Source organism: Pseudomonas fluorescens (genome assembly GCF_005938625.1).
Lineage (GTDB): Bacteria > Pseudomonadota > Gammaproteobacteria > Pseudomonadales > Pseudomonadaceae > Aquipseudomonas > Aquipseudomonas fluorescens_BD.
Window position 1 is genome coordinate 1 of sequence record NZ_VCNJ01000025.1, and the last position, 54177, is coordinate 54177.

52 protein-coding genes and 1 pseudogene are annotated in these 54177 nt (G+C 59.0%); 32 read left to right on the forward strand and 21 right to left on the reverse strand.

Annotated elements, in window-relative coordinates:
* Positions 1 to 143: 143 nt before the first annotated feature.
* From msrQ to FGA82_RS16615, 6 genes are all read right to left on the reverse strand, one after another.
* The gene (gene msrQ / locus FGA82_RS16590; protein ID WP_141127882.1) at positions 144 to 767 is read right to left on the reverse strand and encodes a protein-methionine-sulfoxide reductase heme-binding subunit MsrQ; all 624 of its coding nucleotides are present in this window, start codon (positions 765 to 767) and stop codon (positions 144 to 146) included.
* On the reverse strand, positions 767 to 1780 hold the full coding sequence (gene msrP / locus FGA82_RS16595; RefSeq protein WP_141127883.1) for a protein-methionine-sulfoxide reductase catalytic subunit MsrP: 1014 nt from the start codon (positions 1778 to 1780) through the stop codon (positions 767 to 769). The genes msrQ and msrP overlap by 1 nt, the downstream gene beginning before the upstream one ends.
* A gap of 64 nt (positions 1781 to 1844) precedes the next feature.
* Positions 1845 to 2702: a CDP-diacylglycerol--serine O-phosphatidyltransferase gene (gene pssA, locus FGA82_RS16600; protein ID WP_016983477.1), complete on the reverse strand. Its 858-nt coding sequence runs from the start codon at positions 2700 to 2702 to the stop codon at positions 1845 to 1847.
* Between the two features lie 149 nt (positions 2703 to 2851).
* Positions 2852 to 3868, reverse strand: coding sequence for a ketol-acid reductoisomerase (gene ilvC / locus FGA82_RS16605; protein WP_003228216.1), 1017 nt, complete (start codon positions 3866 to 3868; stop codon positions 2852 to 2854).
* A 48-nt stretch (positions 3869 to 3916) separates the two neighbouring features.
* Positions 3917 to 4408, reverse strand: a complete 492-nt coding sequence (gene ilvN, locus FGA82_RS16610; RefSeq protein WP_003176102.1) for an acetolactate synthase small subunit — start codon at positions 4406 to 4408, stop codon at positions 3917 to 3919.
* A 2-nt stretch (positions 4409 to 4410) separates the two neighbouring features.
* The gene (locus FGA82_RS16615; protein WP_141127884.1) at positions 4411 to 6135 is read right to left on the reverse strand and encodes an acetolactate synthase 3 large subunit; all 1725 of its coding nucleotides are present in this window, start codon (positions 6133 to 6135) and stop codon (positions 4411 to 4413) included.
* Between the two features lie 399 nt (positions 6136 to 6534).
* Here FGA82_RS16615 and FGA82_RS16620 point away from each other — a divergent pair, with 399 nt between their 5' ends.
* Positions 6535 to 6951 (forward strand): DUF4124 domain-containing protein, encoded by a 417-nt coding sequence (locus FGA82_RS16620; RefSeq protein ID WP_141127885.1) that lies wholly within the window; start codon positions 6535 to 6537, stop codon positions 6949 to 6951.
* Positions 6952 to 7056: 105 nt separating this feature from the next.
* On the opposite strand, the gene FGA82_RS16625 is transcribed toward FGA82_RS16620, so the two are convergent.
* From FGA82_RS16625 to mrcB, 3 genes are read right to left on the reverse strand one after another with little or no spacing between them, the layout of a single operon-like run.
* The gene (locus tag FGA82_RS16625; RefSeq protein WP_141127886.1) at positions 7057 to 7392 is read right to left on the reverse strand and encodes a YqcC family protein; all 336 of its coding nucleotides are present in this window, start codon (positions 7390 to 7392) and stop codon (positions 7057 to 7059) included.
* Positions 7392 to 8141 carry a hypothetical protein gene (locus FGA82_RS16630; protein WP_141127887.1) on the reverse strand — a complete coding sequence of 250 codons (750 nt, stop codon included), beginning with the start codon at positions 8139 to 8141 and terminating at the stop codon, positions 7392 to 7394. The genes FGA82_RS16625 and FGA82_RS16630 overlap by 1 nt, the downstream gene beginning before the upstream one ends.
* 16 nt (positions 8142 to 8157) lie before the next feature.
* Positions 8158 to 10482, reverse strand: a complete 2325-nt coding sequence (mrcB, locus tag FGA82_RS16635) for a penicillin-binding protein 1B (RefSeq protein ID WP_141127888.1) — start codon at positions 10480 to 10482, stop codon at positions 8158 to 8160.
* Between the two features lie 119 nt (positions 10483 to 10601).
* Here mrcB and FGA82_RS16640 point away from each other — a divergent pair, with 119 nt between their 5' ends.
* The 4 genes from FGA82_RS16640 to FGA82_RS16655 all read left to right on the forward strand — a co-directional run bounded on the left by FGA82_RS16640 (position 10602) and on the right by FGA82_RS16655 (position 13981).
* Positions 10602 to 12158 carry an AAA family ATPase gene (locus FGA82_RS16640; protein ID WP_141127889.1) on the forward strand — a complete coding sequence of 519 codons (1557 nt, stop codon included), beginning with the start codon at positions 10602 to 10604 and terminating at the stop codon, positions 12156 to 12158.
* A gap of 90 nt (positions 12159 to 12248) precedes the next feature.
* Entirely contained in the window at positions 12249 to 12593 is a 345-nt protein-coding gene (locus FGA82_RS16645) for a pentapeptide repeat-containing protein (protein ID WP_007909940.1), read from the forward strand.
* Between the two features lie 298 nt (positions 12594 to 12891).
* A complete protein-coding gene (locus FGA82_RS16650; protein WP_003228231.1) occupies positions 12892 to 13164 on the forward strand; it encodes a TfoX/Sxy family protein in 273 nt (90 codons plus the stop codon).
* Positions 13165 to 13180: 16 nt separating this feature from the next.
* Positions 13181 to 13981, forward strand: coding sequence for a Crp/Fnr family transcriptional regulator (locus FGA82_RS16655; protein WP_141127890.1), 801 nt, complete (start codon positions 13181 to 13183; stop codon positions 13979 to 13981).
* A 227-nt stretch (positions 13982 to 14208) separates the two neighbouring features.
* Here the strand turns inward: FGA82_RS16655 and FGA82_RS16660 are convergent, their stop codons facing one another.
* The 4 genes from FGA82_RS16660 to FGA82_RS16675 are packed head-to-tail and all read right to left on the reverse strand — an operon-like array spanning position 14209 to position 17755.
* Positions 14209 to 15060: a ChaN family lipoprotein gene (locus FGA82_RS16660; protein WP_141127891.1), complete on the reverse strand. Its 852-nt coding sequence runs from the start codon at positions 15058 to 15060 to the stop codon at positions 14209 to 14211.
* A 21-nt stretch (positions 15061 to 15081) separates the two neighbouring features.
* Positions 15082 to 15849, reverse strand: coding sequence for a heme ABC transporter ATP-binding protein (locus FGA82_RS16665; RefSeq protein WP_141127892.1), 768 nt, complete (start codon positions 15847 to 15849; stop codon positions 15082 to 15084).
* Positions 15849 to 16886 (reverse strand): FecCD family ABC transporter permease, encoded by a 1038-nt coding sequence (locus tag FGA82_RS16670; protein WP_141127893.1) that lies wholly within the window; start codon positions 16884 to 16886, stop codon positions 15849 to 15851. The genes FGA82_RS16665 and FGA82_RS16670 overlap by 1 nt, the downstream gene beginning before the upstream one ends.
* On the reverse strand, positions 16883 to 17755 hold the full coding sequence (locus FGA82_RS16675) for a heme/hemin ABC transporter substrate-binding protein (RefSeq protein ID WP_141127894.1): 873 nt from the start codon (positions 17753 to 17755) through the stop codon (positions 16883 to 16885). Before FGA82_RS16675 ends, FGA82_RS16670 begins: the two co-directional genes overlap by 4 nt.
* 165 nt (positions 17756 to 17920) lie before the next feature.
* On the opposite strand from FGA82_RS16675, the gene FGA82_RS16680 reads away from it, so the two are divergent.
* A complete protein-coding gene (locus FGA82_RS16680) occupies positions 17921 to 18238 on the forward strand; it encodes a Rieske (2Fe-2S) protein (protein ID WP_141127895.1) in 318 nt (105 codons plus the stop codon).
* On the opposite strand, the gene sfsA is transcribed toward FGA82_RS16680, so the two are convergent.
* Complete coding sequence (gene sfsA / locus FGA82_RS16685) at positions 18235 to 18948, reverse strand: DNA/RNA nuclease SfsA (protein WP_141127896.1); 714 nt, start codon at positions 18946 to 18948, stop codon at positions 18235 to 18237. The two genes, FGA82_RS16680 and sfsA, sit on opposite strands and share 4 nt — an antisense overlap.
* The gene (locus FGA82_RS16690; protein WP_141127897.1) at positions 18948 to 20120 is read right to left on the reverse strand and encodes a pyridoxal phosphate-dependent aminotransferase; all 1173 of its coding nucleotides are present in this window, start codon (positions 20118 to 20120) and stop codon (positions 18948 to 18950) included. Before FGA82_RS16690 ends, sfsA begins: the two co-directional genes overlap by 1 nt.
* Before the next feature lie 334 nt (positions 20121 to 20454).
* Here FGA82_RS16690 and dksA point away from each other — a divergent pair, with 334 nt between their 5' ends.
* The 16 genes from dksA (at position 20455) to FGA82_RS16775 (ending at position 41545) form a co-directional block, all read left to right on the forward strand.
* On the forward strand, positions 20455 to 20898 hold the full coding sequence (gene dksA, locus FGA82_RS16695) for an RNA polymerase-binding protein DksA (RefSeq protein ID WP_141127898.1): 444 nt from the start codon (positions 20455 to 20457) through the stop codon (positions 20896 to 20898).
* A 197-nt stretch (positions 20899 to 21095) separates the two neighbouring features.
* Positions 21096 to 21992 (forward strand): tRNA glutamyl-Q(34) synthetase GluQRS, encoded by an 897-nt coding sequence (gene gluQRS / locus FGA82_RS16700; protein ID WP_141127899.1) that lies wholly within the window; start codon positions 21096 to 21098, stop codon positions 21990 to 21992.
* Positions 21993 to 22069: 77 nt separating this feature from the next.
* Complete coding sequence (locus FGA82_RS16705) at positions 22070 to 22246, forward strand: hypothetical protein (protein ID WP_003176118.1); 177 nt, start codon at positions 22070 to 22072, stop codon at positions 22244 to 22246.
* On the forward strand, positions 22230 to 25184 hold the full coding sequence (locus FGA82_RS16710) for a sensor histidine kinase (protein WP_171057298.1): 2955 nt from the start codon (positions 22230 to 22232) through the stop codon (positions 25182 to 25184). The genes FGA82_RS16705 and FGA82_RS16710 overlap by 17 nt, the downstream gene beginning before the upstream one ends.
* A gap of 22 nt (positions 25185 to 25206) precedes the next feature.
* Positions 25207 to 26643 (forward strand): sigma-54-dependent transcriptional regulator, encoded by a 1437-nt coding sequence (locus tag FGA82_RS16715; protein WP_141127900.1) that lies wholly within the window; start codon positions 25207 to 25209, stop codon positions 26641 to 26643.
* Positions 26644 to 27377: 734 nt separating this feature from the next.
* Complete coding sequence (locus tag FGA82_RS16720; protein ID WP_038369032.1) at positions 27378 to 28781, forward strand: polynucleotide adenylyltransferase PcnB; 1404 nt, start codon at positions 27378 to 27380, stop codon at positions 28779 to 28781.
* 4 nt (positions 28782 to 28785) lie between these two features.
* Positions 28786 to 29271, forward strand: a complete 486-nt coding sequence (gene folK, locus FGA82_RS16725; RefSeq protein WP_141127901.1) for a 2-amino-4-hydroxy-6-hydroxymethyldihydropteridine diphosphokinase — start codon at positions 28786 to 28788, stop codon at positions 29269 to 29271.
* A gap of 397 nt (positions 29272 to 29668) precedes the next feature.
* Positions 29669 to 30469, forward strand: coding sequence for a 3-methyl-2-oxobutanoate hydroxymethyltransferase (gene panB, locus FGA82_RS16730; RefSeq protein ID WP_038369034.1), 801 nt, complete (start codon positions 29669 to 29671; stop codon positions 30467 to 30469).
* Positions 30466 to 31326 (forward strand): pantoate--beta-alanine ligase, encoded by an 861-nt coding sequence (gene panC / locus FGA82_RS16735; protein WP_141127902.1) that lies wholly within the window; start codon positions 30466 to 30468, stop codon positions 31324 to 31326. The genes panB and panC overlap by 4 nt, the downstream gene beginning before the upstream one ends.
* Before the next feature lie 205 nt (positions 31327 to 31531).
* Positions 31532 to 31912, forward strand: a complete 381-nt coding sequence (panD, locus tag FGA82_RS16740) for an aspartate 1-decarboxylase (RefSeq protein ID WP_003205654.1) — start codon at positions 31532 to 31534, stop codon at positions 31910 to 31912.
* A 231-nt stretch (positions 31913 to 32143) separates the two neighbouring features.
* On the forward strand, positions 32144 to 33808 hold the full coding sequence (gene pgi, locus FGA82_RS16745) for a glucose-6-phosphate isomerase (RefSeq protein WP_141127903.1): 1665 nt from the start codon (positions 32144 to 32146) through the stop codon (positions 33806 to 33808).
* 230 nt (positions 33809 to 34038) lie between these two features.
* Positions 34039 to 35976: an acetate--CoA ligase gene (gene acs / locus FGA82_RS16755; protein ID WP_141127904.1), complete on the forward strand. Its 1938-nt coding sequence runs from the start codon at positions 34039 to 34041 to the stop codon at positions 35974 to 35976.
* A gap of 51 nt (positions 35977 to 36027) precedes the next feature.
* Entirely contained in the window at positions 36028 to 36897 is an 870-nt protein-coding gene (locus tag FGA82_RS16760) for an oxygenase MpaB family protein (protein WP_141127905.1), read from the forward strand.
* A gap of 163 nt (positions 36898 to 37060) precedes the next feature.
* The gene (locus FGA82_RS16765; RefSeq protein ID WP_141127906.1) at positions 37061 to 38077 is read left to right on the forward strand and encodes a class I SAM-dependent rRNA methyltransferase; all 1017 of its coding nucleotides are present in this window, start codon (positions 37061 to 37063) and stop codon (positions 38075 to 38077) included.
* 220 nt (positions 38078 to 38297) lie between these two features.
* Positions 38298 to 41249: a DUF748 domain-containing protein gene (locus FGA82_RS16770; RefSeq protein ID WP_141127907.1), complete on the forward strand. Its 2952-nt coding sequence runs from the start codon at positions 38298 to 38300 to the stop codon at positions 41247 to 41249.
* On the forward strand, positions 41249 to 41545 hold the full coding sequence (locus FGA82_RS16775; protein WP_141127917.1) for a DUF2845 domain-containing protein: 297 nt from the start codon (positions 41249 to 41251) through the stop codon (positions 41543 to 41545). Before FGA82_RS16770 ends, FGA82_RS16775 begins: the two co-directional genes overlap by 1 nt.
* A gap of 234 nt (positions 41546 to 41779) precedes the next feature.
* On the opposite strand, the gene FGA82_RS16780 is transcribed toward FGA82_RS16775, so the two are convergent.
* Together FGA82_RS16780 and FGA82_RS16785 are read right to left on the reverse strand one after the other, a co-directional pair.
* Positions 41780 to 42136, reverse strand: coding sequence for a BON domain-containing protein (locus FGA82_RS16780; protein ID WP_103306538.1), 357 nt, complete (start codon positions 42134 to 42136; stop codon positions 41780 to 41782).
* A 296-nt stretch (positions 42137 to 42432) separates the two neighbouring features.
* Positions 42433 to 42870 carry a pilin gene (locus FGA82_RS16785; RefSeq protein WP_141127908.1) on the reverse strand — a complete coding sequence of 146 codons (438 nt, stop codon included), beginning with the start codon at positions 42868 to 42870 and terminating at the stop codon, positions 42433 to 42435.
* Between the two features lie 226 nt (positions 42871 to 43096).
* On the opposite strand from FGA82_RS16785, the gene pilB reads away from it, so the two are divergent.
* Genes pilB through yacG form a run of 5 tightly spaced genes read left to right on the forward strand, consistent with a single transcriptional unit; the run spans position 43097 to position 47708 of the window.
* Positions 43097 to 44797 (forward strand): type IV-A pilus assembly ATPase PilB, encoded by a 1701-nt coding sequence (gene pilB, locus FGA82_RS16790; RefSeq protein ID WP_141127909.1) that lies wholly within the window; start codon positions 43097 to 43099, stop codon positions 44795 to 44797.
* 2 nt (positions 44798 to 44799) lie between these two features.
* Positions 44800 to 46017, forward strand: a complete 1218-nt coding sequence (locus tag FGA82_RS16795) for a type II secretion system F family protein (protein ID WP_141127910.1) — start codon at positions 44800 to 44802, stop codon at positions 46015 to 46017.
* Position 46018: 1 nt separating this feature from the next.
* Positions 46019 to 46891, forward strand: coding sequence for a prepilin peptidase (locus FGA82_RS16800; RefSeq protein WP_141127911.1), 873 nt, complete (start codon positions 46019 to 46021; stop codon positions 46889 to 46891).
* Positions 46888 to 47511 carry a dephospho-CoA kinase gene (coaE, locus tag FGA82_RS16805; RefSeq protein ID WP_141127912.1) on the forward strand — a complete coding sequence of 208 codons (624 nt, stop codon included), beginning with the start codon at positions 46888 to 46890 and terminating at the stop codon, positions 47509 to 47511. The genes FGA82_RS16800 and coaE overlap by 4 nt, the downstream gene beginning before the upstream one ends.
* Positions 47508 to 47708 carry a DNA gyrase inhibitor YacG gene (gene yacG / locus FGA82_RS16810; protein ID WP_007909902.1) on the forward strand — a complete coding sequence of 67 codons (201 nt, stop codon included), beginning with the start codon at positions 47508 to 47510 and terminating at the stop codon, positions 47706 to 47708. Before coaE ends, yacG begins: the two co-directional genes overlap by 4 nt.
* 5 nt (positions 47709 to 47713) lie before the next feature.
* On the opposite strand, the gene FGA82_RS16815 is transcribed toward yacG, so the two are convergent.
* Both FGA82_RS16815 and FGA82_RS16820 read right to left on the reverse strand, forming a co-directional pair.
* A complete protein-coding gene (locus FGA82_RS16815) occupies positions 47714 to 47929 on the reverse strand; it encodes a hypothetical protein (RefSeq protein ID WP_038369048.1) in 216 nt (71 codons plus the stop codon).
* Positions 47930 to 47994: 65 nt separating this feature from the next.
* Positions 47995 to 48684, reverse strand: a complete 690-nt coding sequence (locus tag FGA82_RS16820; RefSeq protein ID WP_141127913.1) for an energy-coupling factor ABC transporter permease — start codon at positions 48682 to 48684, stop codon at positions 47995 to 47997.
* A gap of 194 nt (positions 48685 to 48878) precedes the next feature.
* On the opposite strand from FGA82_RS16820, the gene FGA82_RS16825 reads away from it, so the two are divergent.
* From FGA82_RS16825 to FGA82_RS16845, 5 genes are all read left to right on the forward strand, one after another.
* Positions 48879 to 49505 carry a DUF1780 domain-containing protein gene (locus tag FGA82_RS16825; protein WP_007909887.1) on the forward strand — a complete coding sequence of 209 codons (627 nt, stop codon included), beginning with the start codon at positions 48879 to 48881 and terminating at the stop codon, positions 49503 to 49505.
* On the forward strand, positions 49502 to 50029 hold the full coding sequence (locus FGA82_RS16830; RefSeq protein WP_141127914.1) for an MOSC domain-containing protein: 528 nt from the start codon (positions 49502 to 49504) through the stop codon (positions 50027 to 50029). The genes FGA82_RS16825 and FGA82_RS16830 overlap by 4 nt, the downstream gene beginning before the upstream one ends.
* 51 nt (positions 50030 to 50080) lie before the next feature.
* On the forward strand, positions 50081 to 50254 hold the full coding sequence (locus FGA82_RS16835; RefSeq protein WP_007909875.1) for a DUF3094 domain-containing protein: 174 nt from the start codon (positions 50081 to 50083) through the stop codon (positions 50252 to 50254).
* 63 nt (positions 50255 to 50317) lie between these two features.
* The gene (locus FGA82_RS16840; RefSeq protein WP_016986237.1) at positions 50318 to 51616 is read left to right on the forward strand and encodes an NAD(P)/FAD-dependent oxidoreductase; all 1299 of its coding nucleotides are present in this window, start codon (positions 50318 to 50320) and stop codon (positions 51614 to 51616) included.
* A 280-nt stretch (positions 51617 to 51896) separates the two neighbouring features.
* Positions 51897 to 52304 (forward strand): HvfA family oxazolone/thioamide-modified RiPP metallophore, encoded by a 408-nt coding sequence (locus tag FGA82_RS16845; RefSeq protein WP_016986236.1) that lies wholly within the window; start codon positions 51897 to 51899, stop codon positions 52302 to 52304.
* Between the two features lie 63 nt (positions 52305 to 52367).
* On the opposite strand, the gene FGA82_RS32930 is transcribed toward FGA82_RS16845, so the two are convergent.
* Positions 52368 to 53231: a methyl-accepting chemotaxis protein gene (locus FGA82_RS32930; RefSeq protein WP_432767167.1), complete on the reverse strand. Its 864-nt coding sequence runs from the start codon at positions 53229 to 53231 to the stop codon at positions 52368 to 52370.
* Positions 53223 to 53993: pseudogene (locus FGA82_RS32935) on the reverse strand (MCP four helix bundle domain-containing protein); the annotation flags it as partial. The gene FGA82_RS32930 and the pseudogene FGA82_RS32935, both read right to left, overlap by 9 nt.
* Between the last annotated feature and the right edge of the window lie 184 nt (positions 53994 to 54177).

Here is a 54177-nt window from a genome sequence, read left to right on the forward strand (position 1 = left end):
TGTTTCATCTCCCTTTCGGCTTCGATGAACTGAAGCAACCCGCTGTCGAAACCTACATAACTCATTGAATCTCAAGGAGTTTTCCGTTTCGACTGCGCCGGAAGTGGGGCGAATTATAGACATCTGAAATCTGCCGTCAACCGTTAATTTCGCTTTTCTTGCAAAACCGGCTTTTTAGCCAGCAAACGCGGGATACGACGCGTCACTGGCGGGATACGCAGCAGCAGAAGCACCGCACCTATAAAGGCATAGATCGCCCACTCCTCAAGATCGGCGCGCACGATCCACAGCATATGGAGCAAACCCAGACCCAGAATCACGTACACCAACCGATGCAACTTCTTCCAGCGTGAGCCCAAACGACGTTGACTGTAGCGATTGGACGTCACCGCTAACGCCAACAGACCAAGGAAACCCAACGCCCCGACTATTATGTAAGGCCGCTTGCGCAACTCGACCGCCAGCTGCGACCAATCGAACCCCAGGATAAACGCCATATAGCTGCACAAATGCAAAACCACATAGGCAAAACACCAAAGCCCCAACTGCCGGCGAACCGCAACCCACCCCGCCCAACCAGTGAGCTTCTGTAGCGGCGTCATGCTCAGAGTGATCAGCAACAACACCAACGTCCCCAAGCCCAGCCGATCCACCAACACCTTGCCGGGATCCGGCCCGAGTAATTCCTCGAGCGCTTGATACAACCACAGCATTGGCCAGATAGCCGCAGCAATGAATACGCCTATACGCCAGAACGGAAATCGCATCAGTAGTTCTTCCGCAGATCGAGCCCTGTATATAAAGAAGCAACTTCATCCGAATAGCCGTTGAACATTTGCGTATCACGCACATTCGGCTTGAACAGACTGTTCGGCAGACGTCGCTCCCGTGCCTGCGTCCAGCGCGGGTGATCAACCGTCGGGTTCACATTCGCGTAGAAGCCGTACTCATCCGCCGCAATGCTTTGCCAAGTCGTCTTCGGCTGCTCGCTGACTAAGCTGATACGCACGATCGATTTGACGCTCTTGAAGCCATATTTCCACGGCACCACCAAGCGCAATGGCGCGCCATTCTGGTTCGGCAACTCTCGGCCGTACATGCCCACTGCCAGAATCGCCAACGGATTCATTGCCTCATCCAGTCGCAAGCCTTCTACATAAGGCCAGTCGATCAAAGCGAAACCGGAGCGCTGACCAGGCATGCTTTTTGGATCCTGCAAAGTTTCAAAGCGGATGTATTTAGCGTTGGATGTCGGTTCGACCTGTTTGAGTAGCGCCGAAATCGGAAAACCTATCCACGGAATGACCATCGACCACGCTTCTACACAGCGCAAGCGATAGATTCGTTCTTCCAGTTGATAAGGCTTCATGAAATCTTCCAGCGTATAACGCCCTGGCTTACCCACCTCCCCGTCGATCACTACGCTCCATGGTTCGGTTTTCAGCGATCCGGCATTCGCTGCCGGATCGCCTTTGTCGGTACCGAATTCATAGAAGTTGTTGTAGTGGGTGGCGTCTTTATAAGGCGTGATCGCCTCATCCTTGACGTTGACCGCTCCCCATTTAGTAGAAGACAGCTTGTCGTTAAACCAGGCAGGCGCTTTACCGGATTCGACATCGGCGTAACGCACGGCATCGTCGGCATTGGCCCAGCGTGGCAGGCTACTGACGGCGATCCCGGCAGCAGTGGCCCCGAGTAATTGGCGGCGAGAGAGATAAGCGGATTCAGGCGTGACATCCGACTCGTGGCAGTCGGACGCTTTGGGGACTTTGATCAACATGGCAACTCCGCAGGCTTTGGAGGACAGATGCACCCATAGACTGCGGAGTATGCGGGAAATTACATCACTCGGCTTTTTTGTGCCGACGAAGATGCAACAGGTACTGCACCGGGCCAGAAGCGGCGTAGGCGAGGAACACCAGCAGCAGAATACGCGGTGGATCGCTGAAGACCACGGCGAACACCAGCACCACCGCAAGGATCGCCACGAACGGTACGCGCCCCTTCAGATCCAGCTCTTTAAAGCTGTTGTACTTGATATTGCTGACCATCAGCATGCCGGCAGCCGCGACCATCAGCGCGACCAGGAACGACATCTTCGAACCCTGAATGCCGTAATCGCTGAACGCCCAGACAATACCCGCAACCACACCCGCTGCTGCCGGACTGGCCAGACCGATGAAGTAGCGTTTATCAGCGGTGCCCACTTGGGTGTTGAAGCGCGCCAAACGCAACGCAGCGCCCGCAACATAGATGAAGGCGACCATCCAGCCAACCTTGCCCATGTCGCCCAACGCCCAGCCGAACGCCAGCAGCGCCGGGGCAACACCGAACGCAACCATGTCCGACAGCGAGTCGTATTCGGCACCGAAAGCACTTTGCGTATTGGTCATGCGTGCCACACGACCATCAAGGCCGTCGAGCACCATGGCGACGAAAATCGCGATCGCGGCGAACGCGAAATACTTGCTCGCATTCGCCGAGTCACCGGCACTCAACGCAGCCTGGGCGCTCATGGAGTTGATGATGGAGTAAAACCCTGCGAACAGGTTCGCAGTGGTGAACAGATTCGGCAGCAGATAGATACCACGATGCCGGACTTTACGACCTTCTGCGTCGTGCCCTTCTTCGATGTGTTCATCGATGGGCAGCAGGCTTTCGGCGTCAGAAGCCTTGTTCGGCTCTTCGGGACGTTCGCTCATGGACATTACCTTGCAACGGTTTGAAGAAAATTCGACAGGTGCTTGAGGACGACAGTTCGGCCACAAACGCTGCAGCTTTATACCAGAACCACCGCCTCAAACGAAAAAACGCGGCCGAGGCCGCGTTTTTTCATACAAGGGACAACGACTTAGTTTTTGGCTTTGTCGACGATCTTGTTGGCACCGATCCACGGCATCATGGAGCGCAGTTGCTCGCCGATGATTTCGATACCGTGGGCGGCGTTGTTACGACGCTTGGCGGTCATCGAAGGGTAGCCGGTTGCGCCTTCGCTGATGAACATTTTGGCGTATTCGCCGTCCTGAATACGTTTCAGGGCGTTGCGCATAGCCTGACGGGATTCGGCGTTGATCACTTCCGGGCCAGTCACGTACTCGCCGTACTCAGCGTTGTTGGAGATCGAGTAGTTCATGTTGGCGATACCGCCTTCGTACATGAGGTCAACGATCAACTTCAGTTCGTGCAGGCACTCGAAGTAGGCCATTTCCGGCGCGTAGCCAGCTTCAACCAGGGTTTCGAAACCGGCCTTTACCAGTTCAACGGTACCGCCGCACAGAACGGCTTGTTCGCCGAACAGGTCGGTTTCGGTTTCGTCCTTGAAGGTGGTTTCGATGATGCCGGTACGACCGCCACCAACGCCAGCAGCGTAGGACAGTGCAACGTTTTTGGCGTTGCCCGAGGCGTCCTGGTAGATCGCGATCAGGTCAGGGATGCCGCCGCCTTTCACGAACTCGGAACGTACGGTGTGGCCTGGTGCTTTCGGCGCGATCATGATCACGTCGAGGTCGGCACGCGGAACAACCTGGTTGTAGTGGATCGCGAAGCCGTGGGAGAAGGCCAGGGTGGCGCCTTTCTTGATGTTCGGCTCGATTTCGTTCTTGTACAGCGAGGACTGGAACTCGTCCGGGGTCAGGATCATGACCAGGTCGGCAGCAGCAACAGCGGAAGCAACGTCGGTCACTTTCAGGCCGTGAGCTTCAGCTTTGGCAACGGTGGCCGAACCTTTACGCAGACCAACGGTAACGTCGACACCGGAGTCTTTCAGGTTGCACGCTTGGGCGTGGCCTTGGGAACCGTAACCGATGATGGCAACTTTCTTGCCCTGGATGATCGACAGGTCGCAGTCTTTATCGTAGAAAACTTTCATGAATTTCCCCTATATATCCAGGCCGTTCAGGCCATTCGCTAATTTGGTTTAGATGCTGAGTACTTTGTCGCCGCGGGCAATGCCGGTCACGCCGCTGCGGACGGTTTCCAGAATCGATGCGGTGCCGATGGACTGAATGAAGCTGTCGAGCTTGTCGCTGGTACCGGTCAGTTGAACGGTATACACGCTGGCACTGACGTCGACGATCTGTCCACGGTAAATATCGGTGGTGCGTTTGATCTCGGCGCGCTGGGCGCCAGTGGCCTTGACCTTGACCAGCATCAGTTCGCGCTCGATGTGAGCGCTTTCCGACAGGTCCACCAGCTTGACCACTTCGATCAGCTTGTTCAGGTTTTTGGTGATCTGCTCGATGACTTCATCGTGGCCAACAGTGGTCAGAGTCAGACGCGACAGGGTCGGGTCTTCGGTCGGGGCCACGGTCAGGCTTTCGATGTTGTAGTTGCGCTGCGAGAACAGGCCGACTACGCGAGACAAAGCGCCGGGTTCGTTTTCCAGAAGCAAGGAAATAATGTGCCGCATGATTAAGTACGCTCCGTCTTGCTCAGCCACATATCGCGCATCGAGCCGTCTTTGATCTGCATCGGATAGACGTGCTCGCTGGTGTCGACCGAAACGTCGATGATCACCAGGCGATCCTTCATGGCGAACGCTTCTGCCATCTTCGACTTCAAATCTTTCGATTCGGTGATGCGTACGCCAACGTGGCCATAGGCTTCAGCCAGCTTGACGAAGTCAGGCAGCGATTCCATGTAGGAGTGCGAGTGACGGCTGCCGTAGCTCATGTCCTGCCACTGACGAACCATCCCCAGAACACCGTTGTTCAGGATGACGATTTTGACTGGCAAGCCATATTGCAGGCAGGTCGACAGTTCCTGAATGTTCATCTGGATACTGCCTTCACCGGTGACGCAGGCAACGTCGTCATCCGGGAAGCTCAACTTGATGCCCATGGCCGCCGGGAAACCGAAGCCCATGGTGCCCAGACCACCGGAGTTGATCCAGCGATTCGGCTTGTTGAACGTGTAGTACTGCGCCGCGAACATCTGGTGCTGACCGACGTCGGAAGTGATGAAGGCATCGCCCTTGGTCACTTCGCAGAGGGTTTCGATCACGGTCTGCGGCTTGATCTTGCTGCCGTCGCCCTTTTCGTAAGGGAACAGGCCGCGATCACCGCGCCATTCATCCACCTGCTTCCACCAACTGGCCACGGACTCTTTGTTCGGGGTCTCGCCGATTTCCTTGAGGATCGCGACCATTTCGGTCAGGACGCTCTCGACCGGACCAACGATTGGCACGTCGGCCTTGATGGTCTTGGAAATCGAGGCAGGGTCGATGTCGATGTGGATGATCTTGGCGTTCGGGCAGAACTTCGCCGCGCCGTTGATCACACGATCGTCGAAACGCGCGCCGACCGCGAGGATCACGTCAGCATGGTGCATCGCCAGGTTGGCGGTGTAGCTGCCGTGCATGCCGAGCATGCCGATGAACTGACGATCAGTCCCCGGGAAACCACCCAGGCCCATCAACGTGTTGGTCACGGGCAGGTTGAGCATTTTTGCCAGTTCGGTCAGCGGTGCGGAACCGTTGCCGAGAATCACGCCGCCGCCGGAGTACATGACCGGACGCTTGGCCGCCAGGAGCATTTCTGCCGCCTTGCGGATTTGCCCGGAGTGACCGCGAACGGCCGGACTGTAGGAACGCAGCTTGGCTTTCTTCGGGAAGATATATTCGAACTTCTCGGCCGGGTTGGTCATGTCTTTCGGGATATCGACCACGACCGGGCCCGGACGACCGGATTGCGCCAGGTAGAAGGCCTTCTTCATGACTTCCGGGATTTCCGAAGCGTGCTTGATCATGAAGCTGTGCTTCACGATCGGCCGGGAGATACCGATCATGTCGGTTTCCTGGAACGCGTCGGTGCCGACCATGGTGCTTGGCACCTGACCGGAAATGATCACCATTGGAATCGAGTCCATATAGGCGGTCGCGATACCGGTAATGGCGTTTGTGGCGCCAGGACCGGACGTCACCAATACCACGCCGGCTTTACCGGTGGCACGGGCATAACCGTCAGCCATATGGGTTGCCGCTTGTTCGTGACGAACCAGGATGTGAGTCACTTCCGGTTCTTTGAACAGGGCATCGTAAACATGCAGGAGAGCACCACCCGGGTACCCGTAGATATATTTGACGCCTTCGTCACGCAAAAAGCGGACGAGCATCTCACCGCCAGATAAAAGCTCCACGTTGTTCACCTCTAAAACGCCAGAATACCGTCCACAAAAAAGGGGCGGGTCTTAATAGGTTTACTTCTCGGCAGAGCATGAGCGACGGTGGTCGCCGACTACGTCAGCACTGACTGAGCAAGTATTGGGATCGTCCCAAGTGTTGCGGGCCTTTCCCACCCAGCGCGAGGTAACGCGTTGCGGGTGTAACAGGTCGGCGCGGATGTGCGCCTCATGATCTACCGAGTGGGTCTGCTTCTGGCAGTCCCTCTACAGCGGACTTTGGATTCTTCTGTTTCGCCCTCTCCAAGTCAAGTCGTCTATGTGGTTAATTGTGGGTAAGCACATGAGAACGCAAGAAAAAACCTGAAAACCGCTACTCTGTTAGTATCAATTGCGCAATTTTGCCAAGGAATCAGCATGCGAACGCTCCTCCTGACTCTGCTGATCGGCCTCAGCCCGTGGTGCATGGCCGCTCAAATCTACAAATGGGTCGATGCCCAAGGCGTTACGCACTTCGATGCGCAGCCGCCACCGGGTCAGACGTCGACTACTTTGCAGACGCCCTCCTCGCCCCCGCCGAAACCTGTGGCAATGCCGGGCAGTGGCGTGCTCGGTGATCAGAAGGCTATCGATGACAAGGTGAAGAAGCAGGTTGTGGATCAACAGGCACAGCTCAAGCAGTTTTGCGAACAGGCTCGGACGAACCTTGCGCAGTTGCAGAACAATCCGCGATTGAGGGAAGAGGTGGAGGGACAGTTGCGCCGACTGGACGAGGCACAGCGGCAGGAGCGCATTGTCGAGGCTCAGAAACAGATAGCCGAGAATTGCCAATAGGCATCTGCAGGACTGTAGGAGCTGTCGAGTGAAACGAGGCTGCGATCTTTTGACTTTGAAGATCAAAAGATCGCAGCCTTCGGCAGCTCTTACACAGATTCGGTATCAGCGCGAGGCAGTGATCAGCAGGTCAAACTCTTTGAGCAGCACCTGCAACTGACGATCCTTGCCCTGCAGATTGCGCTGGGCGAAGACCATTTCAGCCATTTCCTGAATCCCTGAAGCATTCGGCAATGGCAGATCCTGTTCGAGGATCATCTTCATGCGCGGCAGGAAGATCCATTGCAGCCACTGCTCGAAGTCGAGTGTATCGACCGAAAACGGCTCGACACTGCTCAACGCTTCGGCCGACGGCTGAACTTCGTCCCACCAACCCTGAGTGCGCAGTTCACGCTCGATCAGCAACAACTGATCGGCGACTTTCGGGAAACGGGCATCCATCACAGCGAAACCTTGGCCTTCTGGCGGGCCTGAGCAGCGCCGGCGGAATCGCCTTGTTTCTCACGGGACTGGGCAATGATTTCCCACAGGTTGGCTTGCAGGTCCGGGCGACCGTTGGCCATGGTTAGCGCACGACGGGCGAACTGCTCGGCTTGCGGCGCATCACCTTGAGCCATGCGCACCTGCGCCAGGCGATAAAGCACTTGCGGCTCACGCGGAGCGACACGCTGGGCACGCTCCAGGCTCGACGATGCACCGTTGAGGTCGCCGCCGGCCTGTTGCTGTTGCGCAGTGGTCAGCAAAGCGAGTACCGGACCGTCCAACTGCTCGTCGGCCGACAGACCACCGCCACTGCTCGCCGAAGGAATGCCGCTCGGCGTCGACGGCATGCTGTAGCTGCCGGAGCTGATCGGTGCCGACTCAACTGCCGAAGGGTTATACGGCCCCGGCGTGATACCACCGGACGCCGGACCCGGCACGATTGGCGAGGAGCTGATCGGCGCAGAAGTCGTCGCGCCACCACCCGGCACCATCACCACCACGCCAGTATCACCTTGCGGAATCGCCTGAGTCTGGCCCTGCGCAGGGCGCTTGACCGTCGTTTGACGGAAGCCGCCATTGGCCGAAATACGTTCGCTGTTGGACACCGCAGTACCGGAATCAACCACCGGAATCGAACCACGCTGTACGGAAGAGCAGCCGCTGAGCAAAGCCACGGCGGTCACCGCTGGAATCAACCATTTGTTCACTTGAAACCCTCTTTGCTTAATTCATCCAGCCCTTGACCCAATCCATCACCGATTCGCCGGAAGCAGGCGTTTCGCCCGCACACGCGGCGCCGGGTGGCGGTTCGCTGCCGCGAATATACGGCATCTGCACCGCCCCCGGGCAGTTGGCGTCGGAGCCCTGCCCGGTGCGCGAATCGACCCACGCCTGCACGACGTTGTCCGGCTGCGGCATATCCAGCGGCAGCGGATCGGCTTTGCGCATGAAACTGGTCCAGACCTGCAGCGCACCGGTCGCACCGGTGAACGGCGTCTTGCCGTTATCGTCGCGCCCCAGCCAGACCACCGCCAGCAGATCCTGACTGAAACCGGCGAACCAGCTGTCACGGGAATCGTTACTGGTACCAGTCTTGCCCGCCAGCGTCAGGGTTTTCGGCAACACGTTATAAACCGAGCTGCCGGTACCTTCACGCATCACGCGCTGCATGGCGTTCTGGATCAGATAAATGGACGCCGGATCGAAACGCTGTTCGATCTGGAACGGATAACGCTTGAGCGGTTCGCCCTCAGCGGTCAGTACGCTGCGAATCCCGCGCATCGGCGTATTGAAACCACCGTTGGCGAGGGTCTGGTACATGGTCGCGACTTCGATAGGCGTCATGCCGCCGGCACCCAGCAACATAGATGGGAATGCCGGGAATTCGCGCGTCACGCCCAAACGGCCCAAAGTCTTGAGCACGTTCGGCACGCCCACTTCCAGACCCAGACGCGAGGTCGACAGGTTGTAGGAATGCGCCAACCCTTGATACAGGAACACAGTGCCGTGGGAACGGCGGTCATAGTTCTGCGGTTTCCAAACCTGACCATTCGCGCCTTTGACCGACAACGGGTCGTCCGACAGCCAACTGGTCAGGGTGTACTGGCTCGGTTTTTCCAGCGCAGTCAGATAAACCGCCGGCTTGATCAACGAGCCGATCGGTCGCACCGCATCCAGCGCACGGTTGAACCCGGCGTAACTGGCCTGACGGCTGCCGATCATCGCCTGGACTTCGCCGGTTTCCGGATTGGTCACGACCATCGCGGCTTCCACATCATCGGAGCCTTTGCGCCCGGACAGACGTTTAAAGGTGTCGTTGACCGACGCCTCGGCTTTCATCTGCAGGATCGGGTCGAAGCTGGTGAAGATGCGCAGGCCTTCTTCGGTCAAGTCTTCGTCGCGGTAATCTTCACGCAACTGGCGTTTGACCAGATCGATGAAGCCCGGGAAGGAACTGTCGGCAAGCTTGCCGCGAGTGGTCACGCCCAACGGCATGTTCTTCGCTGCGGCCACTTGCTCGGCCGTCGCTACGCCTTGCTGCTCAAGCACATCGAGCACCAGATTGCGGCGCTCCAGCGCGCGCTCCGGGTTGCGACGCGGGTTGTAGTAGGACGGGCCTTTGACCATGCCGACCAGCAACGCCACCTGATGCAGTTTCAGCTCGGACAACGGTTGACCGAAGAAGAACTGGCTGGCCAGACCGAAACCGTGCACCGCACGCTGACCGTCCTGCCCGACGAAGACTTCGTTGAGGTAGGCCTCAAGGATTTCCTTTTTGTCGTAATGCAGTTCCAGCAGCATCGCCATCATCGCTTCGGTGAGCTTGCGGGTCAGGCTGCGTTCGTTGGTCAGGTAGAAGTTTTTCACCAACTGCTGAGTCAGCGTACTGCCGCCCTGCGTCATCTTGCCGCCCGAGGTGTTGACCCAGATAGCCCGGGCAATCGACTTCGGCGACACACCCCAGTGGCTGTAGTAATCGCGATCCTCGACCGCGACCAGGGTTTCGAGCAGATATGGCGGCACCTGATCAAGCTTGATCAGAATGCGGTCTTCGAGATTCTTCGGATAAATACCACCGATCATCAGCGGCTCGAGGCGCACAACGGACAATTTCGAACCGTTGGTCGCCGACAGCTCAGCCACATAATCGCCGGAGAAACGCACACGCACCGGCTGCGGTTTTTCCAGGCCTTCATAAAACTGGAAACCACGGGTATTCAGATCGACTGTGTTACCGCTGACGGCTGCGGCACCGGGGCCATTGCTCACGGCTTCGCGGCGGTAGCCGAGGGCATCGAGTTCGGTAAGGAAATCGTCCTTGCTGAGCTTTTGTCCGACGAACAGCTCGAGCGGCCGCGCGTAGACCTTCGCCGGGATGGTCCAGCGCTTGCCGGAGAACTTCTCCTGCACCACGGCATCGAGGTATACGGCGAAGCCGGCCAGCACCACAAGGCCGACCAGACTGAGTTTAATGGCCCAGCTCAACCACGGGCTAAGGCCCTTGGAGGGTGGTTTTTTTTTGGTACGGGGGGATCGAGTTCGAGTCATGGCGGCGGATTATACGCACTTTATTAATACTCAACAGGAGCGCTCCGAGGTTTGCGTCAGGCTGGCGAGCAGCCATAATGGCCGCCTCGAATTTCCCCCCAGTCTCTGAAGGATCGCCCGTGAGCCAGTCACTGATCGCTGCCCTGCAAAACCCGGCCCTCTACCCGCACCCTGTCGAAGGGTTTCAGGTCATCGAAACGCATATCTCGTGGGTAATCCTCACTGGCCCGTTCGCTTATAAAGTGAAGAAGCCTGTGAACTTCGGCTTCCTCGACTTCACCGGCCTCGAATCACGCGCACATTTCTGCGCTGAAGAGCTGCGTCTGAACCAGCGCCTGACCGACGATTTGTACCTGGAAGTATTGCCAGTGACCGGCAGCGTTGAAGCACCGCAAATAGGCGGCGACGGCCCGGCGATCGAATACGTGCTGAAAATGCGTCAGTTCCCGCAGAGCGGTTTGCTCAGCACTCTGCAAGCCAACGGCGAGCTGACTACCCAGCACATCGACGAGATGGCCGAACAGATTGCGCGCTTCCACCTCACTGCACCAAAAGTCCCGGCCGAACACGACGCCGGTACCCCGGCCAGCGTGATGGCGCCAGTCTCGCAAAACTTCGAACAGATCCTGCCGTTCCTCAGCGATAAGAACGATCTGCTACAACTCGAGGCACTGAAAGCCTGGGCCGAGAGCAGCTTCGAGCGTCTCAAGCCACTGTTCGCCCAACGCAAGGTCGAAGGCTTCACCCGTGAATGCCACGGTGATATCCACTTGGGCAACGCCACGGTTATCGACGGCAAAGTGGTGATCTTCGACTGCATCGAGTTCAACGAACCGTTCCGTTTCACCGACGTCTGGGCCGACACCGGTTTCCTCGCGATGGACCTGGAAGACCGCGGCCTGAAATCCCTGGCGCGCCGCTTCATCAGCCAATACCTGGAATTGACCGGCGACTATCAAGGCCTCGAAGTGCTGAACTTCTATAAAGCCTACCGCGCACTGGTTCGCGCCAAGGTTGCGCTGTTCAGCATGCCCGCGGACGCGACGCCGGTGCAGCGCGCCACCACCCTGCGCCAGTACCGCAACTACGCCAACCTGGCCGAAAGCTACAGCACAATTCCTTCGCGCTTCATGGCCATCACCCACGGCGTTTCCGCGGTCGGCAAGAGCCACGTGGCCATGCGTCTGGTCGAAGCGCTGGGCGCCATTCGCCTGCGTTCGGACGTTGAACGCAAGCGCCTGTTCGGTGAGCAAACTGTCGCCAACGACGTGCAGGCCGGCATTTACAGTGCCGACGCCAGCGCCGCGACCTACGCGCGTTTGCATGAAATCGCTGAAATCATCCTGCACGCCGGTTTCCCGGTGGTGATCGACGCGACTTACCTTAAACGCGAGCAACGCGACAACGCAGCGAAAATTGCCGAAGCCACCGGCACACCGTTCCTGATCCTCGACTGCAATGCGCCGCAAGCGGTGATCGAGAGCTGGCTGGCGATTCGTCAGGCGGACAAACAGGATCCGTCCGACGCCACACTGGCCGTGATCGAAGCGCAGCAGGCCAATCGTGAAGCGCTGACGCCGGAAGAAATCCTGCGCAGCAAACGCGTGCAGACCAACGAGTCCGGCACGCTGGACACCGTGGTTGCGCAGATTCGTCAGCGCCTGCCAGGCCTGTAAGAAACTATTTCGGCCGTGAAGCCCTCGCTTGCTTCACGGCCGCCAAATAGTGGCACTATACTGGCGTCATAAAACCAACGGTGATATGACATGAGCCAGCCGAAACTTCTCGACACCCCGCTATATGCCTTGCTGCACAAAGACGACATCACAGGTTTCAACAAGGAGCGTCCACAGGACGGCCCGATCGACATGGTCGGCGGCGACTTTCGCGGTCTTGATCTGCGTGAGCTGAATGCCGATGGCGTGGATTTCCGGGACGCGTACTTCCGTTCTGCCGATTTGCGTGGCATCGATTTCCGTAACGCATCGCTGGAAGGTGCAAGCCTGGCTCACGCACAGATTTCCGGGGCGTATTTCCCGCCGGAGCTGAGTGCTGACGAAATTCTGATGTCGATGAATTTCGGTACGCGTTTGCGTTATCGCACTCGCTGACAGTTCTTTGCCTCTCTGACACAACGCCTCCCTCCTGTGGGAGCGAGCTTGCTCGCGAAGGCGTAGTGTCAGTGACCCTATCGTCAGAGTCAGACCGCTTTCGCGAGCAAGCTCGCTCCCACATTTATCAGCATTTCTCCCCTTCTCCCTGCGTCACCAGAGCTTTCGCAACCTTATACAGCGCCCTTTCTTAGAAGCGTTTGCGTTGAATCCGACCAAACAACCACGCTTTTCCTACTGATGGCTACACTCCTGAGAAGCTCGCCCACGCACCATTCGGCCGTCGCAAGGAGGCTTGATGAATGATGAACTGCAACACCTGAAGAATCTTGGCAAGACGTCGGCGCAATGGCTGCATGCCGTGGGCATCCACAGCGCCTCGGACTTGCGTCGCCTGGGCGCGGTGGACGCCTACCGGGCCGTGCGTACCCGCGGGTTTCGCGCATCGAAGGTGTTGTTGTATGCGATCGAAGGCGCGCTGATGGATGTGCACTGGAACGACATCCCCGCTGAACGCAAGGACGCCCTGAACAAACAGCTCGAAGCCATTTCCTCGCGCCACAAGAACTGAACGGGCATAGGCCGTTATGTATTTACTGGGGGAACAATCGGCCTGGGCCGATGCCTTGATCAACCGTTTGCAGAGCTTGCCTGCGCTGTGGTTGCGCGACCTGGCGCCTTGCGGGCCGCTTATGGAGCTGGAAGTGTCGGATGATTTGCTCGCGCAGTTACCCGCCGACCAGTTATTCCTGCTCAATGAAGGTTTGATTAGCGGCTGTCTGGGCGCACGCCCACTGTTTTATTGGCAGGAGGGCGATTTGATCGGCCTTCAGCAGGGTGAGGACTGGGCTGATTGCCGTTTGTGCAGTGACGGGGCATTGCGTTTGACGCCCTATCGGCGCTGTGAGGTTTTTCAGCACTTGTATGCCGACGCTCGTCGGGCAGACCAGTTTCTGAAGTATCTGCTAGGGCAAATGGCAATCCTCGCCCATGCCGTCGCAGAACTGAAACCGCGCGAGTTCCGCAGTACCAATGGCTTCAAACGGGTCGAGGCGGGTGAAATCCTGATCAATCAGGGTGACGCGGCTGATCACGTGTTTGTGATCATCGACGGGCATGCCGAAGCGTTTGTGGACGGTCAGAAAGTCGGAGACGTGGCCAAGGACGAGATTTTCGGTGCGATGGCCGTGTTCACTGGCGAACCACGCAATGCCACGGTCGTTGCCCGAAAGGCGAGCACCGTAATGCTGATTCCCGGTGATCAATTCTTGAGCATGACCCGCACCAATCCGAAGATCGCCCACAGCCTGATCGAAAGCATGGCGCGGCGGATCGGCCAGCTTAATCGGCAGATCACGCAAATGAGCCCAACTGAAGCCAAGCGCTGAAGCCCTTTGTTTACCGGGCGTTCCGGACATTTCCCAGACAAATTCAGAAAAACGGAAAAACAGTTGTTGACTCGGTAATGAGAATCGCTATGATTATCACAACTGGTCGCGAGATCAGTCGATATTCTGAAAAGCCCTTGGTTCGGACTCTCAGATTATCTCCTCATCAGGCTAATCACGGTTATTTGACCCGGTTTTTACCGGGTCTTTTTTTGCCTGTGGAAAAGTCATTTGCCGAACTGTCTGCGCATCTGCTCGCAGTAATCCTGCTTTGGCGTGACAGGCGTGTACCAAACGTAGTCGGCCATCGCGGCCGTTACCTCGGAGCCCTGCTCTGCCAGCATCAACACTGTTGGAGCCTCAGTGGCGCCCAAATCCACAGCATGCAGCGGCACGCCAACATCCTTGCGCGCATGCCACGCACCGGCCAGCAAGATCGAAGGTGTGGGCGCTGCCAGCAGACGCTCGGCCATATGCCGATCACGTTGCTGCTGAACGGCCAGCATTGCCGGCATCTGTGATTCGGGCAACAGGCCACAGTGGGAATCGCTGATCTGTTCCAGCAATACAGTTTTCACCGATTCAGCATTGCTGCGCTTTCCCGTCAACGCCGGTGGATCACGATAGAAAGTGCGGATTTCGGCGTTGGTCAAATTCGCCGCCAGCATTGGATACGGTTGCGTGAAAGCGAAACGGACAATGGGCCCGTAGAGATTCCAGTCCCAGCCATCCTGCCAGGCCAATGCGCCAGGGAGGTCAGCGGGCGGCGTTGTCGTCTGGCGCACTTGATCAACGCGAGGCTGCTGATCGGGCGTGAGCATTTCCAGGAGCAGACTACCTTGCGGCCGCTGCTCACCGAGCGAGCGCAACAACCACAATTGCGCTGCGTGATGATCGGCATTGTCATGCTGCTCGCCGATGATCAAACGCTCAGGCTTAGCGAGACGCTTCAGCAACTGCTGCGCCGTCAGCACTTCACCGCTGCGCAGATCACGAACCTCACCACTGACCGGCGGTGGCGCCACAGCATGCTGACACCCCGCAAGCAACACCACCGTCAACAGCCACAAGCCACGCATGCAATCACCTCAATGATCCAGTCAGCGGGCGATAATCAGCGGATGCCCACGCTCCGGGTGCGGCTGCACCAACACTTCGAGACCGAATACGGCTTGGAGCGTGTCCGGTCGCAAAACCTGCTGCGGTGTATCCAGCGCCACCGGGCGCCCGCCTTCCAGCAGTAGAATGCGATCACAATAACGCGCCGCCAGATTCAGATCATGCAGGATCACCAACACCGCCGCGCCACGATCGGCAAACTCGCGCACAGCCTGCAAGGTGGTGTGCTGATGCAGTGGATCGAGCATCGACGTCGGCTCATCCAACAGCAGCGTCTGCCCCGCCTGCCCCGGCCAAAGCTGCGCCAGCACCCGCGCCAGATGCACACGCTGACGCTCGCCACCGGACAGCGCCAGATAACTGCGACCGCTCAAGTGCCCGGCATCCGCCGCCGCCAAAGCCGCCGCGATGATTTCGTCATCCCGGGCCCGACCGCTTTGCCAAGGCAAGCGGCCCATGCCGACCACCTCTTCGACGCGGAAAGCAAAATCCAGGGTCGACACTTGGGGCAACACAGCCAATCGCTGCGCGCGTTGCGAGCCGGTCCAGTGACTCAACGCCTGCCCGTCGAGCGAAACCCCGCCCGCGCTCGCCGCCAACTCACCGCACAAGGCGCCGAGCAAGGTACTTTTACCTGCACCGTTCGGCCCGAGCACACCGAGCACTTCACCCGGTTCGAGTTGCAGCGTGACCTCGCTGAGTACGGCTTTGCGACCGCGCTGGATGTGCAGATTCTGCGCACGCAACATCAGGCACGCCCTCGCAGCAGCAAATAGAGAAAGAACGGCGCACCGATAAACGCGGTAACAATACCGATCGGCAACTCCGCCGGCGCCAGCGCCAGCCGCGCGACCAGATCAGCCAACAGCAACAGGCTCGCCCCCGCCAGCACCGATGCCGGCAGCAATACTTTGTGATCCGGCCCCGCCAGCAAACGCACCAGATGCGGCACCACCAGCCCGACAAAACCGATCATTCCGGCGGCCGCGACTGCCGCACCAACCCCCAGCGCCGTGCAAAACACCAATTCACGCTTGAGCCGCTCGACATCAATGCCCAAATGCCCAGCCTCGGACTCTCCGAGCAGCAAGGCATTCAGCGCTTTCGCCCGACGCGGCAACCACAACGCGACACCGGCGCTGATGATCAGCAACGGCCACAACCGCGCGTAACTGGCGCCATTGAGGCTGCCAAGGTTCCAGAACGTTAGGGTGCGCAAAGTCGCGTCATCCGCCAGATAAGTGAACAGCCCGACTGCGGAACTGGCCAGCGCCGTTAGCGCAATACCAGCGAGCAACATGGTCGCGACATTGGTCTGGCCGTTGCGGCGACCGAGTCGATAAACCAGCGCCGTAACTCCAAGCCCGCCGAGAAACGCACAGATCGACAACAGATAAGGGCCGAACCATTCCGGCAGACCGCCAAAAAACGAACCGCCGACAATCGCGATCGCTGCGCCCAATGCCGCGCCGCTGGAAACACCCACCAGCCCCGGATCTGCCAGCGGATTGCGAAACAAGCCCTGCATTGCCACGCCGGACAACGCCAGCACACCGCCGACCGCCAGCCCGAGCAGGGTTCTCGGCAGACGAATCTGCCCGAGGATCAGTTCAGCCTGCTCCAGTCCATCCGGTGCCAATGGCACGCCAAGCATGCGCAATGCCGCGCGCAACGTATCGATCAGCGGCAGGCTGACCGGCCCCAACGCCAACGACAACCAGATCGCCAATAAACACAGGAGCGTCAGGCCGATGAACAAGCCACGAGGCTTTACCAGTGTGGTCATTGGCCGCTCTTGGCCGGGTAGAAACCGTCAGTCAGGCTTTTCAACGTCGCTGGCAAACGTGGTCCAAGGCCGCCGACCAGCAAAGTCGGGTCAAGCTCCAGTACCCGACCGGCCTTGGCCGCGCGACTTGAATTTAGAATCGGGTTTTCCTTGAACAGCGCCGCTTTCGCCGCCTCACCGGTCAATGCACGGTCGGCGAACACCAGCACTTCAGGATCGAGACTGGCGAGGGATTCCACGGAAAACGGCTTGTAACCCGTGTGCGTCGCCAGGTTATGTCCGCCCGCTTGTTGCAGCAGCCAGTCAGCGGCGGTGTCCTTGCCGGCGATCAATGGTTTGCCACCGGCATGTCCAAGCAACAGCAGCACACCCGGCGCTTTTTGTTTGGTCTGCGCATCCGCAACATGCACTTTCTGCGCATCAAGTTGCTGTTGATAACTTTGCAGTAGCTGCTTTGCCTGGGCTTCTGTGCCGAGCAACTGGCCCAGATGCGTAACGTTTTTCTCCAGCGTCGGCAGATCCGGTTGAGCCGAGAACAACACCACCTGAACCTTGGCCGCATTGACTTGCGCCAGAACCGTCGGCGGGCCCATTTCTTCAGTGCCAATCAAGATATCCGGGCGCAGACTGAGAATGCCTTCAGCCGAAAGACTGCGCTGGTAACCAATGCTCGGCAGCGCCTTCAACGAGTCCGGATGCTGACTGGTGGTATCGACGCCAACCAGTTTCGCCTCGCCGCCCAAGGCACTGACCCACTCCGACAGCGCACCGCCAGCGCTGACCCAACGTTGCGGCAAATCCGCCGCTGCAGCCTGGTGGCTGACCAAAAGTCCGACACACAGCACAGCAACGCGGGTACTCAGGCGCATACACAGCTTCCTTGAACAAGGTTTTTCCCGGGCATCAGGATGACAGGCCAAGTATCCTCGACATCTGCCAACCGCCTGCGGGCGAAGGCCGCCATTTGATAATTGTTTGCATTTAAACGTCAAGCTCGGACATATCCAGACATGAGCGGACATCAGAGGATAGCCATGAAGTTTCTCTGCGCGGGCATCGAGCTCGCCGAGGCCACCAGCCGGGGTTTTGAAGTCGACGGGAAAAAGCTGTTCGCCGTACGCCGTAGCGGGCAGGCATTCGTTTATCTCAATCGCTGCCCACACCGTGGCGTCGGGCTGGAATGGCAGCCCGACCAGTTTCTCGACCCGAGCAACAGCCTGATCCAGTGCGCCACCCACGGCGCATTGTTTCTGATCGAGGACGGTGAATGCGTTGCCGGCCCTTGCGCCGGGCAATCACTCACCGCCATACCTTGCCGGGAAGATGTGCAAGGGCTGTGGATCGATGTTTAACCGTTAAGCAGCACGTCAAGACGCCGGTCGATGACCATCTCTTCATGGTCCAGCCGCACGCCATACGCCAGCACCTCAACGCCGCAGGCCACTGCTTCGAGAAGCGCATCGGCGTAAGCCGAATCGATTTCCTTCGCCGGCCGCACCGCTTCAATCCCGGTCAGATTCACGCAATACAACTGCACCGCCCGAACTCCGTCTCGCGCCAAATGTGCCAGCTCACGCAAATGCTTGGCGCCGCGCTGGGTCACGGCATCGGGAAATGCTGCCACCGCAGTACCGTCGAAACCGAGGGTGACGCTTTTCACCTCTACATATGCCGGACCACTGGGGTATTCGAGACGGAAGTCGATACGGCTCTTTTCCTGCCCGTACGCGATTTCACGTTTCAACGCGGTAAAGCCGTTCAACTCGCTGATGACGCCGGCCTGCAACGCCTCCTCGACCAAACCGTTGGCCCGTGCGGTATTCACGCAAAACAACCGACCCTGCGGGGTTTCGCCAATTTCCCAAGTACCGGGCAATTTACGCTTGGGGTCATTTGAGCGACTGAACCAGACCTGCCCGCCTTCGACCTGACAGTTGAACATCGAACCAGTGTTGGGGCAGTGAATGGTCAGCAACTCGCCGCTAACAGTTTCGATATCGGCGAGAAAACGCTTGTAACGACGGATCAGTCGCGCCTCTTCCAGAGCAGGATAAAAGCGCATCAGCCTTGCCAGCTCTTCAAGCCACGGGCGATTCGCTCCACCGCTTCCTGTAAGCGAGGGAGGTTTTGCGTGTAGGCAAAACGCACATGGTGACTGGCCTGATAACGGCCGAAATCCAGGCCCGGGGTGAAGGCAACGTGCTCGGTTTCGAGAAAATGTCGGCAGAACGCGAAGGCATCGCCGCCGAACTGGCTGATATCGGCGTACAGATAGAACGCGCCCTCAGGCTCCACGGCGATGTTGAAACCCAACTCGCGAAGTGCCGGCAGGAGGAAATCGCGACGAAGGCCGAATTCCGCGCGGCGCTCTTCCAGAATCGCGATAGTGTCCGGTTCGAAACAGGCCAACGCCGCGTATTGCGCCATGCTCGGCGCGCTGATGTAGAGGTTCTGCGCCAGTTTTTCCAGCTCGCTGACGGCCGCATCCGGCGCCACCAGCCAGCCGAGACGCCAACCGGTCATGCCGAAGTACTTGGAGAAACTGTTCAGGACAAAAGCGCTGTCATCGACTTCCAGCACGCTCGCCGCATCGGTGCCGTAAGTCAGACCGTGGTAGATCTCGTCCACCACCAGATGCCCGTGTCTGGCCTTGATGGCTGTGGATAACCCGGCCAGTTCGTCGCGGGTCAGGATCGTCCCGGTCGGGTTGGCAGGTGAAGCGACCAAAGCGCCAACGCTGTCGTGATCCCAATGACGCTCAACCAGATCCGGAGTCAGTTGGTAACGCACGTCCGGACCCACCGGCACTAACTGCGCCGCGCCTTCCACCAAGCGCAGGAAGTGCCTGTTGCACGGATAACCGGGATCCGCCAACAACCAGTGTTTACCCGGATCGACCAGCAAAGCGCTGGCCAGCAACAGCGCACCGGACCCGCCCGGCGTGATCAAAATCCGTCGCGGATCAATGTTCAAGCCATAACGCGATTGATAAAACCCGGAGATTGCCTCGCGCAGCTCCGGAATACCCCGGGCAGCGGTGTAACGGGTCTTGCCCGCCGTCAGCGCCGCCTGCCCGGCATGAATGATCGGCTCAGCGGTAGTGAAGTCCGGCTCGCCGATCTCCAGATGGATGACATCGTGGCCTTCAGCCTGCAATTCATTGGCCCGCGCCAGCAGCGCCATCACATGGAACGGTTCGATCGCACGACTGCGCGCACTGTAGGGCTGAGCCATTGGATTTCCTTCGGCAGGGAAAAAGAAACGATTCTACCCATCTGCCGGAACGAGCGAGAACCCGCAGCGGTCACAGCCTCAAGAACGCTGGACTGTAACGATATGAGCGTACGCTCCAGGATTGACTAAAATCAGTGATTGAACAGGTCTTCAACACCACCAGACACGGCTTGCCAAACATTTGCAAGCGCCACCCGCCGGGGCCTCGACATCCGGGAGTAGCGCAGGCCGAATTGATCTGGTAAGTTCGCCCGCTTGCAGCCGCAGGGCCGGCAGGTGTCGGTGATGGAGCAATCCTGCGCAATGGATTACAAGAGTAGAGGCGGTCCATTTCATGCCCACCCAAGCAAAGCAACAGCAGCAAACGGCGATCACTGGCTTCGAACCTTACGTTCAGGCCAAAGACGAAGAGTACATGGGCAAACCCATGCGCGCGCACTTCACCAAGATCCTGACCAAGTGGAAACTGGACTTGATGCAGGAAGTCGACCGAACTGTTGATCACATGAAGGACGAAGCGGCCAACTTTCCCGACCCGGCCGACCGTGCCAGTCAGGAAGAAGAGTTCGCCCTTGAACTGCGTGCCCGTGATCGCGAGCGCAAGCTGATCAAGAAGATCGACAAGACACTGCAATTGATCGAAGACGGCGAATACGGCTGGTGCGATTCGTGCGGCATCGAGATCGGCGTCAAGCGCCTTGAAGCCCGTCCTACCGCCGACATGTGCGTCGACTGCAAGAACCTGGCTGAGATCAAGGAAAAGCAGGTCGGCAAGTAATCTCGACCTGAATGAAAAACGGAGCGTGCGAACGCTCCGTTTTTGTTTCTGACGTTTGCCTTATATCCCCTGTGGGAGCGAGCTTGCTCGCGAAAGGGCCATATGCCTCAACATTCATGTAGCAGACACACCGCCTTCGCGAGCAAGCTCGCTCCCACAGGTGTTGTGTACGCGCTCTGAAAAAGTACTGTCGCCCCATGACTGCCAAGAAATCCCCCGCCTACGTCGGCCGCTTCGCCCCAACCCCCAGTGGCCACTTGCACTTTGGCTCGCTGGTCGCCGCCCTCGCCTCGTATCTCGACGCCCGTTCGGTCGGCGGTCGCTGGCTGGTGCGCATGGAAGATCTCGATCCGCCCCGCGAAGAACCCGGTGCGCAAACGGCAATCCTCAAGGCGTTGGAAAGCTACGGCTTCGAATGGGATGGCGACATGGTGCGCCAGAGCGATCGGCACGCTGCCTACGCCGACGTGCTCAACAGCCTGTTCAATCATGGCCTGGCCTACGCTTGCACCTGCTCGCGCAAACAGCTCGAACCGTACAACGGCATCTATCCGGGCCTGTGCCGCAATGCCGGTCATGACCAGCAAGACGCCGCCATCCGCCTGCGCGTGCCAGAACTGGAATACCACTTCATCGATCGAGCGCAGGGCGAATACCGTCAGCATCTGGGTCGCGACGTCGGCGATTTCGTCATCCGCCGTCGCGACGGCCTCTATGCTTATCAACTGGCCGTGGTGCTCGACGACGCCTGGCAAGGCATTACCGACATTGTGCGCGGTGCCGACCTGCTCGACTCGACGCCGCGCCAGCTCTACCTGCAGGAATTGCTGGGAATGCGCCAGCCGCGCTACCTGCACCTGCCGCTGATTACTCAACCGGACGGCAACAAGCTCGGCAAGTCCTACCGTTCACCGCCGCTTGACGCGGATCAAGCCACGCCATTGTTATTGCGAGCCCTGCGCGCACTAGGGCAAAACCCCGGCGCCGAACTGGCTCACGCCTCGCCGCAAGAGTTGCTGGCGTGGGGCAGCACGCACTGGGATGCGACAAAGATCCCGCGCACACTGACTCTGCCCGAGGCGCAACTGCTATGACGACACTTGCAGTCGTGCGCCCATCCGTTACCATCGCCGCACGTTTTCGGGCACGCGCATAAAAAAGAGAGGCCGGGATGTACATCTATCGCTTGGTCCTGCTTTTAGTCGTGGGGATCTACCTGTTTTCCCCCGCCATCATGGATTGGTGGATCGACGCTACGGGCGCCTGGTATCGCCCCTATCTGCTCTGGCTGATCCTGATTGTCGTGACCTTCATCCTGCAGAGCCAAAAAGATGCCGATGAGCTTTAGCCTGACCCAGATGATCCTGATCAGCGCCGCGTACCTGGCGGTGCTGTTCGGCGTTGCCTGGATCAGTGAACGGGGCATGATCCCGCGCGCGATCATTCGCCACCCGCTGACCTACACGTTGTCGCTCGGGGTTTACGCCAGTGCGTGGGCGTTCTACGGCACGGTTGGTCTGGCCTACCAGTATGGCTACGGTTTTCTTTCCAGTTACCTTGGCGTGTCCGGCGCGTTTCTGCTGGCGCCGGTGTTGCTTTATCCGATTCTGAAAATCACCCGCACCTATCAACTGTCGTCGCTGGCGGATCTGTTTGCCTTCCGCTTTCGCAGTACCTGGGCCGGGGCGCTGACCACGATCTTCATGCTGATTGGCGTGTTGCCGTTGCTGGCGTTGCAGATTCAAGCGGTCGCCGATTCCATTGGTATCCTCACTGGCGAGCCGGTGCAGAGCCGCGTAGCGCTGGCGTTTTGTGCGCTGATCATCCTGTTCACGATTTTTTTCGGCTCCCGCCACATCGCCACCCGCGAGAAACACGAAGGGTTGGTGTTCGCGATTGCCTTTGAATCGGTGATCAAACTGGTTGCCCTCGGCGGCGTCGGTTTGTATGCGTTGTACGGCGTGTTCGACGGCCCGCAACAACTTGAGGTGTGGCTGCTGCAAAACCAGACCGCCCTCGCCGCGCTGCACACGCCATTGCAGGAAGGCCCGTGGCGCACGCTGCTGCTGGTGTTCTTCGCTTCGGCGATCGTGATGCCGCATATGTATCACATGACCTTTACCGAAAACCTCAATCCACGCTCGCTGGTCAGTGCGAGCTGGGGTTTGCCGCTGTTCCTGTTGCTGATGAGTCTGGCGGTGCCGCTGATCTTGTGGGCCGGTCTGAAACTGGGCGCGACGACCAATCCGGAATATTTCACCCTTGGCATCGGCATCGCCGCCAACAGCAAACCGCTGGCGTTGCTCGCTTACGTCGGTGGTTTATCAGCGGCCAGCGGCCTGATCATCGTCACCACGCTCGCGCTATCGGGCATGGCGCTGAACCATCTGGTGCTGCCGCTCTATCAACCGCCGGCCGAAGGCAATATCTACCGTTGGTTGAAATGGACGCGCCGCGCGCTGATCGTCGCGATCATCATGGCCGGTTTCGGCTTCTACCTGATGCTCGGCGCCGAGCAGGATTTGGCCAACCTCGGCATCGTCGCGTTTGTCGCGACCCTGCAATTCCTGCCCGGCGTGTTGTCGGTACTGTATTGGCCGACTGCCAACCGTCGCGGCTTTATCGCCGGGCTGCTGGCGGGGATTCTGGTCTGGGTAGTGACCATGCTGCTGCCGCTGGTCGGCAATCTGCAGGGTTTCTATATCCCGCTGCTGAACATGATTTACGTGCTCGACGACACCAGTTGGCACATGGCGGCCATCGCCTCACTGGCGGCCAACGTATTGATGTTCACGCTGATCTCGCTGTTCACCAACGCCAGTCCGGAAGAAGCCAGCGCCGCCGAAGCCTGCGCTGTGGATAACGTCCGTCGCCCGCAGCGGCGTGAGTTGCACGCCGCCTCGCCTCAGGAGTTCGCCACACAACTGGCGAAACCGTTGGGTGCCAAGGCTGCGCAGAAGGAAGTCGAGCAAGCGCTGCGTGACCTCTATCTGCCATTCGACGAACGCCGCCCGTACGCCTTGCGCCGTTTGCGCGATCGCATCGAAGCCAACCTCTCCGGCCTGATGGGCCCGAGCGTCGCGCAGGACATGGTCGAAACCTTCCTGCCTTATAAGGCGGGCGGCGAAAACTATGTCACCGAAGACATCCACTTCATCGAAAGCCGCCTCGAGGATTACCACTCGCGCCTCACAGGTTTAGCCGCTGAGCTCGATGCGCTGCGCCGTTATCACCGCCAGACCCTGCAGGAACTGCCGATGGGCGTCTGCTCGCTGGCCAAGGATCAAGAGATCCTGATGTGGAACAAGGCCATGGAAGAACTCACCGGGATCGCCGCGCAGCGTGTGGTCGGTTCGCGTCTGAGCACCATTGGCGAGCCGTGGAAGGAATTGCTGCAAGGCTTCATCAATCTGCCCGACGAGCATTTGCACAAACAGCATCTGGCCCTCGACGGACAGACCCGCTGGCTGAACCTGCACAAAGCAGCGATTGATGAGCCGTTGGCACCGGGTAACAGTGGCTTGGTGCTGCTGGTCGAAGATCTGACCGAAACGCAGATGCTTGAAGACAAACTGGTGCACTCCGAGCGTCTGGCCAGCATTGGTCGCCTGGCGGCCGGTGTGGCCCACGAAATCGGCAACCCGATCACCGGCATCGCCTGTCTGGCGCAGAACCTGCGTGAAGAGCGCGAAGACGACGGCGAGCTGACAGAGATCAGCGGGCAGATTCTTGAACAGACCAAACGTGTGTCACGCATCGTCCAGTCGTTGATGAGTTTCGCCCACGCGGGTAGCCATCAGCACAGTGACGAGCCCGTCTGTCTGGCCGAAGTCGCGCAGGATGCCATCGGCCTGCTGGCGTTGAACCGACGCAATTTCGAAGTGCAGTTCTACAACCTGTGCGATCCCGATCACTGGGTCGAAGGCGATCCGCAACGACTCGCCCAGGTTTTGATCAATCTGCTATCCAACGCCCGCGATGCCTCGCCGCCGCACAGTGCGGTACGGGTCAAGAGCGAAGCCGGCGAACACACGGTCGACCTGATCGTCGAAGACGAAGGCAGCGGCATTCCGAAGAACATCATGGACCGATTGTTCGAACCCTTCTTCACCACCAAGGATCCTGGCGAAGGCACCGGTCTGGGCCTTGCACTGGTCTATTCCATCGTTGAAGAGCATTATGGACAAATCACCATCGACAGCCCGGCTGATGTACAAAGCCAACGCGGCACCCGTATCCGGGTGACCTTACCGCGTCATGTCGAAGCGACGTCCGCTGTGAACTGAGACCGTCGAGAGTATCGAATCAATGCCGCACATTTTGATCGTCGAAGACGAAACAATTATCCGCTCCGCCTTGCGCCGCCTGCTGGAACGCAACCAGTACCAGGTCAGCGAAGCCGGTTCAGTGCAGGAAGCACAAGAACGCTTCACCATTCCTACGTTCGATCTGATCGTCAGCGATCTGCGTCTGCCGGGCGCGCCGGGCACCGAGCTGATCAAGCTCGGCCAGGGCACGCCGGTGCTGATCATGACCAGTTACGCCAGCCTGCGCTCGGCGGTCGACTCGATGAAGATGGGCGCGGTGGATTACATCGCCAAGCCTTTCGACCACGATGAAATGCTCCAGGCCGTTGCACGGATCCTGCGTGATCGCCAATCGGCACCGGCTGCCGGCGAAGCGATTGCCAGCAAACCGGCCAATGGCAGCGGCAAATCCGCCGTCGACAACAGCAACGGCGAGATTGGCATCATCGGCTCCTGCCCACCGATGCAGGATCTGTACAGCAAGATCCGCAAAGTCGCGCCGACCGATTCCAATGTGTTGATCCAGGGCGAGTCCGGCACCGGTAAAGAACTGGTGGCCCGCGCCCTGCACAACCTGTCGAAACGCGCCAAGGCGCCGATGATTTCGGTGAACTGCGCGGCCATTCCGGAAAGCCTGATCGAGTCCGAGCTGTTCGGCCACGAGAAAGGCGCGTTCACTGGCGCCAGCGCCGGTCGAGCCGGTCTGGTTGAAGCGGCGGACGGCGGCACGCTGTTCCTCGACGAAATCGGTGAGCTGCCACTCGAAGCTCAGGCCCGCCTTCTGCGCGTGTTGCAGGAAGGCGAGATCCGCCGGGTTGGCTCGGTGCAGTCGCAGAAAGTCGATGTGCGCTTGATCGCGGCCACTCACCGGGACCTGAAGAGTCTGGCGAAAATCGGCCAGTTCCGTGAAGACCTTTATTACCGCCTGCACGTGATCGCGTTGAAATTGCCGGCGCTGCGCGAGCGCGGTGCCGACGTCAACGAAATCGCCACGGCTTTCCTCGCTCGCCAGAGCGCACGCATCAACCGTACCGACCTCAAGTTTGCTGCGGATGCCGAACAGGCAATCCGTCATTATTCTTGGCCGGGTAACGTGCGTGAGCTGGAAAACGCAGTCGAGCGCGCAGTGATTCTGAGCGAAAGCCCGGAAATTTCCGCCGACTTGCTGGGTATCGACATCGAGCTGAGCGATCTGGAAGACGACGAGTTCATCGGTCTGCCGCCACAAACGGTGGGTAACGCCAGCAACAGCAGCCACGAGCCGACCGAAGACCTGTCGCTGGAAGACTACTTCCAGCACTTCGTCCTCGAGCATCAGGACCACATGACCGAGACCGAACTGGCGCGCAAACTGGGCGTCAGCCGCAAATGTCTGTGGGAACGCCGTCAGCGTCTGGGCATCCCACGGCGCAAGACCGGGGTCGCCAGCGAGAGCTGAACGTTACCTGTCGAGTGTGCGGGTAACGCTTGAGAATGTGAAAAAACTGTTACCTCAGTCCTTTCACGTAACAGAAGCCGGGGTTATCGGTAACGAAACCCCGGCTTTTTTTCGCCCCGACAAAACGGTTATATCGACCTAACCCCTTGTTTTATTGGGTTTCACAAAAGTTGGCACGCCCCCTGCTATATGTTTAGTACAAGAACAATAACAAGCAATGCACAAGACAATAAAAATAAGACGAATCGACTCACGCACAATAAAAACAAGACGGCGAGAGGCGCAGCTAACTGATTCTTTTGGAGAGGCGTTGTATTTGGGGCTTGCCCCACGACCAGGCCGAGAACAACAAAAACTGTCCTAAGACAGAGCCTGTACTGGTTGGATCGAGAGATCACTGCAATTCAGCGACCAAAGCAATCCGTTTGCTCTTGGCTCCCGATTGGGAGGGTCACGAAGGAAACACTTCGTGGCGAGGGCACTCAACAAAAACAAGAAGCCCGAATCAATAATAAAAAGAGCACGCAACTACTTCTTGGGGAGCTTCGGCTCCCCTTGTAGTTTCTCCCTTCTGTAAAAACTCTCTGTTTTACCCCCGCTTCAGCCTTGTAGCTTGCGGCTTTCAGCTCGAAACTGCTGTCTCCTACACCATCCCCCGACTAAATGCTAGAATCTGCGCCCATCATGCGGTCATTCTTTGGTATGGCCGAACATTCCTTCAAACAGTGCATCCCATGCTGAAGAAGTTGTTCCAGTCATTCCGAACTCCCGTGCGTCGTACGCAACACATCCGCAGCACCCCTGAAGTGCTCAACAGCGGTCAACATTCGCTGCAGAAAACGCAGTTCAGCCGCTATGCGGTGAATATCGTCGAACGCCTGCAGGGTGCCGGTTACCAGGCTTATCTGGTCGGCGGTTGCGTGCGTGACATGCTGCTGGGCATCACGCCCAAGGATTTCGACGTCGCCACCAGTGCCACCCCTGAGCAAGTCCGTGCCGAATTTCGCAATGCACGGATCATTGGCCGTCGCTTCAAACTGGTGCATATCCATTTCGGTCGCGAAATCATCGAAGTCGCGACTTTCCGCGCCAATCACCCGGTCAACGAAGACGACGAGGACAGCAACCAGTCTTCGCGTAACGAAAGCGGGCGGATTCTGCGCGACAACGTTTACGGCACGCTGGAAGAAGACGCGCAACGCCGCGACTTCACCATCAACGCCCTGTATTACGATCCGGTCAGCGAGCGCATCCTCGACTACGCCAACGGCGTACACGACATCCGCAACCACCTGATCCGCCTGATCGGCGACCCGAAGCAGCGTTATCAGGAAGACCCGGTGCGCATGCTGCGCGCCGTGCGTTTCGCCGCCAAGCTCAATTTCGGCATCGAAAAGCACACCGTGCAACCGATCCGCGAACTGGCACCGATGCTGCGCGAAATCCCTTCGGCGCGTCTGTTCGAAGAAGTGCTCAAGCTGTTCCTCTCGGGGCACGGCGCGATCACCTTCGAAATGCTGGTCGACCTGCAACTGTTCGCCCCGTTGTTCCCGGCCAGTGCCGACGCGCTGGAACACAACCCGGAATACACCCACACGCTGATCAGCGAAGCGCTGACCAACACCGACCTGCGCATCAAGCAGAACAAACCGGTGACCCCGGCGTTCCTTTTTGCCGCGCTGCTGTGGCCTGCCCTGCCGGCCCGCGTGTTGCGTCTGCAGGAACGCGGCATGCCGCCGATCCCGGCGATGCAGGAAGGCGCCCACGAGCTGATCGCCGAACAGTGCCAGCGCATCGCGATTCCAAAACGCTTCACCATGCCGATCCGCGAGATCTGGGACATGCAGGAGCGTCTGCCACGCCGCAGCGGCAAACGTGCCGACCTGTTGCTGGACAACCCGCGTTTCCGTGCCGGTTACGACTTCCTGCTGCTGCGTGAAAGCGCTGGCGAGGAAACTGATGGCCTCGGCGAATGGTGGACGGACTATCAGGACGCCAACGACAGCGAACGTCGCGACATGATCCGCGACCTCAGCGGTAAAGGTGATGACGCCAGCGGTGCTCCGCGCAAACGTCGCCGCAGCAGCGGTTCCAAGCGCAAGCGCGCCGGCGCACCGAGCGCTTCGACAGGCGAGTAAAGGCATGGAACGCATCTACATCGGCATGGGCAGCAACCTCGCTGACCCCGCCGAACAATTGCGCAGCGCCGTCGAGGCGCTGGGACAATTGCCGCAGACCACACTCGCCGGCGTTTCCGCCTTCTATCAAAGCGATTCATTGCTGCCGGGCCAACCGCGATATACCAACGCGGTAGCAGCGCTCGACAGCTCACTCGCACCGATTGAATTGCTGGATGCATTGCAAGCCATCGAGAACGATCAAGGTCGCGAGCGCCTTGAGCGTTGGGGGCCTCGTACGCTGGATCTGGATATTCTGCTGTTCGGTGATCGTTTGATCGACGAGCCACGCCTGAAAGTCCCGCATTACCAGATTCAGGAACGCGCCTTCGTGTTGTACCCGCTCGCCGAACTGGCCCCGCAGGATCTGCGTCTTGCAGATGGGCGCACCCTCGCCGATCTGCTCGCCGCCTGCCCGTTCGTCGGCCTGGAACGCCTCACTACCCCCTGACACAAGTCCCCCGGTAGGAGCTGTCGAGTGAAACGAGGCTGCGATCTTTTGATTTTCAAACCAAGATCAAAAGATCGCAGCGTTCCGCAGCTCCTACAGGGAATAGCGTTTTACCCTCAGGATTTTGTCAGACAAAAACCCCGCAAATCAGCCCCGCCGCGCCGCTGAATCGCATCAGTAACGCCGGTAACACTCCCCTCGTAACAATGCGGTAACACACGCAATTGACTTCCTGTTGGCTCATCACGACTATAGGCGTCCCGCTGCCGCCAACCCGGCACATACGGGCGCAATCCAGGCCTTATAAGCACGACAAAAGAGCGTGCGCCTGAGTAGATGAAGAATCACGCGCGTTACTCGCAGTAGTTTCCAGAGCGCCTGAACGAGGATTTTTTACATGCCAGCCATCACCCTGACCACGCTCCAGAGCCTCAAGCAGAAAGGTGAAAAGATCACCATGCTGACCTGCTATGACGCGACCTTCGCCCACGCCTGCAACGAGGCCGGTGTCGAAGTGCTGCTGGTGGGCGACTCCCTCGGCATGGTCCTGCAAGGTCACGACAGCACTTTGCCGGTGACCACCGCAGAAATGGCCTACCACACCGCCTGCGTCAAACGCGGCAACAGCGACGCCCTGATCCTCGCCGACCTGCCGTTCATGGCCAACGCCACCCTTGAACAAACCATGACTAACAGCGCCATGCTGATGCAGGCAGGTGCGCACATGGTCAAGGTTGAAGGTCAGCTGTGGCTGGCCGAATCGATTCGTCTGCTCGCCGAACGCGGTGTGCCGGTGTGCGCGCACATGGGCCTGACCCCACAAGCGGTGAACATTCTCGGCGGCTATAAAGTGCAGGGTCGCAACGAAAACCAGGCGCGGCAGATGCGTGCTGATGCGATCTCGCTGGAACAGGCCGGTGCGGCGATGCTGCTGCTGGAATGCGTGCCGAGCGAACTGGCTGCAGAAATCAGCCAGGCAGTGAAGATTCCGGTCATCGGGATCGGCGCCGGTAACGCCACCGACGGCCAGGTTCTGGTACTGCACGACATGCTCGGCCTGTCGATCACTGGCCGCGTGCCGAAGTTCGTGAAGAACTTCATGCACGGTCAGGACAGCATCCAGTCCGCGCTGAAGGCTTACGTCAACGAAGTCAAAGCCACCACGTTCCCTGGCATCGAACACGGATTCTCTGCATGAACACCGTTAAAACCGTACGCGAACTGCGCGCCGCCGTAGCCCGCGCCCGCAGCGAAGGCAAGCGCATCGGCTTCGTACCGACCATGGGCAATCTGCACAGCGGTCACGTTGCACTGATCACCAAAGCGACCCAACGTGTGGATTTCGTGGTCGCGAGCATTTTCGTCAACCCGCTGCAATTCGGCGCCGGCGAAGACCTCGATAAATACCCGCGCACGTTGGCGGCGGATCAGGAGAAGCTGCTCGAAGCCGGTTGTTCCCTGCTGTTCGCGCCAACTGTCGAAGAAATGTACCCCGACGGCATGGCTGGACAGACTCGGGTCAGCGTGCCGCAATTGTCCGAAGGCCTGTGCGGCGCCAGCCGTCCGGGCCACTTCGAGGGTGTCGCGACCGTGGTTAGCAAACTGTTCAACATGGTCCAGCCGGATCTGGCGATTTTCGGCCAGAAGGATTACCAGCAACTGGCGGTGATCCGCGCGCTGGTGCATGACCTGAACATGCCGATCCAGATTATCGGCGAACCGACCGTGCGCGCCGCCGATGGCTTGGCGCTGTCGTCGCGCAATGGTTTCCTCAACGAGGAACAGCGCGCGGTGGCACCGGTGGTCTATCGCTCGCTGAGCAACATTGCCGAGTCGATCAAGCAAGGTGAACGGGACTTCCCTGCGCTGATCAGTGGGCAGTTGCAACAGCTCGAAGCCGCGGGTCTGCGCCCGGACTATCTGGAAATCCGCCATGCGCTGACCTTGCGTCCGGCGACGGCTGAAGACCGTGATCTGGTGATTCTGGTGGCCGCGTTCCTCGGCACTACGCGGTTGATCGATAACCTGCACCTGAATCTCGACACCCCGGTTTAAGCCTCACCGATAACCTGTGGGAGTGAGCTTGCTCACGAATGCAATCTGTTAGCTGACGTAAATATCGACTGACATGACGCCTTCGCGAGCAAGCTCGCTCCCACAGGTTTTTTTGTGTTTTAAAGAGCTGGTTTCAGCTGTATTGCCGCCCTCAAAGCCTTCGGGCACACTGCCCGCCGTTCGATGCCAACCCGGGAAAACCCTCATGCACGCGATCATGCTCAAGGCCAAACTGCACCGCGCCGAAGTCACTCATGCAGTGCTCGATTACGAAGGTTCGTGCGCCATCGATGGCGAGTGGCTGGACTTGTCCGGCATCCGTGAATACGAGCAGATCCAGATTTATAACGTCGACAACGGCGAACGTTTCACCACCTACGCGATTCGTGGTGAAGAAGGCTCGCGGATGATCTCCGTCAATGGCGCCGCTGCGCACAAGGCCAAGGTCGGCGACCGCGTGATCATTTGTGCCTACGCCCATTACAGCGAAGCCGAGCTGGTCAATTTCAAGCCGCGTATGCTCTACATGGCGCCCGGCAACGAGCTGAGCCACACCAGCAACGCCATCCCGGTTCAGCTCGCCTGATCGCGAAATCGCCCCGCGCCCCCTCCGTTTGTCGGCCAGTTCCCGGTCTCGATGTTAAAAAAGTACAGGGATCTGGTCAGACAAAGTCAAGACAGAACGCAGCGCGAGGTTTACTGTATTCGCCCTGCGTCCAGAAATCGTGTCGACGCAGTTGATCCCATGCCCAAACATGGCGTGCCGGGTCTGTTCAGTGTTCAAAAGGCCGTTCAAGTAAAAAGGAAAACCGCAGCGATGGCGTATTACCTCACTCCTCAAGACGTTACCGCTCTGCCCGCCTGGCAAGCGTTGAAAGATCACCGCCAAGCCATGCAGGATTTCAGCATGCGCGAAGCCTTCAACGCCGATCCGCAGCGCTTCAATCAGTTCACCCTCAGCAGCTGCGGACTGTTTCTCGATTATTCGAAGAATTTGATCAACGCCCAGACCCGCAACCTGCTGGTCGGTCTGGCCAATGAAGTCGATCTCAAGGGCGCCATCAAAGCGCTGTTTGAAGGCGAAATCGTCAACACTTCCGAAGGCCGCCCGGCGCTGCACACCGCCCTGCGTCGCCCGGTGGGCGACAAGCTGTCGGTCAATGGCGTCAACGTGATGCCGGAAGTCCACAAGGTTTTGAACCAGATCACCGATCTGGTTGGCCGCATTCACGATGGCCTGTGGCGTGGTTACACCGAGAAGCCGATCACCGACGTGGTCAACATCGGCATCGGTGGCTCGTTCCTCGGCCCTGAGCTGGTCTCCGAAGCGCTGCTGTCCTACGCGCAGAAAGGCGTGCGTTGCCATTATCTGGCGAACATCGACGGCAGCGAATTCCACGAGCTGACGCAAAAGCTGCGCGCCGAGACCACGCTGTTCATCGTTTCGTCGAAGTCGTTCAACACCCTCGAAACCCTGAAGAATGCTCAGGCTGCTCGTGCTTGGTACTTGGCGCAGGGCGGTTCGGAAGCCGAGCTATATCGTCACTTCATCGCTGTATCGAGCAACAACGCAGCGGCCGTTGCGTTCGGTATCCGCGAAGAAAACATCTTCCCGATGTGGGACTGGGTCGGCGGTCGTTACTCGCTGTGGTCGGCCATCGGTTTGCCGATTGCTCTGGCCATCGGCATGTCCAACTTCAAGGAGCTGCTGTCCGGTGCCTACACCATGGACCAGCATTTCCAGACCGCGCCGTTCGAACAGAACATGCCGGTGCTGCTGGCCCTGCTCGGCGTGTGGTACGGCAACTTCTGGGGCGCGCAAAGCCACGCGATCCTGCCGTACGACCACTACCTGCGCAACATCACCAAGCACTTGCAACAGCTGGACATGGAATCCAACGGCAAGAGCGTGCGTCAGGACGGCACGCCGGTGTCGACCGATACCGGTCCGGTGATCTGGGGCGGCGTCGGCTGCAACGGGCAGCACGCTTACCACCAGTTGCTGCATCAAGGTTCGCAACTGATCCCGGCCGACTTCATCGTGCCGATCGTCAGCTTCAATCCGGTCTCCGACCATCACCAGTGGCTGTACGCCAACTGCCTGTCGCAGAGCCAGGCGCTGATGCTCGGCAAGACCTTGCCGGAAGCCGAGCAGGAACTGCGCGACAAGGGCATGAGCGAAGCAGAAGTGCACAAACTCGCACCGCACAAGGTGATTCCGGGCAACCGTCCGAGCAACACTATCGTCGTTGAGCGCATCAGCCCACGTCGTCTTGGCGCATTGGTTGCCATGTATGAACACAAAGTGTTCGTACAAAGCGTGGTCTGGGGCATCAACGCCTTCGACCAGTGGGGTGTGGAGCTGGGTAAGGAACTGGGCAAAGGCGTTTACAACCGTCTGGTCGGCAGCGATGAAACCAATGCTGATGACCCTTCCACCCAGGGCCTGATCAACTACTTCCGCGGTCGTCACCGCGGGTGATAGGCTGAAGGGGCGGTTTGCCTGCCCCTACAGCTTGCAACATCGACAGTTCCACGGCACCGGGCTAATCGCAGAATCGGTGGCGTACACGATCCCTGTAGGAGCTGCCGAAGGCTGCGATCTTTTGATCTTGACCTTAAAAAACAAGATCAAAAGATCGCAGCCTTCGGCAGCTCCTACGAGGGTCGTACAGCTCCCCTCTTGTCGCACAACAAGAATAAGGAACCGTCATGTTCGATATCAGCACGTTCCCCAAAGCCGATGCCGTCCGCCGGGCTGCGCAATTGAGTCAGGACGACTATCGGCGCCTGTACCGCGAATCCATTGAACACCCCAGCACCTTCTGGGCCGAACAGGCCAAGCGCTTCCTCGACTGGAGCACGCCGTGGCAGACCGTTCAGCGCTATGACCTGAAAACCGGTGAAGCCGCCTGGTTTGCCGGGGGCAAACTGAACGTCAGCTACAACTGCATCGACCGCCACCTGGAAAAGCGCGGCGAGCAGACCGCCCTGCTCTGGGAAGGCGACGACCCGGCTGAATCGGCACAAATCACTTACAAAAAACTCCACCACCATGTCTGCCGCCTGGCCAACGTACTGAAAAGCCGTGGCGTGAAGAAAGGCGACCGGGTGTGCATCTACATGCCGATGATCCCCGAGGCCGCTTACGCCATGCTCGCCTGTTCGCGGATCGGCGCGATTCATTCGGTGGTATTTGGCGGCTTCTCTCCTGATTCCCTGCGTGACCGTATTCTCGATGCCGACTGCCGCACAGTGATCACCGCCGACGAAGGCGTGCGCGGCGGCAAATTCGTGCCACTGAAACAGAACGTCGACAAAGCCCTGCAAAGTTGCCCGAACGTCAGCACCGTCGTGGTGGTCGAGCGCACCCAAGGCAACGTCGATTGGGTCGAAGGCCGCGACCTTTGGTATCACCAGGCGGTACGCGATGTCAGCGACGATTGCCCACCGGAACCGATGGACGCCGAAGATCCGCTGTTCATCCTCTACACCTCGGGCAGCACCGGCAAACCCAAAGGCGTGCTGCACACCACTGGCGGCTACCTGCTGCAAGCGGCGATGACCTTCAAGTACGTGCTCGATTACCGCGATGGCGAGGTGTTCTGGTGCACCGCCGACGTCGGCTGGGTCACCGGCCACAGCTACATCGTCTACGGCCCGCTGGCCAACGGCGCGACCACTTTGATGTTCGAAGGCGTGCCGAGCTACCCGAGCAGTTCACGATTCTGGCAGGTCATCGATAAACACAAGGTCAACATCTTCTATACCGCACCGACTGCTTTGCGCGCATTGATGCGCGAAGGTGCCGATCCGTTGAAGGAAACCTCGCGCGCCAGCCTCAGATTACTCGGCAGCGTCGGTGAGCCGATCAACCCGGAAGCGTGGGAATGGTACTTCAACGTGGTCGGCGAACAGCGCTGCCCTATCGTCGACACCTGGTGGCAGACCGAAACCGGCGGCATCATGCTCAGCCCGTTGGTCAGCGCACAGCGGATCAAACCGGGCTGCGCCACGCAGCCGATGTTTGGTGTGCAACCGGTGTTGCTCGATGAGCACGGCAAGGAAATCAAAGGTGCCGGCAGCGGCGTGCTGGCGATCAAATCCAGTTGGCCGGCACAGATCCGCAGCGTCTACGGCGACCCGCAACGCATGGTCGACACCTATTTCAAACCCTACCCCGGTTACTACTTCACCGGCGACGGCGCGCGCCGCGACGAGGACGGCGACTACTGGATCACCGGGCGCATCGATGACGTGATCAACGTCTCCGGCCACCGCATCGGCACGGCTGAAGTGGAAAGCGCACTGGTGCTACACGACAGCATCGCCGAAGCCGCCGTGGTCGGTTACCCGCACGACGTCAAAGGTCAGGGCATCTACGCCTTCGTCACGCCCATGAACGGCACCGAACCGAATGATGAACTGAAGAAAGAATTGCTCGCCCACGTCAGCAAGGAAATTGGCAGCTTCGCCAAACCAGACCTGATCCAGTGGGCGCCGGCCTTGCCGAAAACCCGTTCAGGCAAGATCATGCGGCGCATTCTGCGCAAGATCGCCTGCAACGAACTCGACAGCCTCGGTGACACCTCGACCCTGGCCGACCCGAGCGTGGTGCAGGGCCTGATCGACAAGCGCCTCAATCAGTAACACCCCGGGCGCGTTCAACCGGCCGCGCCCGCCCTTTTGCACTGAGTGGTCATGGAATTCATCCGCAGTCGTATTGAAAACCAACTCATGAGCCTGACCGGGCTGTCCCTCGGCCAACTCGACCTGGAAAACCCCAAGGGTGATCCCGGCCTGTTCGGCCCGGATTCGGTCAGTTGGCAGGTACATGGCGATTTCAGCAGCATGTTGATCGGCGGCATCAGCGCGTTGTTGCTGCAAGCTTTGCATCCACTGGCATTGGCCGGGGTTTGGGATCATTCGAATTTTCGTGAAGACATGCTCGGGCGCTTGCGGCGCACCAGTCAGTTTGTTTCCGGCACCACGTTCGGCTCGCGAAAGGACGCCGACTGGCTGATCGAGAAAGTGCGCACCATTCATCTGCAAGTGGTCGGCACCGCGCCGGACGGACGACCTTACGCGGCCAGCGATCCGGATTTGCTGACGTGGGTGCACGTGGCCGAGGTCAGTAACTTTCTGGCGGCACATTTGCGTTATCGCAATCCGCAATTGTCGGGGACGGATCAGGATCGTTATTACGCGGAAATCGCTGTGATTGCCGAACGCCTGGGCGCACGGGATGTGCCGAAGTCCCGGCAAGCCGTGGCCGAGTATCTGCAACGCATGCGCCCGCAGCTGCTGTGCGATGAGCGCAGCCGTGAAGTGTTGCGCCTATTACTGGCCGCGCCAGCGCCGAGCGTTTTGGCACGGCCGTTTGGCGATCTGATGATGAAGGCCGGCATCGACCTGCTGCCGGATTGGGCCAGTAATATGCTCGACGTCCGCCAGAGTTCGCTGCAACGCCAACTGATTCGCGCCAGCGTCCGGCGCAGCGCACCGATGCTGCGCTGGGCCATGCGCAATGGCTCAGTGCAACGGGCCAAACGCCGGATGGGCTTGAGCTGAAAACCTTCGTCGGACGCCTTCGCGAGCAAGCTCGCTCCCACAGGAGATTTGATTTGCACCATGGATCCCCTGTGGGAGCGAGCTTGCTCGCGAAGGCAGCAACTCGGTTCCCCGCCAAGCTGCTAAACTCCCGCGCCCCCATTCTCTCCAGCAAGGCGCCCGCATGTCTTCCTTGAATCAGGCGCTGCGCGCCGCCCTCGATCAACGCCAGGATTTGCTGGCCGAGCTGCACCGCCAGGGCACCGATTGCTATCGGCTGTTCCACGGCAGCCAGGAAGGCGCTGGTGGCCTGACCATCGACCGCTACGGCCCACAACTACTGGTGCAAAGCTTTCACCAGACGCTGGAGCGTGACGACCTGCTGCAACTGCACGCTATGGTTAATCAGAGCCTGGGACTGGACACCTTGCTGGTCTACAACGACCGCTCGCGTGGCAACTCGCGCATTGACCGCGAAGACAGCGTCTATAAGGCTGACGAGGCGGCGCTGGCCGATCTGGTCGGTCACGAATGGGGTCTGAACTACCGTGTGCGCGGCCGCCATGCCGGACAAGACCCGCTGCTGTTCCTCGACCTGCGCAACACGCGCGGCTGGGTCAAGGATCACGCCAAGGGCAAATCCGTACTCAACTTGTTTGCCTACACCTGCGGCGTTGGCCTCAGTGCGGCTGCCGGTGGCGCGCGAGAAGTGTGCAACCTGGATTTCGCCGAAGGCAATCTGGCGGTCGGTCGCGAAAACGGTCTGCTCAACCCGCAGTTGCCAGAGATGGAGTTCATCCAGTCGGACTACTTTCCGGCCATTCGCCAACTCGCCGGGCTGCCGATCAGCCAGCGCCGGGGACAGAAACTACCGAGCTACCAGCGCCTCGAACAGCGTCAATACGATCTGGTTCTGCTCGATCCGCCCGCTTGGGCCAAAAGCGCATTCGGCACCGTTGACCTGCTGCGCGACTATCAGAGTCTGCTCAAACCGGCCTTGCTGACCACCGCCGACAACGGCGTGCTGATCTGCTGCAACAACCTGGCGAAAGTCAGCATGGACAACTGGCGCGAGCAGGTCCTGCGCTGCGCCGAGAAGGCCGGGCGACCGGTACGTGAGTGGAGCGTGATGACACCGGGCGCCGACTTCCCGTCCATGGACCAGCAACCACCGCTGAAAACCCTGATCCTGCAGCTCTGATCCGACCGCGCGGCTGACAACTATCCCCCTGTGGGAGCGAGCTTGCTCGCGAAGGCGGTGTGTCAGTCGGCATATTTATCAACTGAATGACCGCTTTCGCGAGCAAGCTCGCTCCCATAGTGTTTTGTGAATACAGAGAAATCTGAACAATCCTGCAGCACGGCTATTACTTCGGAACCAGAATCGCGTGCCATACTCCAAGGCACTCCGATTCAGACAGATGAAGCCGCACATGCCCAAAGGATTGATTCGCGCGATTGGCGCCTTGTTGACTGCTCTGGCCCTCTACAGCCTGCTGGGGTTTCTGATTTTGCCGGGCATCGCCCTGCGCGTGGCCAATCAGCAACTGGCCAATTACGCGACAGTGCCTGCGCATATCCAGCGTATCGAGCTCAACCCGTTCAGCCTTGAAGTCACCCTGTGGGGGCTGGTCATCGGTGAGCCAGGCAAGGAGCAGATCGGTTTCGATCGCCTGTACGCCGACCTGCAAATCGACAGCCTGTGGACCAAAGCCCTGCATCTGGCCAACATCGAGCTGGACAAGCCGAAGACCGAAATCCTTTTCGCCAAAGACGGCAAGCTCAACCTGCTGGGCCTGTTCAATGTGCCGGCCAGTGAGCCGACGCCGGCCGATCCGAACGCCAAGCCCTTCCCGCTGCGCATCGACAACATCAAACTCGCCGGCGGCGTCGTGCACTTTGAGGACGTGCGCCCGAGCGAGCCCATCGAGTTTCTCTACGACGACCTCAGCTTCGAACTGAAAAACCTCAGCACCCTGCCCGAAGACAGCGCCGACATGACCCTGGTCGCCATCGGCCCCGCTGGCGGGCGCATCGACTGGAGCGGCAATTTCAGCCTGATCCCGTTCACCTCCGAAGGCACCCTGAAAGTCACCGACGGCAAGATGAAAGCCTTTTGGCCCTACGTGCGTGATTCGGTGCCGCTGGTGCTGGAAGACGGCGTGATCAGCCTCAGCACCGACTACAAACTCAATCTGTCGAAAGAGACCGAACTACTGCTGAACAACGTGGCGGTGAGCATCGCGCCGTTCGCCATCAAGGCTCCGGACGGGCGGCCACTGGCGAAACTCGAACGCCTTGATGTCAGCGAAACCTCAGTGGACCTGGCCAAGCAACAAGTCGTGGTCGGCAAGATCCGCAGCCAGAAACTGGAAACCTGGGCAGCCCTTGAAGCCGACGGCCAACTGGACTGGCAGAAACTTTTCGCCAGCCAACCGTCGAAACCCGCCGCCAAAGCCGCCGCAGAACCGGCAAACACGCCGGCCGCAGCCGACTCGCCAAAAGCTGAACCCACTGCGCCGAGCAAACCGTGGCAAGTGCTGCTCAAAGACGTGCAATTGCGCGACTACACCGTGCATCTGGCCGACCGTTCGGCAACCCCTGCGGTGGCACTGGATATCACCCCGCTGAACGTCGACCTGCAAGATTTCGACAGCCTCAACGGTTCGCCCTTCAAGCTCAAGCTCGACAGCGGCGTGGGCAAGCAAGGCAAAATCACGGCAGACGGCACGGTCAATCTCGCCCCGGTCAACGCCCAGCTCAACGTAAAAACCCAGGACATCGACCTGCGTGTCGCGCAGTCCTACATCAACCCGTTCATTCGTCTGGAACTGCGCAGCGGCATGCTCGGCAGTGATCTGAAGGTCAATCTCAAGAGCACCGCACCGCTGGCGCTCAGCGTGACTGGCCGCGCGCAAATCGATCAACTGCACACCCTCGACACCCTGAAAACCCGCGACTTCCTCAAGTGGCAGCAAGTGGTCGTCGAAGGCCTGAATTATCAACACGGCGACAGCTTGTCGATCGACAAGGTCAACCTGTTCCAGCCGTATGTGCGGTTCATGATCAACGATGATCGCACCACCAACATTGACGATCTGCTGATTCCGCAGCCCGCCGACAGCGGCACCAAAACCACAGCGGCGAAACCGGCCAGCAACGAAAAACCGCTGGGCATTCACATTGGCGGCATCGCCATCAACGATGGCTCGGCCAACTTCGCCGACTTCAGCCTGACACCGAACTTCGCCACCGCCGTGCAGCAACTCAACGGCCAGATCGGCACCATCGACAGCCGTCAGGCGAAACCGGCCAGCGTCGATATCAAAGGCAAGGTCGACCGCTATGCACCGGTGACCATCAAGGGCGCGGTAAATCCATTCGACCCGATGGCCAGCCTCGACATTGCCACCAGTTTCAAACGCGTCGAGCTGACCACGCTGACGCCCTACTCCGGCAAATTCGCCGGGTACCGCATCCGCAAGGGTCGGCTCAATCTCGACCTGCATTACCTGATCACCAAGGGCCAGCTCAAAGCCGAGAACAAAGTGGTGGTCGAGCAATTGCAGCTCGGCGAAAAAGTCGACAGCCCGGATGCCGTGAGCCTGCCGCTGAAACTGGCGATTGCCTTGCTCAAGGACGTCGACGGCAAGATCTCCATCGAATTACCGGTGACCGGCGACTTGAACAACCCGCAATTCAGCGTAATGCCGATTGTCTGGCAGACCCTGCGCAACCTGATCGTCAAAGCCGCTGCCGCGCCATTCAAAATGATTGGCGGACTGATCAGTGGCGGCGGTTCGGAAGACCTCGGCACCGTGTCGTTTGCACCGGGCTCAAGCGATTTGAGCAAGGATGCCGAAGCCGCGCTGGTCAAACTGTCTCAGGCACTGAAGGAACGTCCGGCACTGCGCCTGGAAATCGAAGGCACGGCCGCCAAAAGCAGTGACGGCCCGTTGCTCGCCGAGCAACGCCTGGAACGTGAATACCAGTACAACTACTACAAGATGCTCCAGCGCCGTGGCGATAAAGTCCCGGCTCAGGCGTCGCTGCTGCAAGTGCCAGAGGGCGAGAAAGGTCCACTGCTCGAAGGCATCTACCGTACCCGTCTGAAGACCCAGCCTCCGGCCGAATGGAAGGATTTGGGCAAGGAAGAACGCACGGCGAAGATGCGCGAAGGCGTGATCCAGTTCTGGAGTGGCAGCGATGTGTTGCTGCGTCAGTTGGGTCAGGACCGTGCCAGCAGCATCAAGGATTATCTGGTTGATAAAGGCCAACTGGCAGATGACCGCGTGTACTTCATCGATGCCAACCTGGGCGAGGCCGAAAGCGATGGCCGCGTGGTCACGCAAATGCATCTGGATGCCGAATGATGAAACTGCAGTGGCTGGCCTTGCTCGCAATGACGTTCGCGGCCGGTCACGCCTCGGGGTCCGATACGCTGCGCTGCGGTAGCCAGTTGATCAGTCTCGGAGACCGTTCAAGCGAGGTGCTGCAGAAATGCGGTGAACCGGTCAGCCGAGATTTACTCGGCTACAAGCGCAGCGCCAATCGACGCGAAGAGTTTCAGGTCGAGGAATGGACCTACGGCCCGAACAACGGCATGTATCAATACCTGCGCTTCGACGGCAATCGCCTGCGGCAGATCACCAGCAAACGCGGTAACTGAAAAAGCAAAAGATCGCAGCCTTCGGCAGCTCCTACAGGGAAATGCATTCCAATTGTAGGAGCTGCCGAAGGCTGCGATCTTTTGCTTCTAAAAATAGAACAGGCCCCGACACAAGTGGCGGGGCCTGTAATGGTCACATCCGTGTGACCGTTCGCATGAACTCTAAAGTTGCGGCAGACGTATTGCTCGGCCCGTCTGTCGCGCCTTCTCCCGGTCCAGGCGAGAAGTCATGCCTTACTCGGCTTTCAGGCCGTCAGCGGAGACCGCTTTGACGCCTTTGATTTTCTTGGTGATTGCGACAGCGGTCGCTTTCTGAGCGTCAGTCACCGCAACAGTCGACGACAGCGACACAACGCCTTTGTTGGTTTCTACTTTGATGTCAGTGCCTGGGATGCCTTTTTCGGTAACCAGGTCGCTTTTGACTTTGGTGGTGATCCAGGTGTCGGAAGTAGCTTCTTTCGCCTTGGTGACTTCACCGGCAGCCAGAGTCATTGGAGCCTGGGTAGCCTGGGTGGATTGTGCGAATGCACCGGAAGCCATGGTCAGGGTCAGCGCGGTAGCAGCAGCGGCAGTGATAGCGAACTTCTTCATACGAGTAACTCCTGTTTTTCTGGAAAGTCTGCTGGATTACTTGTCAGCAGGGTTACCGAGGTAGTTGCGAACGTTGTGCCAACTTTTTGAAAGATACAAAACCTATATAAATCAATAGCTTATAGATTATGAAAAATTCCGGATTCATGCAAAATGCATGACCAGGGGAATATTCACATGCAAGTTGCGGTTTTTTGGAAAGTTCCTAAGACGCTGAAATTATTGAGACTTTTATTTTCACCGAGTAAAGGAAAATGCCCTGCATAGCAGGGCATTGGGTCGTCACACGCTAGCAATCATGTACCGCTGGCGGTACAGCCTTTTGGCGAATAATCCGCGTTAACAGTAGTGCCACAGGTCCACACACCAGAGGTATTACCGGTAGCAGCGCCGGAACGAGTGAGCGTGATGGTTTTACCCAGTACCGGTCCCGGAGCGTTGAGCAGCGTGCAACTGATGCTGCCAGCGCCCGTCGCCGCTGTGCCTGTAACCGCCAACGTACAGTTGGAGGTAGTGGTTGTACCGCCATTCACAGCGGTTATATCTGGAGCGGTACCTTGGTTGATGGTGTCCTCGAACGGCACCTTCATCGCACTGATCTCCGCCAGCCCCGCCGTCACCTTTGACCGCGCCTGGTACTTGGAATACTGCGGCAGGGCGATGGTCGCCAGAATCCCGATGATCGCCACCACGATCAGCAGCTCGATCAGAGTAAAACCTTGTTGTTTTTTCATAGACACGCTCCATGCATGAGTCGAAATCTCATGATCTGAAAGGGACGCAGCATAGGCCATGCCAATGCCTTCCAGGCCCCGCCCATTGGACGCGAAGCGTGTACAACGCAATTTCCTACAACCTGCAACCGCACTATCTGACACTTTTTGTCACCTGCACCCGACGTGTTTGGCGCTGTCACTTGACTAGGCTATAAGTCATGAACTGCAAGCGTGCGGAATCCCCATGAATGACATCGCTCTGAGCGGTCTGGCCAAGCAATTGGTGCAGGCCGAACTGCTGACAGAAAAAAGCGCCCAGCAAGCCTGGCAACAGGCCCAGCGTAATCGTTTGTCGCTGGTCAGCTATCTGGTGCAGAACAAACTGATAAAAAGCTGGCAGGTGGCCGAGGTCGCCAGCGAGCATTTTGGCATGGCGTTCCTCGATCTCAATTGCCTCGACAAGGAAACCCAGCCCAAAGGGCTGGTCAGCGAAAAACTGGTGCGTCAGCACCATGCCCTGCCCCTGTGGCGGCGTGGCAATAAACTGTTCGTGGGGATCTCCGACCCGAGCAACCATCAAGCGATCAACGACATTCAGTTCAGCACCGGGCTGAGTACCGAAGCCATTCTGGTCGAGGACGACAAACTCACCGATGCCATCGAAAAGTTCTTCGACACCCACGCCAGTGGTCTGGAAGACATGGCCGATGTCGATCTCGAGGGCCTCGATGTCGAATCCGTCGACGACAGCAAGCAGGACGCCATCGGTGGCCTCGACGCCGACGATGCGCCAGTGGTGCGTTTCGTGCACAAGATGCTGCTCGACGCGATCAAAAGCGGCTCCTCCGACCTGCATTTCGAGCCTTACGAGAAGAACTACCGGGTGCGGGTGCGCACCGACGGCATCTTGCGCGAGGTGGCCAAGCCACCGATTCAACTGGCCGGGCGCATCGCCGCACGCCTGAAAGTCATGGCCAGCCTGGATATTTCGGAACGGCGCAAACCCCAGGACGGGCGGATCAAGATGCGCCTGTCAAAGAGCAAGTCGATCGATTTCCGCGTCAACACCTTGCCAACCCTGTGGGGCGAAAAAGTGGTGATCCGGATCCTCGACCCGTCCAGCGCACAGATCGGCATCGACGCCCTCGGCTATGAGCCCGAGCAGAAGGATCTGTACATGGCCGCACTCAAGCAGCCACAGGGCATGATTCTGGTCACCGGCCCCACCGGCTCGGGGAAAACCGTGTCGCTGTACACCGGCCTGAATATCCTCAATACCGTCGACATCAATATCTCCACCGCCGAGGACCCGGTAGAGATCAATATGGAAGGCATCAATCAGGTCAACGTCAATCCCAAACAAGGGCTCGACTTTGCCCAGGCGCTGCGCTCGTTTCTGCGCCAGGATCCGGACGTGATCATGGTCGGCGAGATCCGCGATCTGGAAACCGCCGAGATCGCGATCAAAGCCGCGCAGACCGGCCACCTGGTGCTCTCGACCCTGCACACCAACAGCGCCGCGGAAACCCTCACGCGCCTGCACAACATGGGCATTCCCGGCTTCAACATCGCCACCTCGGTCAGCCTGATCATCGCCCAGCGCCTGGCGCGAAAACTGTGCAGCCACTGCAAGAAACCCATCGAGATCCCCCGCGAAACCTTGATCAAGGAAGGTTTCCCAGAGGAACGCATCGGCCATTTCACGATCTACGAGCCGGTCGGTTGCGATCACTGCAACGGCGGCTACAAAGGACGCGTGGGAATATATGAAGTGGTGAAAAACACACCAGAGCTGCAACGCTTGATCATGGCCGAAGGCAACTCGCTGGAAATCGACCTGCAGATGCGCCGCGACGGCTTCGACGACCTGCGCACCTCCGGGCTGCACAAGGCCATGCAAGGCATCACCAGCCTTGAAGAAATCAACCGGGTCACCAAGGACTGAACATGGCGGTCAAGGCAGCGAAAATCAGTGTTTATGCCTGGGAAGGTACAGACAGGAAAGGCAGCAAAGTCACCGGTGAACTAAGCGGACAGAACCCGGCACTGATCAAAGCGCAACTGCGTAAACAGGGGATTAATCCCGGCAAGGTACGCAAGAAGTCCGCCTCGTTGCTGAGCTTTGGCAAACGCATCAAGGCCCAGGACATCGCTCTGTTCACCCGGCAAATGGCGACCATGATGAAGGCCGGTGTGCCGTTGCTGCAGTCGTTCGACATCATTGGCGAAGGCTTTGAAAACCCGGCCATGCGCAAGCTGGTGGACGAGGTCAAACAGGAGGTTGCGGCCGGTAACAGCTTCGCCACAGCCCTGCGCAAGAAGCCGCAGTATTTCGACGAGTTGTATTGCAACCTGGTCGATGCGGGCGAGCAGTCCGGCGCCCTCGACACGTTGCTGGAACGGGTCGCAACCTATAAGGAAAAAAGCGAACGGCTCAAGGCCAAGATCAAAAAAGCCATGACCTACCCCACCGCCGTGGTGCTGGTGGCGGCAGTCGTGACCGGGATCCTGCTGGTCAAAGTGGTGCCGCAATTCCAGTCGGTGTTCTCAGGGTTCGGCGCCGAACTGCCGGCCTTCACCCTGATGGTGATCAGCCTGTCGGAATTCATGCAGCAATGGTGGTGGGCGATTCTCGGCGCGCTGGTCGCGGCGATCTTTGGTACTCGCCATGCACTGAAAACATCTCAGGCATTACGCGATCGCAAAGACACGTGGCTATTGAAACTGCCCTTGGTGGGCACGCTGATGTACAAGTCCGCCGTGGCGCGATTCGCTCGAACCCTGTCGACCACATTCGCCGCCGGTGTGCCGCTGGTGGAAGCGCTCGACTCAGTGGCCGGCGCTACCGGCAATGTGGTGTTCAAGCGTGCTGTGCTGCGGATCCGCCAGGACGTCTCCACCGGCATGCAGCTGAATTTCTCGATGCGCAGCACCGGAGTCTTTCCCAACATGGCTGTGCAGATGACCGCGATCGGCGAAGAGTCCGGCGCGCTGGACGAGATGCTCGACAAGGTCGCGGGGTTTTACGAAGAGGAAGTGGATAACATGGTCGACAACCTCACCAGCCTCATGGAGCCGTTCATCATGGTCGTGCTGGGGGTGATCGTCGGCGGGCTGGTGGTGGCCATGTACCTGCCGATTTTTCAACTCGGCTCAGCGATCTGACATGCCTATCGACGAACTGTTCGCCCTGTATCCGCTGGCCTTTGTCTTCACCGCCCTGTTGCTCGGTCTGGTGGTCGGCAGCTTCCTCAACGTGGTGATCTGGCGCCTGCCGAAAATGCTCGAGCGCGACTGGCGCCAGCAGGCCCACGACGTGCTCGGTTTGCCCGGCGAAACGCCACTGCCTACCTACAACCTGATGCTGCCGCACTCCGAATGCCCGCATTGCGCCCACCGGATCCGCCCGTGGGAAAACATTCCCCTGCTCAGCTATCTGTGGCTGCGTGGGCGTTGTTCAGCATGTACCGCACCAATCAGCAAACGTTATCCGCTGACCGAGCTGGCCTGTGGGTTGCTCTCGGCCTTCATCGCCTGGCACTTCGGTTTCGGTTGGCCGGCGTGCTTGCTGATTGTCCTCACCTGGGGTTTGCTGGCGATGAGTCTGATCGACACCGAGCATCAACTGCTGCCCGATGTGCTGGTGCTGCCGTTACTGTGGCTGGGACTGATCGTCAACAGCTTCGGCCTGTTCGTGCCGTTGCACGATGCGCTGTGGGGCGCGGTGGCCGGTTATATGGCGCTATGGTCGGTGTTCTGGCTGTTCAAGTTGCTGACCGGCAAGGACGGCATCGGCCATGGTGATTTCAAGCTGTTGGCGCTGCTCGGCGCGTGGGGCGGTTGGCAGATTCTGCCGCTGACCATCCTGCTATCATCGCTGGTCGGCGCCATTATCGGAGTGATTTTGCTGCGCCTGCGCGAGCAGAAAACCTCGACGCCGATCCCCTTCGGCCCCTATCTGGCAATTGCCGGCTGGATTGCCTTGCTCTGGGGTGGTCAAATAACCGACTTCTATTGGCAGTTTGTCGGTTTGAAATGAATACCCCTGTGGAAAAACCCTGGATTCTCGGCCTCACCGGCGGCATCGGCAGCGGCAAAAGCGCGGCGGCCCAGCACTTCATTGATCTGGGTATCCACGTGGTGGATGCCGATCACGCGGCGCGCTGGGTGGTTGAGCCGGGGCGCCCGGCGCTGGCGAAAATTGCCGAACACTTCGGCCCCGGCGTATTGCAGGCCGATGGCACGCTGGACCGCGCCGCCCTGCGCAAACTGATATTCGAAGTGCCGGAGCAACGGCGCTGGCTCGAAGCGCTGCTGCATCCGTTGATCGCCGAGGAAATCGCTCATCATCTGGCGCTGGCAAAATCGCCTTACGCGATCCTGGTGTCGCCGCTGTTGATCGAATCCGGGCAATACGCCATGACCCAGCGCATCCTGGTGATCGACGCCCCGCAACAACTGCAAATCGAACGTACCTTGCAGCGTGACCAGACCAGCGAGCAGCAGGTTCAGGCGATCCTCAAGGCCCAGTCGAGCCGCGAAGACCGTGCGAGCCGTGCCGACGACGTGGTGGTCAATGACCGCGACCTCGCCTGGCTGCACAGCGAGGTCGAGCGTCTGCATCACTTTTACCTGACTTTATCCGGAGGCCAAGCATGAGCCAGATCCCCACCGTTGAATGCCCGACCTGCGGCGCCCCCGTGGAATTCACCGCCGAAAACAAGTTTCGGCCGTTCTGCTCCGATCGCTGCAAACTGATCGACCTCGGCGCCTGGGCGTCGGAAGAACACAAGATTCCGGTCGCACCGGACGCCGAAGATGAACTGTTTTCCGGCGATTTCGATCCGCGCCATTGATCCGGTCAGGGCCGCATAAAGCCGTAGTCCTGATTGTCGTCGAGGTTTTCCGCGAGAAAACGCAACTCGTCGGCCAGGTCTTCGGCGTTGCGCACGGCCTTGCTCTGCTGCACCACGGCACTGAGCAAGGCGCGCAAACTCAACCCCGGATCAAAGCCCACCTCCTGTGCCATGTCCAGACTCTGCCGAGTTTCCTGCCTCGCCCACTCGTAAACACTCATGCCGCTGCTCCTGAAGGGATTTGCGCGAGCATGAAATTTCCCGCGCACGGCGGGTTTGATATGGATCAAGACTTGGGGTCATCGTCCTTCCACGGCGCCGAAAGGTAGCGCGTGCGATTGAATGTCTCCAGCCATTCCGGGCAAAACACTACCAGAGCACTGACGACCATGCCGTTGATGAACGCCTCGGGAAACAGCAGCAGCCACAAATAGCCGACGAAATCTTCCAACCACTCCGGCATGGCGAAAATACCGTCGTACCACAGCAACGTCAGGCTCAGGATCAGGCACAACAACGCTGAAAGCGCGGCGGCAAAAAAACCGGAGCAGAAGATATAAACGAACGGATTACGTGGCTGTGCGCGCTCGACGACGATCGCCACGCATTCGGTGATCAACACCGGTAACAGAATCAGCAGCGAACCGTTGACCCCAACGGCCAGCAGATCCTGACGGCCCAGTAGCACCAAACCGATCTGCGCGACCAGGCCACCGACAATCGCCAGCGGCCAGTCCAGCAGCAACGTTACCGCCGTCATGCCGATGAAGTGATAAGACACACCCGTGTCGAAATCCCTGCGCACCAGCCACAACAGAAACAATGCGAACACGGTGCCAAACAACAGATGCTGACGGCGGGTGTCACTGAACAACTCGACCCACGGCGCGCGCGCAATCGCCCAGAGCAGGGCCGGCAGATAGATCAACCAGCCGAGCGTCAGGCTTGCCGAGGACAGCAGTTCAACTCCGATCATTGTCCCTCACCTTTCCTGCGCCACATCCCCTTGTAGGAGCTGCCGCAGGCTGCGATCTTTTGATCTTGATCTTTTACAGTCAAAAGATCGCAGCCTTCGGCAGCTCCTACAAGTGCGCGATGACGCGGCGGTTTGTAAGCATCAGCCCAAGCAAAGCTTTCTGCTTGTCGCAATTGAACGCTAAGCTTGGGCCTATGGATGACTCAGATTATTTACGCCTGCTGACCATCGCGGCCGAGCAGGCCAACGCCTTTCTGTCCAATGCCCGCAAATGGGAGCGTGAGCGTTGGGTTTGCCAGCGCCTGCTGCAAGGCCTGAACATCCCCTACCGCGCCGACGAGTTCGCGCCGGCCGGCGAGCCGCCAGACGTGCTGTTTCGCGATGCCAATTTCGAGGTGTTCTTCGTGCTCGATGAGGGGCGCCGACTAAACGACGAGTGGCGCGACGAACTGCAGCGCCGCCGCAGCGCCTTTTCTCTCAGCCAACTGGTGCGCCGCGAAGCCAAGCCCAAGCGGATTCCGGCCAACGAGTTTTTGCTGCGACTGGCACCGACCTTGCGCAAGAAAGCGCACAACTACAAGGAACGCGGCATGGATCTGGGCGAACTGGACATCATTGCTTTCGCCAGTCTTAAACGTGAGGTGCTGGATTTGAACAGCCATTTCCCGCCGCCGACCGAATATCTGCGCCAAGGCTGGCGTTCGTTATCTCTGGTCGGCCCGACCTTCGCCCGCGTGCTGTTCGCCCACCCGGACGCGCCGGACTTTCTGCGCAGCAACCTCGGCCGCAGTATCGTCTTCGACGTCGGGATCAGCCTGTGACGCCACTGCAGCAATTAATCGCCGATGTCCCGCAAACCGGACGTGTGCGCTGGATCGGTGTGCGTCCGGAGTCGCGAGGGCCGATGATCGAACTGGATGCCGTCGAGGCGCGACTGGAAGCAGGATTGACCGGCGACCACGCGCGCCCCGGTGTGCGTAACGCGCGGCAGGTGACGCTGATCCAGTCGGAACATCTGGCGGTGATCAGTGCATTGATGGGCCGCCCTGACGATCAACCCGTGAGGCCTGAAGACTTGCGGCGCAACCTCGTTATCAGCGGTATCAATTTGTTTAGCCTCAAGGGTCGGCGCTTTCGCATCGGTCAGGCAATATTCGAAACCACGGGCTGGTGTCAGCCCTGCGCACGCTTGCAGAACAACCTCGGCCCGGGCACGTTTCAAGCGGTGCGCGGACATGGCGGAATTACCGCGCGGGTGTTACAAAGCGGGATCATTCGCCTTGAAGATAGCGTGAGCGTCGAACCGGTTCCGGACAGCGGCTATGCTGCGTTCAACCCCGGATAAAAACCGCTGTAGCTTCTGCCCATTCAGCAACGTCTACCTGACGAGGCAAATATGACCAGCCGCCTGAACCCTGAAGACCAGAAACATGTCGAAGAGTACCTGCAACTGTCCCAACACCGAGTCGAGCGCCGGCCTTTCCGGCCGTGGATGCTCCTGGTGCTGGTGCTGGCAGTGACCATTGGTCTGGGCTTGTTGAGCCGATTTATCAGTTACCTGACGCTATGAGCTGCCTCGCGCTCGCTTGGGTAACCGCACCGATTTCCTTTAAAAACCTTGCGAGTTATCCCTATGTCCCATCGTATTGTTATTGTCGGCGGCGGCGCCGGCGGTCTGGAGTTGGCTACCCGTCTGGGTAAGACTCTGGGCAAACGCGGCACGGCCAGCGTGATGCTGGTCGACGCCAACCTGACGCACATCTGGAAGCCTCTGCTGCACGAAGTGGCCGCCGGCTCGCTGAACTCTTCCGAAGACGAACTCAACTATGTTGCCCAGGCAAAATGGAACCACTTCGAGTTCCAGCTGGGGCGCATGAGCGGGCTTGATCGCGCACAGAAGAAAATCCAGCTGGCCGCCACTTACGACGAAAACGGCGTAGAACTGGTGCCTGCACGTGAAGTGCAATACGACTCGCTGGTGATCAGCGTCGGCAGCACTACCAACGATTTCGGCACTCAGGGTGCGGCACAGCACTGCCTGTTCCTCGACACCCGCAAACAGGCCGAGCGCTTCCATCAGCAACTGCTTAATCACTATCTGCGTGCACACGCCGGGCAAACCGATGTGGTCGAGCAAATCAGCGTTGCGATCGTCGGTGCTGGCGCCACGGGCGTTGAACTGGCGGCCGAACTGCACAACGCCGCCCATGAACTGGCGGCTTATGGTCTGGACCGGATCAAACCGGAAAACATGCACATCACTCTGATCGAAGCCGGTCCACGGGTGTTGCCTGCCCTGCCGGAGCGCATCAGCGGGCCAGTGCACAAGACCCTGGAAAAACTCGGGGTCAATGTGATGACCAACGCTTCAGTCAGCGAAGTGACCGCCGACAGCCTGATCACCGCCGATGGCAACGAGATCAAGGCCAGCCTGAAAGTCTGGGCTGCGGGTATTCGCGCGCCGGGTTTCCTCAAGGACATCGACGGCCTGGAAACCAACCGCATCAATCAGCTGCAAGTGCTGCCGACGCTGCAAACCACCCGCGACGAGAACATCTTCGCCTTCGGCGATTGCGCTGCGTGCCCGCAACCGGGCACCGATCGCAATGTGCCGCCGCGTGCACAAGCCGCGCACCAACAGGCGTCGCTGCTGGCCAAGTCGCTGAAATTGCGCATCGAAGGCAAGACCCTGCCGGAGTACAAGTACACCGACTACGGCTCGCTGATCTCGCTGTCGCGTTTTTCGGCGGTGGGTAACTTGATGGGCAACCTGACCGGCAGCGTGATGCTCGAAGGCTGGCTGGCGCGGATGTTTTACGTGTCGCTGTATCGCATGCACCAGATGGCGCTGTACGGGCCGTTCCGCACGGCGATGTTGATGCTGGGTAGCAAGATTGGCCGAGGCACCGAGCCGCGTCTGAAACTGCACTAAAAGACCTTGTAGGAGTGAGCCTGCTCGCGATAGCGGTGTGTCAAACGACAACGATGTTGTCTGATACACCGCTATCGCGAGCAGGCGAAGGCCTACATTTGATTTATGATTCTGTCTCGTAATGTATCTGCGTCCGTAATATCTAACCTTCGCTTACAAACTCCCCTGCTGCGCGACACAGACGCGATACACCGCCACCGCTTAATGGCCACACCCGAGCACACCTGCTCAGGCTTTTGTCCTTAATGTGTGGTTGCGTTGTGCAGCCAGGAGAATCCAAATGTCCCGTACTTCGACCCTCGGTAAAAAATCCATTGGCCTGATCGGCGCCGCACTGGCTGGCGGCTTGATGTTGTCCGGTTCGGTGTTTGCCGCTCAACCACTGGCGCAGGGCTACATGGTCGCCTCGGCGGAAACCTCGGTGAAAGCGCCGGAAGGCAAATGCGGTGAAGGCAAATGTGGCGATGCTTCGATGGCCAAGACTGACAGCGATGGTGACGGCAAGGTCTCCCGCGCCGAGTTTCTGAAAGTCGCGCCGAAGTCCGACTTCGACAAGATCGACACCAACCATGACGGTTTCATCGACGAGCAAGAGGCCTACAACAACGTGAAGGCCAACTTTGAAGCCAATGGCAAGAAGATGCCGAAAGGCCTGTTCGAGCACCTGAAAGATCAAGACGGCGCCTGATCAGCAGAAAAAACCAAGCCGCGCGTCTCGTGAGAGAAACGCGGCTTTTTCACGCCTGCCCGTTTACAACTGGAAGCGCCGCACCATGCCCTGCAAGGCGTTGGCCAGTTGCGACAATTCATGGCTGGACACACTGGTCTGGTCAGCGCCTGCGGCAGAACGTACCGACAAATCACGAATGTTCACCAGGTTGCGATCGACTTCCCGCGCGACTTGCGCTTGTTCTTCCGCAGCGCTGGCAATCACCAGATTGCGCTCATGGATCTCGTGCACCGACGCGGTAATGGTTTGCAGCGCCTCACCGGCGCGCTCAGCCAACGCCAGCGTGGTCGTCGCACGCGCGGTACTGGCCTGCATCGAATCCAGCGCCAGGCTCGAACCATTGCGCATGCCCTGGACCATCTGCTCGATCTCCTGAGTCGATTGCTGCGTACGATAAGCCAGCGCCCGCACTTCATCGGCCACTACGGCAAAGCCTCGTCCGCTCTCGCCGGCGCGCGCCGCTTCAATCGCCGCGTTGAGCGCCAGCAGGTTGGTCTGCTCGGCAATCGCCCGAATCACATCCAGTACTTTGCCGATGTCCTGCGACTGGTTGGCCAGTGATTGCACCAACTCACCAGTCTGTTGCACATCACTGGCCAGAGCATTGATGGCCGTGGCGGTCTCACTGACGCGCACCTGCCCCAGATGCGCCGACTCGCTGGACTGACGGGTCGCGTCAGAGGTCGACACCGCATTGCGTGCGACCTCTTCCACTGCGGCCGTCATCTGATTGACCGCAGTCGCGGCCTGTTCAATTTCGTTGTTCTGCTGTTGCAGCCCCTGTGTACTGTCGAGCGTCACTGCATTGAGTTCATCGGCAGCGGTGGCCAGTTGCGTGGCTGAACCACTGATGCCTTGCAGCATCTCACGCAGGTTCTGCTGCATGGTCGCCAGAGCCTTGAGCAAGCGACTGACTTCATCGTTGCCATGGGTTTCGATCGGCCGGGTCAGATCGCCCTGCGCCACACTTTCTGCGGCGCTCACGGCACTGCTCAGCGGACGAACGATACTGCGCGTGAGCATCATCGCCAGTGCCACCGTGGCCAGCGCGGCCAAGGCAATGAACAAGCTGACAATCGTGCGCGAGTTTTCGTAGTGTGCTGCAGACTTCTGGCTTTCGGCGGCGACCTGTTTGGCGAACAGGTCCGCCAGATCATTGAGTTGCTTGCCGGAGCCATCGACGACGGTTTTCATGTCGACCAACAGCAACTTGGTCAGCTCATCACGTTTGCCTTGTTCAGCGAGGGCAAAGGATTGAGCGATGCCACTGCGATACGCGGCGAAGGTCTTTTTGAACTGGTCGTATAGCTGCTGGCCTTCCGGAGTGTTGACCAGCTTGTCGTAGGCGGCGATTTTCTCGCTCAGCTCCTTGTCGCGGGTATCCATCTGGCTGCGGTAGGTGGCGAGATTGTTCGCGTCCTGATCCAGGGCCATGCGCAACGAGATGGTGCGGATGCGCAGCATGATCTCGCGAATCTCGTCGCCGCCACGAATACTCGGCAGCCACTGATTTTCTACCGCGACCTCGCTGTCGCGAATACTCGACATCTGCCCCAGCGCAAACACGCCGAGCAATGCCACCAACACCGCGATCAGGGCGAACCCCAGGGCCGCCCGGGGAGCAATATTCAACTGACGAAGCAACATGACGAACGCCCTTATTCTTGTATTGGCCAGATTCAAGGGGCGAAGCCATGGCAGTCCCCTCTTGTTAGCGGGCTATCGGCAGGTTGTATGACGACTTGAAGGGGAAATGAGTTTTTGTCGGACAAAAAAAATCCCCGTATCTTTCGATACGAGGATTTTTAATATGGTCGGGGTAAGGGGATTC

Coding starts and splice junctions, on each gene's coding strand:
- msrQ (WP_141127882.1), bottom strand. CDS start 767: ATGCGATTTCCGTTCTGGCGTATAGGCGTATTCATTGCTGCGGCTATC.
- msrP (WP_141127883.1), bottom strand. CDS start 1,780: ATGTTGATCAAAGTCCCCAAAGCGTCCGACTGCCACGAGTCGGATGTC.
- pssA (WP_016983477.1), bottom strand. CDS start 2,702: ATGAGCGAACGTCCCGAAGAGCCGAACAAGGCTTCTGACGCCGAAAGC.
- ilvC (WP_003228216.1), bottom strand. CDS start 3,868: ATGAAAGTTTTCTACGATAAAGACTGCGACCTGTCGATCATCCAGGGC.
- ilvN (WP_003176102.1), bottom strand. CDS start 4,408: ATGCGGCACATTATTTCCTTGCTTCTGGAAAACGAACCCGGCGCTTTG.
- FGA82_RS16620 (WP_141127885.1), top strand. CDS start 6,535: ATGCGAACGCTCCTCCTGACTCTGCTGATCGGCCTCAGCCCGTGGTGC.
- FGA82_RS16625 (WP_141127886.1), bottom strand. CDS start 7,392: ATGGATGCCCGTTTCCCGAAAGTCGCCGATCAGTTGTTGCTGATCGAG.
- mrcB (WP_141127888.1), bottom strand. CDS start 10,482: ATGACTCGAACTCGATCCCCCCGTACCAAAAAAAAACCACCCTCCAAG.
- FGA82_RS16645 (WP_007909940.1), top strand. CDS start 12,249: ATGAGCCAGCCGAAACTTCTCGACACCCCGCTATATGCCTTGCTGCAC.
- FGA82_RS16650 (WP_003228231.1), top strand. CDS start 12,892: ATGAATGATGAACTGCAACACCTGAAGAATCTTGGCAAGACGTCGGCG.
- FGA82_RS16655 (WP_141127890.1), top strand. CDS start 13,181: ATGTATTTACTGGGGGAACAATCGGCCTGGGCCGATGCCTTGATCAAC.
- FGA82_RS16660 (WP_141127891.1), bottom strand. CDS start 15,060: ATGCGTGGCTTGTGGCTGTTGACGGTGGTGTTGCTTGCGGGGTGTCAG.
- FGA82_RS16665 (WP_141127892.1), bottom strand. CDS start 15,849: ATGTTGCGTGCGCAGAATCTGCACATCCAGCGCGGTCGCAAAGCCGTA.
- FGA82_RS16670 (WP_141127893.1), bottom strand. CDS start 16,886: ATGACCACACTGGTAAAGCCTCGTGGCTTGTTCATCGGCCTGACGCTC.
- FGA82_RS16675 (WP_141127894.1), bottom strand. CDS start 17,755: ATGCGCCTGAGTACCCGCGTTGCTGTGCTGTGTGTCGGACTTTTGGTC.
- FGA82_RS16680 (WP_141127895.1), top strand. CDS start 17,921: ATGAAGTTTCTCTGCGCGGGCATCGAGCTCGCCGAGGCCACCAGCCGG.
- sfsA (WP_141127896.1), bottom strand. CDS start 18,948: ATGCGCTTTTATCCTGCTCTGGAAGAGGCGCGACTGATCCGTCGTTAC.
- FGA82_RS16690 (WP_141127897.1), bottom strand. CDS start 20,120: ATGGCTCAGCCCTACAGTGCGCGCAGTCGTGCGATCGAACCGTTCCAT.
- dksA (WP_141127898.1), top strand. CDS start 20,455: ATGCCCACCCAAGCAAAGCAACAGCAGCAAACGGCGATCACTGGCTTC.
- gluQRS (WP_141127899.1), top strand. CDS start 21,096: ATGACTGCCAAGAAATCCCCCGCCTACGTCGGCCGCTTCGCCCCAACC.
- FGA82_RS16705 (WP_003176118.1), top strand. CDS start 22,070: ATGTACATCTATCGCTTGGTCCTGCTTTTAGTCGTGGGGATCTACCTG.
- FGA82_RS16710 (WP_171057298.1), top strand. CDS start 22,230: ATGCCGATGAGCTTTAGCCTGACCCAGATGATCCTGATCAGCGCCGCG.
- FGA82_RS16715 (WP_141127900.1), top strand. CDS start 25,207: ATGCCGCACATTTTGATCGTCGAAGACGAAACAATTATCCGCTCCGCC.
- FGA82_RS16720 (WP_038369032.1), top strand. CDS start 27,378: ATGCTGAAGAAGTTGTTCCAGTCATTCCGAACTCCCGTGCGTCGTACG.
- folK (WP_141127901.1), top strand. CDS start 28,786: ATGGAACGCATCTACATCGGCATGGGCAGCAACCTCGCTGACCCCGCC.
- panB (WP_038369034.1), top strand. CDS start 29,669: ATGCCAGCCATCACCCTGACCACGCTCCAGAGCCTCAAGCAGAAAGGT.
- panC (WP_141127902.1), top strand. CDS start 30,466: ATGAACACCGTTAAAACCGTACGCGAACTGCGCGCCGCCGTAGCCCGC.
- panD (WP_003205654.1), top strand. CDS start 31,532: ATGCACGCGATCATGCTCAAGGCCAAACTGCACCGCGCCGAAGTCACT.
- pgi (WP_141127903.1), top strand. CDS start 32,144: ATGGCGTATTACCTCACTCCTCAAGACGTTACCGCTCTGCCCGCCTGG.
- acs (WP_141127904.1), top strand. CDS start 34,039: ATGTTCGATATCAGCACGTTCCCCAAAGCCGATGCCGTCCGCCGGGCT.
- FGA82_RS16760 (WP_141127905.1), top strand. CDS start 36,028: ATGGAATTCATCCGCAGTCGTATTGAAAACCAACTCATGAGCCTGACC.
- FGA82_RS16765 (WP_141127906.1), top strand. CDS start 37,061: ATGTCTTCCTTGAATCAGGCGCTGCGCGCCGCCCTCGATCAACGCCAG.
- FGA82_RS16770 (WP_141127907.1), top strand. CDS start 38,298: ATGAAGCCGCACATGCCCAAAGGATTGATTCGCGCGATTGGCGCCTTG.
- FGA82_RS16775 (WP_141127917.1), top strand. CDS start 41,249: ATGAAACTGCAGTGGCTGGCCTTGCTCGCAATGACGTTCGCGGCCGGT.
- FGA82_RS16780 (WP_103306538.1), bottom strand. CDS start 42,136: ATGAAGAAGTTCGCTATCACTGCCGCTGCTGCTACCGCGCTGACCCTG.
- FGA82_RS16785 (WP_141127908.1), bottom strand. CDS start 42,870: ATGAAAAAACAACAAGGTTTTACTCTGATCGAGCTGCTGATCGTGGTG.
- pilB (WP_141127909.1), top strand. CDS start 43,097: ATGAATGACATCGCTCTGAGCGGTCTGGCCAAGCAATTGGTGCAGGCC.
- FGA82_RS16795 (WP_141127910.1), top strand. CDS start 44,800: ATGGCGGTCAAGGCAGCGAAAATCAGTGTTTATGCCTGGGAAGGTACA.
- FGA82_RS16800 (WP_141127911.1), top strand. CDS start 46,019: ATGCCTATCGACGAACTGTTCGCCCTGTATCCGCTGGCCTTTGTCTTC.
- coaE (WP_141127912.1), top strand. CDS start 46,888: ATGAATACCCCTGTGGAAAAACCCTGGATTCTCGGCCTCACCGGCGGC.
- yacG (WP_007909902.1), top strand. CDS start 47,508: ATGAGCCAGATCCCCACCGTTGAATGCCCGACCTGCGGCGCCCCCGTG.
- FGA82_RS16815 (WP_038369048.1), bottom strand. CDS start 47,929: ATGAGTGTTTACGAGTGGGCGAGGCAGGAAACTCGGCAGAGTCTGGAC.
- FGA82_RS16820 (WP_141127913.1), bottom strand. CDS start 48,684: ATGATCGGAGTTGAACTGCTGTCCTCGGCAAGCCTGACGCTCGGCTGG.
- FGA82_RS16825 (WP_007909887.1), top strand. CDS start 48,879: ATGGATGACTCAGATTATTTACGCCTGCTGACCATCGCGGCCGAGCAG.
- FGA82_RS16835 (WP_007909875.1), top strand. CDS start 50,081: ATGACCAGCCGCCTGAACCCTGAAGACCAGAAACATGTCGAAGAGTAC.
- FGA82_RS16840 (WP_016986237.1), top strand. CDS start 50,318: ATGTCCCATCGTATTGTTATTGTCGGCGGCGGCGCCGGCGGTCTGGAG.
- FGA82_RS16845 (WP_016986236.1), top strand. CDS start 51,897: ATGTCCCGTACTTCGACCCTCGGTAAAAAATCCATTGGCCTGATCGGC.
- FGA82_RS32930 (WP_432767167.1), bottom strand. CDS start 53,231: ATGCAGCAGAACCTGCGTGAGATGCTGCAAGGCATCAGTGGTTCAGCC.